The sequence below is a fragment of the Rummeliibacillus pycnus genome, from assembly GCF_050459865.1.
Taxonomy (GTDB): Bacteria; Bacillota; Bacilli; order Bacillales_A; family Planococcaceae; genus Rummeliibacillus; species Rummeliibacillus pycnus_B.
In genome coordinates, this window is sequence record NZ_JBCMNM010000048.1 from 1 (window position 1) to 57,671 (window position 57,671).

Annotated in this window: 54 protein-coding genes, 1 pseudogene and 1 riboswitch (1 of these 56 running past the window's edge); of the genes and pseudogenes, 40 read left to right on the forward strand and 15 right to left on the reverse strand. The window is 33.4% G+C overall.

Going from position 1 to position 57,671, the window contains the following annotated elements; all coding sequences use genetic code 11:
* The first annotated feature begins 165 nt into the window (after window positions 1–165).
* Together ABE048_RS11780 and thpR are read left to right on the forward strand one after the other, a co-directional pair.
* Window positions 166–411 (forward strand): hypothetical protein, encoded by a 246-nt coding sequence (locus ABE048_RS11780; protein WP_430311468.1) that lies wholly within the window; start codon window positions 166–168, stop codon window positions 409–411.
* 78 nt (window positions 412–489) lie between these two features.
* Window positions 490–1,059 carry an RNA 2',3'-cyclic phosphodiesterase gene (gene thpR, locus ABE048_RS11785; RefSeq protein ID WP_430311469.1) on the forward strand — a complete coding sequence of 190 codons (570 nt, stop codon included), beginning with the start codon at window positions 490–492 and terminating at the stop codon, window positions 1,057–1,059.
* A gap of 97 nt (window positions 1,060–1,156) precedes the next feature.
* Here the strand turns inward: thpR and ABE048_RS11790 are convergent, their stop codons facing one another.
* From ABE048_RS11790 to ABE048_RS11800, 3 genes are all read right to left on the reverse strand, one after another.
* Complete coding sequence (locus ABE048_RS11790; RefSeq protein ID WP_430311470.1) at window positions 1,157–2,518, reverse strand: PepSY-associated TM helix domain-containing protein; 1,362 nt, start codon at window positions 2,516–2,518, stop codon at window positions 1,157–1,159.
* Window positions 2,519–2,888: 370 nt separating this feature from the next.
* Window positions 2,889–3,305 carry a DUF1284 domain-containing protein gene (locus tag ABE048_RS11795; RefSeq protein WP_430311471.1) on the reverse strand — a complete coding sequence of 139 codons (417 nt, stop codon included), beginning with the start codon at window positions 3,303–3,305 and terminating at the stop codon, window positions 2,889–2,891.
* 213 nt (window positions 3,306–3,518) lie between these two features.
* The gene (locus ABE048_RS11800) at window positions 3,519–4,316 is read right to left on the reverse strand and encodes a TatD family hydrolase (RefSeq protein ID WP_430311472.1); all 798 of its coding nucleotides are present in this window, start codon (window positions 4,314–4,316) and stop codon (window positions 3,519–3,521) included.
* Between the two features lie 244 nt (window positions 4,317–4,560).
* Between ABE048_RS11800 and ABE048_RS11805 the strand changes: the two genes are divergently transcribed.
* Window positions 4,561–5,076 carry a DUF1456 family protein gene (locus ABE048_RS11805; RefSeq protein WP_430311473.1) on the forward strand — a complete coding sequence of 172 codons (516 nt, stop codon included), beginning with the start codon at window positions 4,561–4,563 and terminating at the stop codon, window positions 5,074–5,076.
* 115 nt (window positions 5,077–5,191) lie between these two features.
* Here the strand turns inward: ABE048_RS11805 and ABE048_RS11810 are convergent, their stop codons facing one another.
* Together ABE048_RS11810 and dapA are read right to left on the reverse strand one after the other, a co-directional pair.
* Entirely contained in the window at window positions 5,192–5,740 is a 549-nt protein-coding gene (locus ABE048_RS11810) for a cupin domain-containing protein (RefSeq protein WP_430311593.1), read from the reverse strand.
* A gap of 300 nt (window positions 5,741–6,040) precedes the next feature.
* On the reverse strand, window positions 6,041–6,934 hold the full coding sequence (gene dapA / locus ABE048_RS11815) for a 4-hydroxy-tetrahydrodipicolinate synthase (RefSeq protein WP_430311474.1): 894 nt from the start codon (window positions 6,932–6,934) through the stop codon (window positions 6,041–6,043).
* Between the two features lie 123 nt (window positions 6,935–7,057).
* Window positions 7,058–7,237: riboswitch (Lysine riboswitch) on the reverse strand.
* 630 nt (window positions 7,238–7,867) lie between these two features.
* Between dapA and ABE048_RS11820 the strand changes: the two genes are divergently transcribed.
* Entirely contained in the window at window positions 7,868–8,416 is a 549-nt protein-coding gene (locus tag ABE048_RS11820; protein WP_430311475.1) for an NUDIX hydrolase, read from the forward strand.
* Between the two features lie 116 nt (window positions 8,417–8,532).
* Here the strand turns inward: ABE048_RS11820 and ABE048_RS11825 are convergent, their stop codons facing one another.
* Together ABE048_RS11825 and ABE048_RS11830 are read right to left on the reverse strand one after the other, a co-directional pair.
* Window positions 8,533–9,258 (reverse strand): 4'-phosphopantetheinyl transferase family protein, encoded by a 726-nt coding sequence (locus ABE048_RS11825; RefSeq protein ID WP_430311476.1) that lies wholly within the window; start codon window positions 9,256–9,258, stop codon window positions 8,533–8,535.
* 5 nt (window positions 9,259–9,263) lie between these two features.
* On the reverse strand, window positions 9,264–12,284 hold the full coding sequence (locus ABE048_RS11830; RefSeq protein ID WP_430311477.1) for an amino acid adenylation domain-containing protein: 3,021 nt from the start codon (window positions 12,282–12,284) through the stop codon (window positions 9,264–9,266).
* Between the two features lie 127 nt (window positions 12,285–12,411).
* Here ABE048_RS11830 and ABE048_RS11835 point away from each other — a divergent pair, with 127 nt between their 5' ends.
* Together ABE048_RS11835 and ABE048_RS11840 are read left to right on the forward strand one after the other, a co-directional pair.
* Window positions 12,412–14,154 carry a methyl-accepting chemotaxis protein gene (locus ABE048_RS11835; protein ID WP_430311478.1) on the forward strand — a complete coding sequence of 581 codons (1,743 nt, stop codon included), beginning with the start codon at window positions 12,412–12,414 and terminating at the stop codon, window positions 14,152–14,154.
* A 364-nt stretch (window positions 14,155–14,518) separates the two neighbouring features.
* The gene (locus tag ABE048_RS11840; protein ID WP_430311594.1) at window positions 14,519–15,883 is read left to right on the forward strand and encodes a radical SAM protein; all 1,365 of its coding nucleotides are present in this window, start codon (window positions 14,519–14,521) and stop codon (window positions 15,881–15,883) included.
* Between the two features lie 378 nt (window positions 15,884–16,261).
* Here ABE048_RS11840 and ABE048_RS11845 read toward each other — a convergent pair whose 3' ends face one another.
* Both ABE048_RS11845 and ABE048_RS11850 read right to left on the reverse strand, forming a co-directional pair.
* Window positions 16,262–17,707, reverse strand: coding sequence for an aminotransferase class I/II-fold pyridoxal phosphate-dependent enzyme (locus ABE048_RS11845; protein WP_430311479.1), 1,446 nt, complete (start codon window positions 17,705–17,707; stop codon window positions 16,262–16,264).
* A gap of 64 nt (window positions 17,708–17,771) precedes the next feature.
* Window positions 17,772–19,148 (reverse strand): PLP-dependent aminotransferase family protein, encoded by a 1,377-nt coding sequence (locus ABE048_RS11850; RefSeq protein WP_430311480.1) that lies wholly within the window; start codon window positions 19,146–19,148, stop codon window positions 17,772–17,774.
* A gap of 162 nt (window positions 19,149–19,310) precedes the next feature.
* On the opposite strand from ABE048_RS11850, the gene ABE048_RS11855 reads away from it, so the two are divergent.
* The 9 genes from ABE048_RS11855 (at window position 19,311) to ABE048_RS11895 (ending at window position 29,125) form a co-directional block, all read left to right on the forward strand.
* Complete coding sequence (locus ABE048_RS11855) at window positions 19,311–19,910, forward strand: FMN-binding negative transcriptional regulator (protein WP_430311481.1); 600 nt, start codon at window positions 19,311–19,313, stop codon at window positions 19,908–19,910.
* Between the two features lie 247 nt (window positions 19,911–20,157).
* On the forward strand, window positions 20,158–20,688 hold the full coding sequence (locus tag ABE048_RS11860) for a D-glycero-alpha-D-manno-heptose-1,7-bisphosphate 7-phosphatase (protein ID WP_430311482.1): 531 nt from the start codon (window positions 20,158–20,160) through the stop codon (window positions 20,686–20,688).
* A gap of 132 nt (window positions 20,689–20,820) precedes the next feature.
* The gene (locus ABE048_RS11865) at window positions 20,821–21,363 is read left to right on the forward strand and encodes a DUF1697 domain-containing protein (protein ID WP_430311483.1); all 543 of its coding nucleotides are present in this window, start codon (window positions 20,821–20,823) and stop codon (window positions 21,361–21,363) included.
* 142 nt (window positions 21,364–21,505) lie between these two features.
* Entirely contained in the window at window positions 21,506–22,606 is a 1,101-nt protein-coding gene (locus tag ABE048_RS11870; protein WP_430311484.1) for an NADH-dependent flavin oxidoreductase, read from the forward strand.
* A 129-nt stretch (window positions 22,607–22,735) separates the two neighbouring features.
* Window positions 22,736–22,891 carry a DUF1540 domain-containing protein gene (locus ABE048_RS11875; RefSeq protein WP_430311485.1) on the forward strand — a complete coding sequence of 52 codons (156 nt, stop codon included), beginning with the start codon at window positions 22,736–22,738 and terminating at the stop codon, window positions 22,889–22,891.
* Window positions 22,892–23,955: 1,064 nt separating this feature from the next.
* Window positions 23,956–25,488 (forward strand): NADH dehydrogenase subunit 5, encoded by a 1,533-nt coding sequence (locus ABE048_RS11880; RefSeq protein WP_430311486.1) that lies wholly within the window; start codon window positions 23,956–23,958, stop codon window positions 25,486–25,488.
* Window positions 25,485–28,097, forward strand: coding sequence for a DUF2309 domain-containing protein (locus tag ABE048_RS11885; protein ID WP_430311487.1), 2,613 nt, complete (start codon window positions 25,485–25,487; stop codon window positions 28,095–28,097). The genes ABE048_RS11880 and ABE048_RS11885 overlap by 4 nt, the downstream gene beginning before the upstream one ends.
* 82 nt (window positions 28,098–28,179) lie before the next feature.
* Window positions 28,180–28,545: a DUF2294 domain-containing protein gene (locus tag ABE048_RS11890; protein ID WP_430311488.1), complete on the forward strand. Its 366-nt coding sequence runs from the start codon at window positions 28,180–28,182 to the stop codon at window positions 28,543–28,545.
* A gap of 64 nt (window positions 28,546–28,609) precedes the next feature.
* Window positions 28,610–29,125 carry a carbonic anhydrase gene (locus ABE048_RS11895; protein ID WP_430311489.1) on the forward strand — a complete coding sequence of 172 codons (516 nt, stop codon included), beginning with the start codon at window positions 28,610–28,612 and terminating at the stop codon, window positions 29,123–29,125.
* A 140-nt stretch (window positions 29,126–29,265) separates the two neighbouring features.
* Here ABE048_RS11895 and ABE048_RS11900 read toward each other — a convergent pair whose 3' ends face one another.
* A complete protein-coding gene (locus tag ABE048_RS11900; protein ID WP_430311490.1) occupies window positions 29,266–29,433 on the reverse strand; it encodes a hypothetical protein in 168 nt (55 codons plus the stop codon).
* 465 nt (window positions 29,434–29,898) lie between these two features.
* On the opposite strand from ABE048_RS11900, the gene ABE048_RS11905 reads away from it, so the two are divergent.
* A complete protein-coding gene (locus ABE048_RS11905; protein WP_430311491.1) occupies window positions 29,899–30,294 on the forward strand; it encodes an iron chaperone in 396 nt (131 codons plus the stop codon).
* A gap of 72 nt (window positions 30,295–30,366) precedes the next feature.
* On the opposite strand, the gene ABE048_RS11910 is transcribed toward ABE048_RS11905, so the two are convergent.
* Entirely contained in the window at window positions 30,367–31,362 is a 996-nt protein-coding gene (locus tag ABE048_RS11910) for a M23 family metallopeptidase (protein ID WP_430311492.1), read from the reverse strand.
* A 351-nt stretch (window positions 31,363–31,713) separates the two neighbouring features.
* Here ABE048_RS11910 and ABE048_RS11915 point away from each other — a divergent pair, with 351 nt between their 5' ends.
* From ABE048_RS11915 to ABE048_RS11925, 3 genes and pseudogenes are all read left to right on the forward strand, one after another.
* Window positions 31,714–33,609 (forward strand): PrkA family serine protein kinase, encoded by a 1,896-nt coding sequence (locus ABE048_RS11915; protein WP_430311595.1) that lies wholly within the window; start codon window positions 31,714–31,716, stop codon window positions 33,607–33,609.
* A gap of 195 nt (window positions 33,610–33,804) precedes the next feature.
* Window positions 33,805–34,968, forward strand: a complete 1,164-nt coding sequence (gene yhbH, locus ABE048_RS11920; RefSeq protein ID WP_430311493.1) for a sporulation protein YhbH — start codon at window positions 33,805–33,807, stop codon at window positions 34,966–34,968.
* A 54-nt stretch (window positions 34,969–35,022) separates the two neighbouring features.
* Window positions 35,023–35,841 (forward strand): annotated as a pseudogene (locus ABE048_RS11925) (SpoVR family protein); the annotation flags it as partial.
* Between the two features lie 101 nt (window positions 35,842–35,942).
* Here ABE048_RS11925 and ABE048_RS11930 read toward each other — a convergent pair.
* On the reverse strand, window positions 35,943–36,431 hold the full coding sequence (locus ABE048_RS11930) for a DUF4367 domain-containing protein (RefSeq protein ID WP_430311494.1): 489 nt from the start codon (window positions 36,429–36,431) through the stop codon (window positions 35,943–35,945).
* Window positions 36,432–36,655: 224 nt separating this feature from the next.
* On the opposite strand from ABE048_RS11930, the gene ABE048_RS11935 reads away from it, so the two are divergent.
* A complete protein-coding gene (locus ABE048_RS11935; RefSeq protein WP_430311495.1) occupies window positions 36,656–37,174 on the forward strand; it encodes a DUF4871 domain-containing protein in 519 nt (172 codons plus the stop codon).
* A gap of 104 nt (window positions 37,175–37,278) precedes the next feature.
* On the opposite strand, the gene ABE048_RS11940 is transcribed toward ABE048_RS11935, so the two are convergent.
* Entirely contained in the window at window positions 37,279–38,118 is an 840-nt protein-coding gene (locus ABE048_RS11940) for a hypothetical protein (protein ID WP_430311496.1), read from the reverse strand.
* A 380-nt stretch (window positions 38,119–38,498) separates the two neighbouring features.
* On the opposite strand from ABE048_RS11940, the gene ABE048_RS11945 reads away from it, so the two are divergent.
* From ABE048_RS11945 to ABE048_RS12020, 16 genes are all read left to right on the forward strand, one after another.
* Window positions 38,499–39,068, forward strand: a complete 570-nt coding sequence (locus tag ABE048_RS11945; RefSeq protein WP_430311596.1) for a phosphoglycerate mutase family protein — start codon at window positions 38,499–38,501, stop codon at window positions 39,066–39,068.
* Window positions 39,069–39,603: 535 nt separating this feature from the next.
* A complete protein-coding gene (locus ABE048_RS11950) occupies window positions 39,604–41,046 on the forward strand; it encodes a M1 family metallopeptidase (RefSeq protein ID WP_430311497.1) in 1,443 nt (480 codons plus the stop codon).
* Window positions 41,047–41,318: 272 nt separating this feature from the next.
* Window positions 41,319–42,140 carry a hypothetical protein gene (locus tag ABE048_RS11955; RefSeq protein WP_430311498.1) on the forward strand — a complete coding sequence of 274 codons (822 nt, stop codon included), beginning with the start codon at window positions 41,319–41,321 and terminating at the stop codon, window positions 42,138–42,140.
* A 146-nt stretch (window positions 42,141–42,286) separates the two neighbouring features.
* Window positions 42,287–42,517, forward strand: a complete 231-nt coding sequence (locus ABE048_RS11960) for a hypothetical protein (protein WP_430311499.1) — start codon at window positions 42,287–42,289, stop codon at window positions 42,515–42,517.
* Window positions 42,518–42,555: 38 nt separating this feature from the next.
* Entirely contained in the window at window positions 42,556–42,882 is a 327-nt protein-coding gene (locus ABE048_RS11965; RefSeq protein ID WP_430311500.1) for a hypothetical protein, read from the forward strand.
* A 244-nt stretch (window positions 42,883–43,126) separates the two neighbouring features.
* Window positions 43,127–43,522 (forward strand): DUF3888 domain-containing protein, encoded by a 396-nt coding sequence (locus ABE048_RS11970; protein ID WP_430311501.1) that lies wholly within the window; start codon window positions 43,127–43,129, stop codon window positions 43,520–43,522.
* Window positions 43,523–43,571: 49 nt separating this feature from the next.
* A complete protein-coding gene (locus ABE048_RS11975) occupies window positions 43,572–44,186 on the forward strand; it encodes a carbon monoxide dehydrogenase (protein ID WP_430311502.1) in 615 nt (204 codons plus the stop codon).
* A gap of 113 nt (window positions 44,187–44,299) precedes the next feature.
* Window positions 44,300–44,704: a hypothetical protein gene (locus tag ABE048_RS11980; RefSeq protein ID WP_430311503.1), complete on the forward strand. Its 405-nt coding sequence runs from the start codon at window positions 44,300–44,302 to the stop codon at window positions 44,702–44,704.
* A 447-nt stretch (window positions 44,705–45,151) separates the two neighbouring features.
* A complete protein-coding gene (locus ABE048_RS11985) occupies window positions 45,152–45,541 on the forward strand; it encodes a DUF3888 domain-containing protein (protein ID WP_430311504.1) in 390 nt (129 codons plus the stop codon).
* A 641-nt stretch (window positions 45,542–46,182) separates the two neighbouring features.
* The gene (locus ABE048_RS11990) at window positions 46,183–46,710 is read left to right on the forward strand and encodes a sigma-70 family RNA polymerase sigma factor (protein WP_430311505.1); all 528 of its coding nucleotides are present in this window, start codon (window positions 46,183–46,185) and stop codon (window positions 46,708–46,710) included.
* The gene (locus ABE048_RS11995) at window positions 46,700–47,704 is read left to right on the forward strand and encodes a hypothetical protein (RefSeq protein WP_430311506.1); all 1,005 of its coding nucleotides are present in this window, start codon (window positions 46,700–46,702) and stop codon (window positions 47,702–47,704) included. The genes ABE048_RS11990 and ABE048_RS11995 overlap by 11 nt, the downstream gene beginning before the upstream one ends.
* A 215-nt stretch (window positions 47,705–47,919) precedes the next feature.
* Window positions 47,920–48,792 (forward strand): hypothetical protein, encoded by an 873-nt coding sequence (locus ABE048_RS12000; RefSeq protein ID WP_430311507.1) that lies wholly within the window; start codon window positions 47,920–47,922, stop codon window positions 48,790–48,792.
* Between the two features lie 302 nt (window positions 48,793–49,094).
* The gene (locus ABE048_RS12005) at window positions 49,095–50,228 is read left to right on the forward strand and encodes an SMODS domain-containing nucleotidyltransferase (protein ID WP_430311508.1); all 1,134 of its coding nucleotides are present in this window, start codon (window positions 49,095–49,097) and stop codon (window positions 50,226–50,228) included.
* Window positions 50,218–50,664: a hypothetical protein gene (locus ABE048_RS12010; protein ID WP_430311509.1), complete on the forward strand. Its 447-nt coding sequence runs from the start codon at window positions 50,218–50,220 to the stop codon at window positions 50,662–50,664. The genes ABE048_RS12005 and ABE048_RS12010 overlap by 11 nt, the downstream gene beginning before the upstream one ends.
* Window positions 50,665–50,686: 22 nt before the next feature.
* Window positions 50,687–51,841 (forward strand): SAVED domain-containing protein, encoded by a 1,155-nt coding sequence (locus tag ABE048_RS12015; RefSeq protein WP_430311510.1) that lies wholly within the window; start codon window positions 50,687–50,689, stop codon window positions 51,839–51,841.
* 527 nt (window positions 51,842–52,368) lie between these two features.
* Window positions 52,369–53,016, forward strand: a complete 648-nt coding sequence (locus tag ABE048_RS12020) for a PBECR4 domain-containing protein (RefSeq protein WP_430311511.1) — start codon at window positions 52,369–52,371, stop codon at window positions 53,014–53,016.
* Between the two features lie 118 nt (window positions 53,017–53,134).
* Here ABE048_RS12020 and ABE048_RS12025 read toward each other — a convergent pair whose 3' ends face one another.
* Window positions 53,135–54,601: a recombinase family protein gene (locus tag ABE048_RS12025; RefSeq protein ID WP_430311512.1), complete on the reverse strand. Its 1,467-nt coding sequence runs from the start codon at window positions 54,599–54,601 to the stop codon at window positions 53,135–53,137.
* A 120-nt stretch (window positions 54,602–54,721) separates the two neighbouring features.
* Between ABE048_RS12025 and ABE048_RS12030 the strand changes: the two genes are divergently transcribed.
* A complete protein-coding gene (locus ABE048_RS12030; protein ID WP_430311513.1) occupies window positions 54,722–54,952 on the forward strand; it encodes a hypothetical protein in 231 nt (76 codons plus the stop codon).
* 96 nt (window positions 54,953–55,048) lie between these two features.
* Here the strand turns inward: ABE048_RS12030 and ABE048_RS12035 are convergent, their stop codons facing one another.
* Window positions 55,049–55,378 (reverse strand): helix-turn-helix domain-containing protein, encoded by a 330-nt coding sequence (locus ABE048_RS12035; RefSeq protein WP_430311514.1) that lies wholly within the window; start codon window positions 55,376–55,378, stop codon window positions 55,049–55,051.
* 132 nt (window positions 55,379–55,510) lie between these two features.
* Here ABE048_RS12035 and ABE048_RS12040 point away from each other — a divergent pair, with 132 nt between their 5' ends.
* The 3 genes in view from ABE048_RS12040 to ABE048_RS12050 are tightly spaced (at most 30 nt apart) and all read left to right on the forward strand, a layout consistent with a single transcriptional unit that may run on beyond the window.
* Window positions 55,511–55,654, forward strand: a complete 144-nt coding sequence (locus tag ABE048_RS12040; protein ID WP_430311515.1) for a hypothetical protein — start codon at window positions 55,511–55,513, stop codon at window positions 55,652–55,654.
* A 30-nt stretch (window positions 55,655–55,684) separates the two neighbouring features.
* A complete protein-coding gene (locus ABE048_RS12045) occupies window positions 55,685–57,178 on the forward strand; it encodes a recombinase family protein (RefSeq protein ID WP_430311516.1) in 1,494 nt (497 codons plus the stop codon).
* Window positions 57,175–57,671 carry the 5' end (the start) of a recombinase family protein gene (locus ABE048_RS12050; protein ID WP_430311517.1) on the forward strand. It continues 1,096 nt past the right edge of the window, so only the first 497 of its 1,593 coding nucleotides appear in the window; its start codon is at window positions 57,175–57,177; the stop codon falls past the right edge of the window. The genes ABE048_RS12045 and ABE048_RS12050 overlap by 4 nt, the downstream gene beginning before the upstream one ends.

Below are 57,671 nucleotides of genomic sequence, written 5' to 3' on the forward strand. Positions count from 1 at the left end.
TATGAAATTGATTCAAGTAACAAATTTATGTATTCAATATTCATGTTGAACCTTTGTAACTAACGGACAGTTTAGTTTCATACTAAAAAGGAAATTATGTTGAAGGGAGAAAAAGTGATGATGAATTTAGGGATTCTAAAATAGAAAGAAATAGGAGTGGTACATATGGCTATTTGTCCTTTATGTAACTCATTAAAAGTATTAGAAATAAATTGTCCAAATTGTGGTACTCAATTGGACAACGATGGGAAAGTAGCTGATTTTATGGATCCTTATAGTCATTATGAGGATGAAGAGACTGTGAAAATGGATGACGGCTATCCAAATACAGCTAAAGATCAGATTTGCCCCCATTTAATGGTCTGTCGTAATTGTGGATATGATAAGGTAATGTTCATACAAGAAGAATAGCTAGAAATAGGTGCATATCAAATTAGTATTTTATGCTTTTCTTAACCCTAATAATTAAAAAAGAAAATGAGGGATAAAGTGGATAAAAACGCACATTACTTTTGGGCGGTTCAATTGCCTGATGGTATTAAACAAAATATTCAGGATGAGATGCTGAATCTCAAACAAGTTTTTCAGTTTCAACGTTGGGTGCATATGAGCGATTTTCATATCACCCTTGCTTTTCTTGGATCGATGGATTCGCAAAGGCAACATACTGTAATTGATCTAGTAAGTAACGCCATAAAAGATGAAAGAGCTTTTAAATTGCAAATTCAAGGTATCAATACTTTTGGAAATCAAAAATCACCAAGAATATTTTGGAGTGCAGTAAACCACGAACGTAGATTATTTCAAGTTCAATCAATTGTTCATGAAAAATGCCAGGAAGCTGGATTCACCTTGGAAACTCGTCCATATCACCCACATATAACATTGGCACGGAAGTGGAATAGCGATGAAGAATTTAATATGGAGTTATTAGAAAAGTATAATCCCTTCCATGAAAAGCCTTTATCTTTTATAGCAAATAAAATCGTGTTATATAAAACGAACCTAGAGAAAACACCAAAATATGAACCAATTGAAACCTTTACTTTATTAGATTGATGAATGCTATAGATTCACCTTGTTAGGAGTATAAAAAGAAGCGCAGTTCAATTTTGACTGTGCTTCTTTTTATAGATTAACTATTATTTCTTCTAAGCTAAGCTTGTATTGTTTTTTTTCTAAACAACCAAATACAACTTTCAATTAGTGCTACTACTATTAGTGAGATGCCGAATAATGGCATTAAAATTCCAAGTACAACCATTATGATACCAAATCCTACAGAAATGCCTTTTGACGTATTAGGTGGAGCTGAAAATTCCCCTTTCTTTTTACGAGAAAACCAAGTTTTGATCCCCCATAAAATGACGAAGATAAAGGCAAGACATACGAGTAGGTTAATGATTTTATTTGGCCACCCAAATAAGTGACCTTCATGTAATGGAATCCCCCATGTAAACCATTTTCCTAATATACCGTATTCATCGTAACCTACTTTAGAAATGAGTTTACCGCTATATTGATCAAAATAAGTTGTGATTTCGTCATAGGGACTAACATCTAGCCCTGTTACACCTGTGTTACTGCTTTTAGCAACTGTATAAACTCCATCTTCACTTGAAGGATAAATAATAGAATATGGTTTAGAAATTTTCGTAGCGTCTACGTTTGTCATCAACTGTTGAACGCTAATCATATTGCTGCTTGTCATATCCATACCAGGCATACTCATCCCAGCATGATGTGCATGTCCACCTTCTTTTGAAGAAGAAGGAGCATCATTTTTGCGAGTAGCCCATGGAATTTCACTCATATCAGAAGTAGGTGGGCTTTGTTGTAGTTTAGGGATACCAATTGATGGATGCTCTTGCGCTGCCGTATAAATAAAATTCCCCATAAATACTGACCAAGGTAGACCTGTAAAAATAATAGCAATCATTGGAATAGTAATAATTGTTCCAACAAGAGCATGCCATTTCTTATTTTTTTGACGTTTGGAAGCATTTTCTTTTTTCTTCAATGCTTTCCCTTTAAATGTCATATAAACACCTGATAATAGTAGGAATATAGCCCAACAAGCAGCTAATTCTACTAGATAATTGACAACTGTTCCTCCAACAAATAAAGAACTATGAAGATTTCTCATGACGTTTGAAAATGTATATTTTGAATCTTGGCTTCCTACAATTTGATAATTATCATCCAAAAATACATATTTTTCATCACCATTTTTGTTATCCATTGTTAAACGTGTGTTATATGGATCTTTAAGAACAATCACTTTCGAGACTGAATATCCTTTAAATTTCTCTTTGGCTTTTTCTATTCCTTCATCAATTGTTAACTTTTCGGTATGTGTACTATTCTCAAAGAAATAATGATCATACGCTTTATTTTCTACATTTGTGTAGAATAAATAGCCAATACCACTAAGGGTTAAAGTAAGTAATAATGGCGTGATAAATAATGCAGCATAAAAATGCCATCGCCAAAAGCGATTGTAGAGTCCTTTGTTCACTTTTTTCCTCCTGAATATTTTAAAAATTTTAAAGAACATTATTATTCTATAAAATGAGTGTGAAGTTTGAATGAAGTTATAAAAAAATCTGTTGAAATGATAAAATATCAATTTTTGATAGTGGAATCGATACAAAATATTGCTAAAACTAAGGGGGGTATAAAATTGTGATTATTGTTGGAGGAAAAGTAGGGGGAAAAGCTGCAATCGAACAAGCTTAAACTTTATTCTGTATAACAATATTTCTTTATTATCAGGATATATAATTAAAGGTGCCTGTCATTGAATTTTGTAATATCAATATGTATCAGGCACCTATTTTTCCAAGTGAAAGAAGAGTTTAGTATCAACATGAACAAAAGGGAAGGATTTATTTAATTTCCCTTAGACCTTTTCCTTGAAGGATCATTTGAACCCCTTCTTCACAAACTCCGTAAGACCGCCAAGAACAAGTTCCACAAACGGTTTGAATATCAGAAGGAATGACATGTTTTTGGATTTGAGATTCAATGTCCTCCCATTTTAAAATCTGTCCAATTTTTAAACCGATTTTCTCTAAAATCACCGCATCCATTTGATAGATGTCGTTATCTTGACAATGGTATTCACCTGAGTTTGGATACTTTTCACACAATTGATCAGGTCCATTTACTAGCTGAACCAACGTCTTTGGATTGGCTCTCAAGGTTTGATGTAAACGAGTCATGTTTTCAACGTATTCATTGGAATAACCCATTCCTCGATAGCCAAGTAGACAAAAAATATGATGACCCCGTAGACGATACATAATTCTCCCCCTAGAGAAATTATTTATTTGAGTTAACTTAATGTTTTTGATGGTTAACTTATTGTTAATCATAACATATTGAAAAAGGAGAAATAAAAGTTTAGAAAGAAAAATAATTCTAAGCTGGTACTCGTTACATATCCTGAACGAAATAAAATAATAGTTAGATGATAATTAAAACTAGCACAACAAAAAAGCCTCTATTAAAGGCTTTTAGTTCATTTCCAAGTGAAAGAAACGCTGAGTATTTTCTATAGAATGTTTTACTATTTCTTCAGGAGAAACACCCATATATTTGGCAATTTCACCAATAATATGTGGAAGGAAAGCAGGTTCATTTCTCCCGTGTTTAGGTTTTGGTTTTAAAGTTCGAGGTGTTAGATAAGGGGCATCTGTTTCGATCATTAATCGATCAAGGGGAATATATTGTACAGCTTCTTGTAATTCCTTGCCTCGTCTCTCGTCACAAATCCATCCTGTAATACCAATGTGAAAACCCATGGATACTAATTCTTGTACTTCTGTTTTATTTCCTGTAAAACAATGAACAACTGATTTTTCAATTTGATCTTGATGATTCTTCATCATTTCAACAAATCGTGCTTGAGCATCTCGAACATGTAAAAAGAGTGGCATGTCCATTTCTTTTGCTAAATCCAATTGTGCTTCAAAACACACTTCCTGAATTTTTTGAGGAGAATACATCCGATTAAAATCTAATCCACATTCTCCGATGGCTATGACCTCTTTATGTTGAGCTAATTGGCGTAATTCTTGGATGTGTTCTTGATGAAATTCACTTGCATCATGTGGATGAATCCCTGCCGTTGAAAAAAGAATATGGGGATATTGCTTTGCAATTTGTAGGCTTTCCTTACTTCCTGCTACACTAGAGCCAGTGAGAATCATCTGTCCAACACCATTTTGAATAGCGCGTTCAACAACCTCCTCTCGATCCTTTGTAAATTGTTTTTCTGTCAAATTAAGACCAATATCTATCAACGAATGCATTTATTTGCCTCCTAAAAGCTGCTTTTTCATTTTGATGAATATATGTATATTTTAGTGAATTTGATTGTGAGTGTATACTAATCTTGCCTTGCGCCAACAGAATCAATTAAGAAAAATAAGCGCATACCTTGTAAAGAGGAAAATTAGTTGGTATGTTTATTTAGTTGTGAAGGACAGTGTTCGTATTTAAAAAGATCATAAATACTAAAACAAATAGACAAATGTCTATTTAGGAGGTTAACAAATGGAAAACAACGATATATTAATTAGATTAAGATATGCCTTGGATATTAAAGACAAAGATATGGTCGATATTTTTAAACTTGGTGGTGTAGAAGTAACAAGAGACGAATTACGAAAGATCCTGACCAAATCAAAAGATGAGTATGATGAAGCGGATGATGTAAGTGAGTCGAATGATCAAATTAAATGTAATGATAAGATGTTAGAGTCCTTTTTAAATGGCTTCGTCACATTTAAAAGAGGGCCACAACAACCAAAACCAGGACAACCTAAAAGTCAAGAAATGCCTGAACAGAGTAAGGACCGTGTAAATAATATGCTCTTGAAGAAATTAAAAGTGGCTCTTCAATTAAAAACGGAAGATATGCTAGATATTCTTGATGATGGAGGTATCGCCGTTTCAAAGGGTGAATTAGGTGCAATCTTTAGAAAGCCAGGGCATCGGAATTATAAAGAGTGTGGCGATAATTTTGCTCGTAAATTCTTAAAAGGGTTGGCTGTAAGCTATAGAGGATAAAGCTACTCTAGTGGGAGCTATTCGCATATATTCTATTTTTGTCTATAGATAAATTTCATTAAGTAATTTAAAACAGCTACAACGAATTTATGATCGTTGTAGCTGTTTTTCTTCATTAATGTTTCTCCGCGGCCTCAGCATCGGCTTTTGTCAAATGGACTGTGCCAAATGGATGCTGCACAGGTGCATAGATGGAATACAATTTAAGCGGTCTGTTACCTGTATTAATGACATTATGCCATGTACCTGCAGGGATGAAGATGGCATCATCATCTTTTACTCTTCTTTGGAAATCTAAATTATTCTTGTTTTTACCCATTCTTACGATTCCTTCACCCTCTTCGATACGAAGGAATTGATCTGTATGAGGGTGGATCTCTAGGCCGATGTCATCAAGAATGTTCATTAATGTAAGCTGTAGATGCTTTCCTGTCCATAAAGCAGTACGAAATGGTTTATTTTGCTTTGTCGCCTCACTAATATTCACTACATAGGGATTTGGACCATGATCACTCAAGTTAATAGGGGCATTATGTGTTGTAGATTGAGGGGAATTAAACATAGATCCATATCCCACTTCATATGGAGTAAATTGTTCAGAAAAACCTTGGCCATACGGTGCATTGAAGTAAGGATAGGGATACATTCCGTACATTCCGTACATTCCTTGTTCATTATGCATGTAAGGATTATAAGGTTGACCATGTTGTCCATAATAATAATTCACGGTATCATTCCTTTACTTAAGCTTCTTTCATTATTGTATTCATTAACCCTAAATATGTGATTTGCATTACTAATTACGGGTGAATTATTATGAAATTATAAAGAAACTTAAAAGAAGGAACTATGTCTGATAAAAAGACATAGTTCCTTCTTTTAGTAAGGCAATTGTTCCGTAAACTTAGTGCTTTTTTTAAGATTTATCATTCTAAAATTCAATTTGTTTAATGGTGAAGCCAATTTAAATTGCCTGTTTTACTACTTTATTTAATGGGTGCAATACTTCTTGTAATGCACACATTTCTTCATCATTTAAAGGAAGAATAGGTAAGCGAACACCACCAACAGCAACTCCTTTAAGATTTAGTGCTGCTTTGACAGGTGATGGATTTGGTGCAGCAAAAAGACCATTGAAAATTGGAAGTAACCGACGATGATCTTGTGCAGCTTCTTGAGTTTTGCCGTTTTTAAATTTTGAAATCATCTCTTGCATTTCGTTCCCGATAATGTGTGATGCAACAGAGATTACTCCTGTAGCACCTATGGATAATGCAGGTAATGTTAAACTGTCTTCTCCCGTGTACACTGAAAAATCTGAAGGTGTTTGGCTAATGGTATCGGCCATCCCATCTAAATTACCACTTGCATCTTTAATGGCAACGATATTTGAAATCTGTGCAAGACGAACGATTGTTTCAACAGACATATTAATTACACTTCGGCCTGGGATATTGTAAAGTATGATTGGAAGTGCTGTTGCTTCAGCAATCGTTTTAAAGTGTTGATATAGTCCTTCTTGTGATGGTTTATTATAGTATGGAACGACAAGCATAATCCCATCAACGCCTGTATTTTCTGCTTGTTTTGTTAACTCGATAGATTCTCTTGTGTTATTTGATCCAGTACCAGCGATGACAGGAACTCTTCCAGCTACAGTACCTACCACAAATTTAAATAATTCTACTTTTTCTTCTGTTGTTAACGTAGGTGATTCTCCTGTTGTACCAGCTACTACTAAACCGTCTGTACCGTTGGCGATTAAATAATTTATTAATTTTTTTGCAGCTGGGAAATCAATTTCTCCATTTTGATCAAATGGTGTCACCATAGCAGTTAAAATTTGTCCAAAATTCATTACTTCTCCACATCCTTAATTATTTTTGATGAATAAACTAGAGGGAGAAGGGCAATTAGTAAGTAAACGCAAAAAAGCAACAACGAGGCTACGTTGTTGCAGTAGAAACAGAATCATTTCTGTGCGTATGATAGCCCTCCATATAGTTTCCTACATGACAGTTCTGTATTTATTCAACTACAGAACCAGCTTCGAGAAAAATGAGATTCTCTCAACTTCGGCAAATCCCCCTTTTCACAATCATCAATGGACCTCATTATCCTCCAATTGTGTACTCATGGTTTTTGCGCCTCTATCCTTACTTCAAAAGAAAAATTGAAATAAGTGAATATTTAATTAAATGAATAATACCACTTTTACTTTGTGATTGCAATGGCTTAAGTGAAAAGTTGTATCATGTTTTGATAGTATTTGGTGAAGTAGAGGATTTTGGAATCTGTTTATTGAATATAATTCTAGTTAAAGATATTTGGAAAAAGAAGGATGTCTGAAAGCAGTACTGAATCGATAATTAATTAGCAACTAAATGTGATTCCATTAAATATATATTAAGAGGTGTTGCGCGCTTTTCACGTGCTTAGCTTCTATCTCCTCGTTGAAGGCACTCAAAAAGTAAAAATAGATTAAAGATTATATGAAAATCTTGTACAGCTATCTTCGTTGATGTGGAATTAGCGAAGACTCCTGCGGAAAGCGAGACTGGTGAGACCCCGCAGTGAAGCGATTAAGGAACGGAGTCTAAGAACGCCACGTCCTGTGGCAACGACTCCGTGACCAACATCCTGTTGCCCCGAGGAGGCTCAACGCTCGCCCGCGGAAAGCGAAGCTAATTCCACATCATTCAGCAAGCAGATTAATTCTATTAATATTTGTATTTAAACACTTTATTACATCATGTGCATTTTTATAGAAATTTCACAAGGAGGGAACAATATGACAAGAGGCGAAAATGAAGATGAACTGTGGGATATTTATGATAAAGATCGAAAACTAACTGGTAGATTACATAGAAGAGGGGACCAATTGTCTGAAGGCGATTATCATCTAGTGGTTCATGTCTGTATTTTCAATAGCAATAATCAGCTATTGATTCAACAGAGACAGCCGTGGAAGAAGGGATGGTCTAACATGTGGGACCTTACTGTCGGAGGTTCCGCTGTAGCAGGGGACAACAGTGCTACAGCAGCAGAAAGAGAGGTAAAAGAAGAAATAGGGCTAGAACTTGATTTAGCAAATGAAAGACCACGATTTACGATTAATTTTGCAAATGGATTTGATGATTATTATATGATTACGCAAGATGTGGATATAGAAAAACTACAGTTACAAGAAGATGAAGTGCAAGCTGTTAAATGGGTAGATCGAGAAGAATTGTTGCAAATGGTTGAGAATGGTGAGATGATTCCTTATTATTTTTTGAATCATATTTTTGAGCTAAAAGATAACTGGGGTGCTACTAGTAGAAGGATTCCTTCAGCATAGCTAACATTTAAATAGAAGCAAATAAGATAAAACAAAACAGCTACAAAGACAATAAGTCATTGTAGCTGTTAATTTTTATAGTAAATTAATAATCTATTTACTTCGAAGACCTAGAGTTAAAGCATTTCCGCGAGCATATGATTCTGATAGTGCTTATAAAACTGTATGGATGGTCTTTTTATGCTAGAAGTTGAAACCGAAGCTTTTGCAACTCCATCCACATTGTAAGTGTTTAGTTCACTAATTCCCTTTGCACCTTGATAAGTAAAGTGACTCTTTTTAGGAGGGCAGTTAAAAGATAAGGAAGTTGGATTAATCATGGTTAATCCAATTCCTATTTCTTTTAAGTATGCTTCTTTTAGAGTCCACATTGTCAACAAATAGTCCTTAGATTCTTCTGAATTTTGATTAGCTTGAAAAAAGGATAATTCTTTTTCTGACAAAAATAACTCCTCTGTCCCTTTTAATAATGGAAAAGGATTAAGACATTCTATATCAACACCAATTCTTCCAGTAGTACAAATTCCGGTAAATATCCAGTCACCAGTATGAGATATACTAATGTCTCCGCTCCACCCAACAACTTTTGGCTTTCCATAGGGATTCTTAATAATATTTATGTCTTTTTCCAAATTAAAATAATTTTTAAAGCAGTATTTTATTTGGATAATAGCAAGCAAAGATCTTAATTGATCTATCCGGTGTTTATATTTAAGAATAGAACTTTGTTCATGGACAGTACACTTATTTAAAAGTGTAGTAAAAGTTTGTTCAGAAATAGAAGTGAAATTCATACTAGCAAGAATGACTTTATTTTGGCTTTCTACATTCAAATCAGCCATTATTTTTAATAAACTAATTCTCTCTTTTTCAAAACAGGGAAGTATCCAACTTCTTCACCGTGCTGTACAAGCAAAGATAGATATTCTTTTTTATCGAAAGATATTTGACTTGAATACATTTTAGTTTGACTGCTGTCCCAACGGAATAATGAATCCTTTACGCCTTCGCCTTCTAATATACTTACTGCTAACTGAAGATCTTCTGTGCTTAGACCTTTTTCAGGTAAGAATAGATTTGAGAAAGACTCTGTATCAACTAAATCGATATCATAACCTAATTCTTTAAGAGAACTAATAAATTGAACAAAAGTAATTGGCTCAGGATCAACAATGTGGAATGTTCTTCTGATGGTTTGGTTGTTCATAGCTAATTCAACTATTGATCTACTAGCAAGGTCCACAGGTGTGAAATCAACTAAAGAAGTATACTCAGGAATTTTACCCAATGTCATTACTGCTTTTAACATGCGATAAAATGCGTTGGTTTCAATATTTTTTTGGAAATTCCCTGTAACTGAATGCCCTGTTAGATTCCCCATACGACATACGGTAGCCAAAGTTCCTTCTTCCATTGCTTTGAAAATTAGTTTTTCAGCTTCAAATTTACTACTTGTATAAACATTTTCAAGATTGTGAGAGAAGTATGTTGGCTTAGTATTAATATATTCTTCCCATAAATTCGAATGTGCAAGGTCATCGGGTACACCAATTGTTGAAATATAAATAAATCGAATACCAGTATTTTCTTTAACTAGATTTAATAATGCTTTCGTTCCATTAATATTTACATTATTAAAGTGACTTTCATCGCCAAAATGTCTTACATCAGCCGCGCTATGAATAATCATATCTAGTGTTGCTTCAAGTTCCATTCTTGTTTCAAATGTAAGTCCCAAAGCTTCTTGAGAAAGGTCACCGAGAACTGGGGAAATACGTGATAACCAAGCCTCTGGAAGTTCTCCAAAATAATATTTAAGCATTTCTACTAAACGTTTTTTTGCTTCATCTATACTTTTTGCTCTGGTTAAACAATAAACATGGGAATCCGTATTTTTTAATAAATCATATAAAATGTGACTACCAAGGAATCCAGTTGCGCCAGTTAAAAGTATAGAATTAAACGTTGTTTTCATTTCTTGAGTATAATCCACAGTAGTCTCTGTATACATTGGATGCTCAATTAGATTTCTCTCTACTAAATATCCTTCATTTTTTTCTCTATTTCCAAAGCTATTATTAGATATAAATTCAGCTAGTTTTTCTATCGATCTGTATTGGAAGAAATCTTGGGTGCATATGTTAGGGAAATTCGGTTTTAATTTAACTAAAATATTTAATACTTTTAAGGAATTTAATCCATTTGTAAATAAGTCTTCCTTTATATCCAGCTTTTCAACCTTTAATTCAGTACAAACTGCTTGAGCTAATAATTGTTCTGTTTCATTTCTTGGCTCAATGATATCATTCGAAAGAAAATCGTTATAATCAATTACGCCTAAGAATTTCCTATCTATTTTCCCAGTAGGAGCAATTGGCATTTCATGTAATTGAATAAAGTAGCTAGGAATCATATAATCTGGCAATGTACTTTTTAATTCTTGATAGATTTCACTTTTCTTAATAGTTTTATTTGATTTACATGTATAAAATGCAAATAATTCTTTTTCATTATCTTTTTGTCTTGGGATAACAGCTGCTTCTTTCAAAAATGGAATTTTCAACATTTTATCTTCGATTTCACCAATTTCAACTCTATGACCACGTATTTTCACTTGATGGTCGTTTCTGCCGATAAATTCAATATTTCCGTTTTTTAACATTCTAACGATATCGCCTGTTTTGTAAAGCTTTGCATCTTTTTTTGTTGGGTGTTTAATAAAGGCTTGTGCTGTTTTTTCTGGTTTATTTAGATAACCAGCTGACAATCCAGGACCCTCAATTAATAGCTCTCCAGGTTCATCAATTTCACAAAATTCACCTGACTCGTTGACAATATATAAATTGAACCCTTGAATTGGTTTTCCTATTGGAACATTGGCAATTTCTTCTGGCCATTTACCATCAATATCATAGAATGATGCCATTACGGTTGTTTCTGTTGGTCCATAGAAGTTACTCAATTTGATAGAATAACCGAACTTCTCTTGCCAAAGACGGACCATTTCTCCTGTTAATGCTTCTCCAGCTAATGCGATCACCTTTAAAGAAGATAACTTAGATAAATCCTCTTCATTAAGTATAATTGTCATATTACGGAAAAAAGCAGTTGGCAAAATCATATTCGTAATTTTTTTGTGAGAGATTTCTTCAATTAATTGTTTAGGATTTTTTCGGGATTCTTCGGATAGAATATGTAATTGAACACCGTTTAACAGTGCTTGAAAAATATCAATGATTGATGCATCAAAGCTAAAGGAAGCAAATTCTGAAATGACGGTTTCCTTGTCAAACTGATAATGAGTACCTAGCCAATCTGCTAAATTTAGGACGCCTTTGTGCTTCACTAAAGTTCCCTTAGGATGTCCTGTAGATCCTGAAGTATAAATAACATAAGCTAGATCGGATGCAGTAAGATCCTTACAGTGAATGTTATCATTATTGAATCCAATCTTATCTACAATATAAATATCTTGTTCAAATCCAATTTTCTCTAATTTTCCTTGAAGAATAGTATTCGTTATCACCAATTTACAAGAAGTGTCGTTAATCATATAGCTAATTCTTTCATCAGGATATGCAGGATCAATAGGAACGTAGACACCGCCTGATTTCATAATACCTAATAGACTTACTATTGCTTCAATGCTTCTGTTTAAAAAGACACCTACAAAGTCACCTTTTTTAATTCCTCGTTCTACTAGTTTATATGCGACTTCATTTGACATTTTATTTAAATCTTCATAGGTAAATGATTGATTAGCCATAGAAATAGCTAAATGTTTTGATGCATCCCTTACAATGTCATAAAATTTGTCGATAATAGTCGTATTAGTGTCTAGTATTTTTGATTCAAGTTGTGTACTCATATTTTCACCCTATTCATTTTGACTTAAAATCAATATATATTTTACACTATTGAAATACAAAATTCGACAAAAATATAGTATGATTGTTCTATAATTAATACTGTTTAAAGTTAGGAGAAAAGGTAAAGTGAAAAAAAGAAAATCGTTTATTTTTAGGAATATTACTATTTCTGTCGTAATCTCACTATTTATAGCTATTGCAATAAGCTTATCTAGTTATTTAGTCTTTTCTAACATTATAAAAGATGATATTACTAAAGAAGCAAATGACATTGTAAATTCATGGGCAGAAGAATTGGATATGACTACAGTGAAAAATGCTATGAATGAGGATTATGATTCCCCAGACCAGCAAAAATTGATCGCATTTTTTGATAATATTTCTAAGACAAATAAAAAAGTTGCTCAAGCTTATATTTTCAGTTCCGACATTGTTGATGGGAATAAGACACCACTAATTGCTGCTCCAACACCATTAGTTGAGGCATTAAAAAAAGACGGAGTTAAAGTAGGCGATCCATTTCCTCAGCCGGATCGAATTGTTGATGCTGTTAAACGAATGAAAGAAACGCAAACAACAGTTTCTTCAGAAATTTATAATGATGATATTGGTACTTGGATTACTGAATTGTATCCACTCAAAGATGATAATGGTAAAGTATTTGCCTATTTTGGGGTTGATGTAAATGCAGATCTGTTTCATGTAAGTCAAGTTGAACTATTAAAGATAACCTTATTTATTCTGCTTCCTCTTTTGATTTTAATTGTTATTTTCCAAATTTTTTACACTAGAAAATCCTTTAAACCAATGAAAGAACTACTAAGAGGATTGCATGAGGTTGGAAATGGTAATCTTAGTATAAAATTAAAGGTAGAGAAAGATGATGAATTCGGACAACTTGTTTCACTCTTTAATAAAGTAATCGATAACATGAGTCAGATGATTTTCAAAGTTAAGGAAACTTCTGCTCAAATTAATCAAGCATCTGCAATTCTTCATCAAGGTGCAGAAAAGACTGAAAAGGACTCTGTACAAATTACTCATGATATTGAGAGTATGAATGAAGGAATGAATACTCAAAAAGAATCTATTTCTCATACTGTAACATCTATAGAAGATGTAGCTTCTTCTATTCAAGTAATTGCAGGTAATTCCTCAGATGTTAGTAATTCATCATTAGAAATGAATGAAATAACACAAGAAGGATCAAAATACATTAATAGTTTAATTGAACAGATGGGAACCATTAATTTATCATTTGATAACACGACAAATGCTATTACACAATTAAAGGAACGTTCTCAATCTATTCAAAATTTCCTTACCATTATCAGTTCTATTGCGGATCAAACAAACTTACTTGCCTTAAATGCAGCAATTGAAGCTGCAAGAGCAGGCGAGGCTGGAAAAGGATTTTCAGTTGTAGCAGAAGAGGTTAAGAAATTAGCAGAAGAATCAAGAGGTTCTACGGATACGATTGCCGAGATTATTAAAGAAATACAAACGGATACGGACAATGCTGTTAATATAATTGAACATGGAAATAAGGAAATTACTCAAGGTTTAAGTATTGCTCAAGATACAGAAAAAATCTTTGGTAAAATTCAATTATTTACAAATCAAGTAGCTAATAATATTACTGAAGTATCAGCATCTGCCCAAGAAATATCTGCTAATGCAGAAGAAATAACAGCTACATCTCAACAGTTAGAAGATATTTCGATGAAAAATTCTGCTTTTACTGGTTCTATCAATCAAAAGATGCAAGAGCAAGAAGGCAACGTTACTAACATGTTTAATGCTTCGAATCAGTTATATCAACTTTCCGATGAATTAGAAAAATTAGTTGAAATTTTTAAAGTAAAATAATGGGGATATAAAGAGTTTTTCCGTAAGTTGATTTCTAGATAATGTATGGTGAAAAATAAAAAAGCAGCCGCAATGACTTATGTCTATTGCAGCTGTTTTTTTCGTTTAAATTAAAAGCTTATTTTGGTTCCTACAAGACTACAGACTATCCATGTGACCTTGCAGATTATTTTTAAATTATGGTATTATAAATTGCTCCAACTATTTTTAGGAGTCGTTTCTACATATACCGTTCATTTTTATTTTTTACAAATTAAATCAGCTTCGATATCAGAAATTAGCGTTTACAATTGCTATATTGATATTTTTCTATAGAAGAAATATGATGATTGTTGGGAATAGAAATGAATTTAAAAGAATAGAAATGAATGAAAAGGGAGGTTTATGGATTTTGGAGAATACAAATAAATATATTCCATCAAAGTTTAACGCATTGTCTAAAACGGATGATGGCGGCGTTATTTTATACAATAGTTATACAGGCGCTATTGTTGATTTTTCTGATGAAGAAAAAGCTGAAGTCATGGGTTCTTTAAAAAGAACGGGGACTGAAGCATTAGATAGTGATGTAAAAAAATCTTTATTTGATAATGGATTTATCGTTCCTGAAAATGTAGATGAGAAAAGAAGAGCAGAGTACTTGCATCAATCTATGCACCGTACAGATATGTTGCACCTGATTCTTATGACAACAGAACAATGTAACTTCCGTTGTACTTATTGTTATGAAACGTTTGCACGAGGCAAAATGACAGACGAAACAAAAAGCGGTGTAAAAGCATTAGTAAAAGAACGAGCTACTACTCTAAATAATTTACATATTAGCTGGTTCGGTGGTGAACCACTACTTGAACTAGGAATTATCGAAGAATTGTCAAATTCATTTATGGCAGAAGCAAAAGAAAATAAAATCGATTATTCTGCTGACATTGTAACAAATGGATTCTTCTTAACAAGAGAAGTATTAGAAAAATTATTATCTTGGGAAGTACGTCAATATATGGTGACAATTGACGGTGTGCAAGCAGTACATGACAGTCGTAGACATATGGCAGGCGGTCAAGGAACATTTGAACGAATTATCGAAAATCTAAAAGCTGTTAAAGAAAGTACTGGTCAATTCGATATGACGATTCGTGTCAACTTCGATGAAGACAATTTAGCAGAAACTGGCGAATTGATTGAGTTCTTAAAAGAACACTTTGCTGATGATAAACGCTTTGGTGTATTCTTCCGTCCTGTTGGTAGATGGGGTGGGGAAAATAATGATGAAATCCCTACATGTACCCACATTACAGCCAATAAAAAAATCTGGGAATTTACAGAGACAGCTATGGATAAAGGAATTAGCATGAGTAATATGGTCACTGGTTCTATGATGCCAACTGCATCCGTATGCTATGCAGCTAAACCTAATGCTATGGTCATTGGCTCAAATGGTCAATTATACAAATGTACAACGGTTTTAGATGAAGAAGTAAATAAAGTTGGCCATATCAATGCTGACGGTACAATGGATCTCGATTATGATAAGATCGCTTCATGGGTAATGTCTGGAGAAGAAACAGACTCTGTTTGCCAATCATGCTTCTACCGTCCTGCATGTCAGGGGAATCATTGCCCATGGTATCGCGTGGTATCTGGAGAAAGACCTTGTCCTTCTGAAAAGAAAAATATTAAAAAAGTATTGAATCTTGTTTGGAGAAATAGTTTACAAAAAGTTCAATAAGAATTATAAAAAATAGTAAGAGGCTTTCTGCTAATAGTCGTATTCGTACGATTGAGATACAAAAATGTAGCGGAAAGAATCAACCTTTCAGTATCTAGTGAAAAGAAAGGGGGTGAGATGAATGCGCGTTCTACGCCCTGCAACTTCTCCAGTAAAAAATCAAAAATCTGGAAGAATCATGAAAACTGTACCTGGTAACTTAAAATAGTTAATGATAACAGTCAACAGTACTGTTTTGAAAATTAACCACAAATTAGGCCTTAATCTCGATTTTGAAGATTAAGGCCTTTTTGATTTTTATCACAACAAATGGTTCTAAAATATATTTGGGGTGCTCATATAATTAAGCGAAATGCAAGTAGGGATTGTGTTAAATACTTATTCCTCTTCATAAACGACAAGCTTTTCAACAGACAGGACTGTTCCACCGTGAAAACGGGAATGAAGAGACAATAATCTCTTTAAAGTTGCAACTTTTTCAACTGTGATCTTTTCACCAGTCATAATTAATGGAATTCCAGGGGGGTAGGGGATAACCATTTCACCAGAAATCTTACCAACTCCCTCGCTAAATGGAACTTGCGTTACTTTTGCTTTCTTCATTTTAGAGTATGGTAAAGATAAAGTTGTAATTTTTTCTGTTTCTACCCAATTTTCATTTGATTGATTCTCTTGCTTACCACATTGATTCTTTACTGCTAACTCGATTAAAGTAGCGGTACGATCAAATGGGTAGGATTCTCCCTTTTTTAATAAAGGTAGGACCAATAAGACATTTTGAGGATCTGCTAATTCAGTATAAATACCTTTTTCCTCAAGCAGTGATTGTAATTCATAGCCACTTAAACCACATTTAGATCGAATCGTAACCTTTAATGGATCAATCCATAAACCAACTGGAGGCTCTAATACTTCAATTTCTGGAATAGAGGATAAGCAAATCTTAAAATGTTCAACTTCCTTTATAATAAAATCTTGATCGTCATGCGAATATAAAGACAAATAAGAACGTGCCAAATCAAGTGAACCCATTATTGGATAAGAAGGACTGCTTGATTGAAGCATTTGTAAGTAATATTCAACCTGATTCATGTCGACCAATGAACTGTTAACATGTAAGTAAGAGCCCATAGTCATCGCTGGTAACGTTTTATGAGCAGAATGAACGACTACATCTGCCCCCATATCAATTGAACTTTTAGGAAAGGGATTACCTAATGTGAAATGTGCCCCATGTGCTTCATCAACAAGAACAGGAATGTTCTTATCATGGACTAAAGCTATCGCTTCAGTTAAATCTTCAGAAAGTCCGTAATAATTGGGTAAGGTTAAAATGATTGCTTTTGTATCTGGATACAAATCTAGTGCTTCTGATATAACATCTGAATTCACGCCCCCAGCCACTCCCCATCCCTCATGAAAGTTTGGAGCTAAAAAAACTGGTGTAGCATTTGTTAACATGAGTCCATGGAGAATAGACTTGTGACAATTTCGTTGAACAAGGACAGTATCTCCTTCGCCACAGGATGCTAAAATCATAGCCAAATTTCCAACTGTTGATCCATTGACGAGGAAATAGCTCTTCTTTACGCCATATAGCTCTGCTAGGAGTAACTCTGCCTCACGTATAGGACCTTCTGGAGCATGCAAGTCATCCAGTCCAGTTAACTCTGTGGCATCAATAGACAGTAAGGATTGATATATTTGCTTTCCTTTTTCTAAAAAGACTTGTCCGTTTTTATGCCCTGGAACATGGTAGGAAACCTTGCTCTGCGTATAAAAATGTTCTAATGCATCAAATAATGGTGTCTGTAATTGGTTCAATTTATATCTTCCTTCAACTTCTTATTTTATAAACACATTTTATCAAACTCAATGTTTCCTTCACTTACAACCAGGATTCTTTTAGGAGTTCTACACCTTTAATTATTTCCTCTTGTGTGAGGTTGCTAAAGCCTAATTTTAATATTGGTTCACTTGGAGATGAATGAAAAAAGAAAGGAGCAGTTGAGTATACTTGGACATCAAATAGTGTAGCTTGCTCAATTAACCAGCTCTCTGATTTTTGAAGATGGACCTTTATGAGAAGATAGAGTCCGGATTGTTCACCTATAATGGTGATATGCTGACCAAAATGCTGCTGTAATTCTGCCACAAGTACCTGCATTTTGTGTTTATAAACAAGGCGCATTCGTTTGATATGCCGTTGCCATTCTCCATCCTCCATAAATTTTGCTATTGTGAGCTGATGGATCTTAGATGCGGTATTTTCAAAGTTAATATAAGCTTTTTGATAGTCTTCTAAGAGTAAATCAGGTAAAACCATAAAACATAATCGTAATCCTGGCAGAAGTGATTTCGAGAAATTTCCTATATAGATGACTCGAGAAGAATCAATGGAAGCTAATGCAGGAAATGGCTTTTGTGTATAGCGAAATTCACTATCATAGTCATCTTCAATGACATAACCTTCATTATTATTTGCCCATTGTAAGATCATGTGTCTTTGATGTATTGGCATTGTCACACCTAATGGGCTCTGATGGGAGGGGGTGACATAAACAATCTTAGACTTATAAACATCAAAATCAGAGAAATCAATGCCAGACTGTTGAACAGGTAGATATTCTAATTGAAATTGATGAAATTGAAAGGCCTCCTTTGCGCCATCATAACCTGGATCTTCTAGAAGGATATGATCGAAGGTAGGCTTTAATATGGTCCCTAGATTAATCAGCATCTGCTGTGTGCTACTACCTATGATGATATGGCTTGCTTGAGTATGTACACCTCGAGATTGAAAGAGGTATTGTGCGATTTCTTGTCGTAAACATTCTTCTCCGAAAGGTTCTCCATAAGTAAAGGTTTGAGGCATTGTAAATACTTGATTGGTATACTTTCTCCAAGCTTTTATTGGAAAATGAGTTGGATCTACTGCTCCTGCACGGAAGTCAATTTGTGTTTTTTTTTGTTTTGGAGGAGTGTTTGCTTTTACTGTTGAATTTGAGTGAATCCAAATAGGCTCAATGGTATTTGCAAAGTAACCTCTTCTTCCTTCAGAACGAATATAACCTTCAGATTGTAACTGTTCATAAGCAATGAGAGTTGTATTGCGGCTACATTGAAGAGAGTCTGCTAAATGACGAATCGAAGGGAGCTTTTCATTCGGTTGAATATCTCCTTGCTCCATATAAGCTTTAAGTTTTTGATAAATTTGAATGTATTTTGGCGAATTTTCATCCATGGCAAAAATAATTTCTTTCAAGCTCTTCCCCTCCTTTGACATATGAATTATTTATAAACTGTATCTTTATATATGTCAATAAACTGTAATATGATAACAGAAAGATTGATAGAACAGAAGAAAGAGAGGGGTATTTTGGTTATTTCTTGGGTGAATTCTATAGAATACGAAGGGGTGTAGGTAGTGTTTATTCCAAAAAATTTTCAAATAACAGATCGACGTCTATTGAAAGAGATTATGGAGGACAATAGTTTCGCTACAATTATTTCGCAGCATGAAGGTGTTCCCTGTGCAACACAGTTACCTTTACTTATAAGCGAAGATGGAGCTCAAATATCAGGACATTTCGCAAGACCGAATTCACAGTGGAGAGAAATAGAAAATCAAATAGTCCTGGCTCTTTTTCAAGGACCACATAGCTACATTTCGTCTTCTTGGTACGAAACGAATCAAAGCGTGCCGACATGGAATTATGTGACGGTGCAAGCATATGGTAAGGTAGAGCTAATTGATGGTGAAGAGATGCTAAGGGATTTTCAGCGCATGGTGAAAAAATATGAAGCACCAAATAGTGGCTATCATTTAGAAGATATGGAAAAGAAACTATTAGATCATATGAGTAAAGGTGTTCAAGCCTTTCGAATGCATATAACAAAATTAGAAGGAAAAGCAAAATTAAGCCAAAATCATTCAATCGAAAGACGTCAAAGGGTAATTGAACAATTAGAAAAAAGAAATCACTTATTTGATCAACAAATAGCAAATTATATGAGACGACTCTAGGAATGTTCAACTTATTTTAACGAAGCCAATCTTTATCTTTTGAGTGGATGAACCAAAATGAGAAGCTATAATGACTGGAGATTTTGCAAAAGCCTTACTTAAATAATCAATAAAAGCTAGTCAGTTGACTGGCTTTTTTTTATTTTTTTTGAATTTGATTTTTAACAAACTTGATAAGTATGATTGATGTTGGAAATAATACATACTAGTAAGAAAGACAATAACTCAAAATAAAGGTGTGACTTGCATGAAAAAAGCTGTTTTTTTAGATCGTGATGGAGTAATAAATGAAGTGTTAACAGATCGGGTTAAATTTGTGAATAAGCCACAAGATCTTTACTTCTTACCAGGTGTTCCCGAAGCCATCAAGAAATTGAATGCTTTCTTTGACCACATATTTGTGGTAACCAATCAAGGTGGTGTTGGATTAGGTTTTATGAAGGAATCACAGCTTAATAAAATCCATGAACATATGATTGCAGAATTAGAGAAAGAAGGAGCCGTTATTCATGATGTTGCTTATTGCCCACATAAGCCAAAAGCAGGTTGTGAATGTCGTAAACCAAAACCAAAATTAATAGTGGAACTGAGTAAAAAATATGATATTGATTTATCTAACTCCTACATGGTAGGAGATACCGATACAGATATTATTGCAGGGAAGAAGGCAGGTACAAAGGGAGTCTTTTTAGGGAAGAGTGACCCGCTCGCAGATGCTGTTTTTCCTGATTTAATAAGTGCTGTTGATTGGATTATAGAAGATGCAGCAACTGAGTAGAGTAGAATAGAGATTAGGAGTAAGTCCATGAGTAGTCATGAGTGGTGCTAATCATTAGCTAAGTAGTCAAAATAGTGGCAATCAAAAATTAATAAAAATCTAAAGAAATGAAATAATAAGGTGGGTGCTTGAATGACAACTTATATCGTACTATTACGAGGTATAAATGTAGGTGGACATAATATAGTAAAGATGCATGATTTGAGAATTGCGTTGGAAAATATAGGTTTTGGTCAAGTGAAAACGTATATTCAAAGCGGGAACATCGTCTTGCATTCCAACGAAAATGATAACAAGGTAAAAAGTCAAATTGAACAAGAAATTAATAAGGTATTTGGTTTTAGTGTACCTGTAATCGTAAGAACAAAGTTAGAATGGGAAGAAATAATTGAAAAATGCCCTTATCCTGTAAGTTCATTACCAGAAGGTGAGAGTGTACACCTAGCTTTATTGGAAAAAGAGCCGACAGAGGAAAGCTCTAACTATTTATATGAGTTTAAAAGCGATACGGAAGAATGCTACATACAGGGGAAAGATGTTTATCTGCATTTACGCCAAAGTTTTAGTAAATCCAAGCTGCCAAATTATATACAAAAGTTACATGTTCCAATAACCATACGAAATTGGAAAACAATTATGAAACTTAGTGAAATGACGAAAACAATAAATACTTAATAGATTTCAATGTGTGAAAAATGAAGCTCACTATTTGTTTATTGATCCATCTATACGTTCAATCTAATTCTTTGACACAAACTTTTCAGACGAATACGATAGAAGTAAAGAATTTCCAAGTAATAAGCTAGGAGGAATATGAATGACAAATTTGTTTGAAGACTATACGTTACCAATCGGCATCTCACTACGAAATCGACTTGTGATGGCGCCGATGACAACTTATTCGGGTAATGAAGATGGTACGGTATCAGATGCAGAAGTAGAACATTATGCACGCCGTTCAAAAGGTGTCGGCATGGTTGTGACGGCTTGTACACATGTAACAGAGAATGGGAAAGGTTTTCCTGGGCAGTTTGCAGGGTATGCAGATCAATTTATTCCTAGCTTAAAACGTGTAGCGGATGCTATTCATGAGGGTGGAGCGAAAGCGGTACTGCAAATTTATCATGGTGGTAGACGTAGCATTCCTGAAGAAGTGCCGAATGGTGAACTTGTCAGTGCTAGTGATATAGCGTTTCCAGGAAATGCGACACCTCGTCCTTTAACAATAGAAAAAATTAAAGGAATCATCAAAGCGTATGGTGAAACAACTCGTCGTGCGATTGAAGCTGGATACGATGGAGTAGAAATTCATGGCGCGAATACGTATTTACTTCAACAATTTTTCTCAGGGCATACAAATCGACGTACAGATGAATATGGTGGTTCTATTGAAAATCGTATGCGATTCCCGTTAGAGCTTGTGGATGAAGTGAAAAATGTTGTTGCAAAACATGCAACAAAACCTTTTATCGTTGGGTATAGATTTTCTCCAGAAGAGGAAGAAGAAACTGGTATAACTATGGATCAAACAGTAAAGCTAATTGATGCACTTGCTAATAAAGGATTAACATATCTTCATGTATCACAGGGAGAATTCTTTACAAAGCCTCATCGTTTCAGTGGAGATAAAAATAAGACACGAGTTGAAATTTTATTGGATACCATACATGGACGCACCCCATTAATCGGAGTTGGCTCAGTTTATTCTTTAGAAGATGCAGAAAAAGTAAGTGAATCAGGAATTGATTTACTAGCGCTCGGCCGCGAACTTTTAATCGAACCGGATTGGGTACAAAAAGCTGAAGCAGGAGATCGCAATATCCCTACTAAGATGGATAAGTCAAAACAAAAAGAACTTGTTATTCCAGATCCAATGTGGAAGATGTTACATAGACCTGGTTGGATTCCAGGAATGTAAGATAGGTTCATTTCAGCCCAAAGCAGCATCTTGCGAGTCTATTTCAAGGAAACAACATCTCATTTGATATATGCACAGTATCAACTTTATGATTCCTGTCAATACTAGTCATAAAGGAGGTGCTGTATAATGGCAAAGGATGTTCTTTGTGAAGTAAGTAACTGCACATATTGGCAAAAGGGAAATCAATGCACTGCACATGAAATTTATGTAGTCAGCAATAGAGGGACGCAAGCCTCTACTACTGAAGAAACAGATTGTAAAACATTTGAACCAAGAAAATAATGTTTCCATACATCGGGATAACCTATTTCGGGTTATCCTTTTGTTATGAATAGTATTGATAATAATTATCATTTTCATACGATTTTTTACGTTAAATATTATTGGCTAATTAAAAATGTTTGAGATTATTTAATTTTATCCAACATAGTTTTATTTAAGGTTAGACTCCTTATTTACCAATAATAGTATATTTAATACATAAAAGTTTGAAACGAAAAATGGATTTCATTCATCTAACAAATGTAAAGAAAAGGGAGGGTAGGAATTGTTTAATCAAAGTTGCCCAGGTTAAGATTAATGTAAGATAAATATTACTTCAGTACGGTTCAACACCACATAATAATAATCTTGTATGGCTATCTTTGTTGATGTGGAATTAGCGAAGACTCCTGCGGGAAAGCGAGACAGGTGAGACCCCGCAGTGAAGCACGGTACGGGCTTCCGAGGAGGCTCAACGCTCGCCCGCGGAAAGCGAAGCTAATTCCACATCATGCAGAAAACAGATTAATACTATAAATATTTGTATTAAAACACTTTTACAGTATCCTCGGTCGGGGGAAGTGAGGAATTCACCTGAACTGATGAAAGTGGTATATTCATGATTGTTAGCAGAATTTGTAGTTGATCTTTCTGTGTTATAACAAAGCGTATTTTGTTCAACTGTTTCTCGAACAACTTGACAGTATCTTTCATAAACAGTAAAATAATTATCAAGAAATATTTTACTAGAGAATATTTATCAAATATAGAGTGCTTTAGCAAAGAGTTATATGTAATATGGCTATTTGAAAAAGTATATCTATATACTAACATTACAGTGAATTTAAAATGCTTCCATGTTGTTAGGAAGTCTGTTATATAATGAGGTAGGCTATTTAAAACCCAAATGGGCTAGTTAAAAGTAAACCGATAATTTCCGAATTTTAATGGTAAAAGACCATTGAATTTAGAGATTATCGGTTTTTTGTTTGAAATAGAAAATTATTATTTTAAAGCTAATTATGTAGAATTAAATGATAAAAATTTGATTTTACCTTTCATTCATTTCATTGAGAGGATGTTGAATGTTGAATTTCTTAGATTATTTTTCATGGTCGACAGTTTTTTTTATAGTATTAGGGGTTTCTGTATGTAGTGCTTTTTTGATGCTAATACCAAGAATTCCTGTAAATTATGTCCGTGTTCATATAGGAATCATTGCTTTACCACCGATTGTTGCTTTATTAGCACTAGTCTCTAACAATGGGAGCGTGATTATAGGTCCTTGGCATTTTGACTCTTTATCGTGGCTATGGTCAACATTTGTTTTAACAATTGGTTTAATTGTACAACGTTATGCGGTTCATTATTTATTGGGTGATCGATCCTATCAAAAGTATTTTACACTTTTAACTTTCACTACGGTTGCGGATTCACTTGCTTGGCTTAGTGATGATCTGAGACTGCTTTTAATCGGTTGGGGAGTTACACTTCTAGGATTGACATTGCTTATAGGGTTAAGAAAAGAGTGGAAAGTGGCACGCCATGCTTCTAAAATTTCTGCTCGTTATTTTGCAATTAGTTGGGCAATCATGCTAATCGCAATTGTATGGATTGAACAAGTTACAGGACATTGGGAATTATCTCAAGTACTTAGCCAAAATAGCCTAGCGCAATTAAATGCAGTGGAGAAAACTTGTATTAATCTATTGTTGCTTTTATCAACGATTATTCCAGCTGCACAATGGCCTTTCCAACGTTGGTTGTTAGATTCAGTTGTTGCGCCTACACCTATATCAGCGGTCATGCATGCGGGTATTGTGAATGCTGGTAGTATTATGCTAACACGCTTTGCACCTCTTTTTAATGGTGATGCAGTACAAGTTGTTTTACTTGTTTTATCTAGTATATCAGTATTGATTGGGACAGGGATTATGCTTGTTCAAGTTGATTACAAGCGTCAACTTGTAGGCTCTACAATTGCACAAATGGGTTTCATGTTAATCGAATGTGCGTTAGGAGCATATTTAGCAGCTATTACGCACGCAGTGTTACATGGTCTGTTTAAATCTACACTATTCTTACAAGCAGCCTCTGCCGCTCAACAACATAAACCAGTTGCTCATAAATCTCATGTTTCTTCATCTATATGGATAATAATTGGAGGGGGTTTAGGACTACTATTAGGAATTGCCTTTTGGTTGACTTCTCCGGATGAAGGATATCAATTGGTAAGTGCTTTAATTTTAGGGTGGTCTGTAGCACTTGCTTGGACTCAACTGGTTGCTTTTGGAACCGGCCATATTGGACGAATTGCTGGGATGATTCTATTCGCAGGAGCAGCCATTGTGTTCAAAACGGTGCATATTGTATTTGAAAAGCTTTTACATGATGCTATCCCAAGTGGAATTCAACAATCTATTTCAATGGGTATTTTACTTTTAGTAATATTATTGGTTACTAGCGCAATTGGGACATGGCTAGTACGTAAAAATTCAAAAACTTCATTTGTTATTTATCTTTGGCTTATTCGATTAGGTGAGCCGAAAAAGAAATTAGTAGAAAGTCATCCAAAATATCTGACACAATTACTATCTCAAGGGGGGAATGTACATTGAGTACGGCATTAACTCTAAACTTTCAAAAAGAATCAGATTACCTTAGTTTTGATATAAATGATTTGGTGAAAGTAGCTAGTGAAGTCATTGTACCACTTGGACATATCAACCAATTTGCAGCCCGTAGTCCTTGGTCAGGATTAGAACAACAAACATTTGAACAAGTAGCACGTCGACTAAAAGATACTTGTGATGTAGATATATATCCGAATGATGCAATGTTAGCATCTGCATTTGAAAAAGGTGAGATTGAAAAAAGATTTTTAAAAGAGGGAATAACTAAATGGCTTGATATACAAGATATAGAACTACCAAGAAATGTGGCTGAACAGTTTTGCCACAATGCCCTTGAGATCCATCAACAACCTTTTCATATATCAGAAGGACCTGAATTGAAAAATTTAGCAAAGAAACTATGCCACTATAAGACACAGATACCTAAGAATTATACAGTTCTTACAAATAGCCAGCGAGTAGAACAAATGGGGAAAGAGAATATCGCTGAGGATCTAAATATTCATATCATTAAATGGTGTAAATTGTACTTAGATGAGTCACAAGCGGTTTGGTCCATGCCTAATCGTAATGAAGGATTTTACTCGGCATGGAAGGCAATGATTCTATATGATCCAGCACTGAACCATAACATACGTAAACAACTTAAAACATTACCAGAAGATGCGGGACATGCTTTAACAGAAGCGATGATTACATTAGATATTCCTAAATCTGAATTACAAGATTATCTTGAAGCACATTTACTCTCTTTACCGGGATGGGCTGGCATGATGCTTTGGCGTTCACAACAATCTGCTGAAGAAGAAAAACTGCTTCTAGAATATCTGGCAGTTCGAATTTCGCTGGAGTGTGCTTTCGTTAAGCCATATCTTCCATTACGATCCCAAAAAGTAGAGGAACAGGTGCAAATTGAACCCCTACTATTAGATTGGATACAATGGGGAAACATGCCGATTAGTGATTGGGCAAAGTTATCTTCTACAGAAGTAAAAGCTCGTTTGTTACTCGCTGCTCGTTTTGATGAATTTGTTCGTAGTCGTCTTTGGCTAGAAGCATGGGAAAAAACATATGAAGTTCATATAAAAGAGATGATTTCATCAAAACAACTTAAAGTCGTTCAACAAACTAAGTCTATTTTGGTGCAATTTGCCTTTTGTATTGATGTACGTTCAGAACCTTTCCGTCGTCAACTAGAAAAAGTGGGTCCTTTCGAAACATTTGGAACGGCCGGCTTTTTCGGATTGCCAATTGAAACAACGGAACTTGGTAGTACGCATAGCCATGAATCCTTGCCTATCATGTTCAAGCCTCAATATAAAGTAATCGAGTCGTCATCTGATGTGGACTTAAAACAATATAAACAACGTGAAAACACCGCTAATTCACTTAGCCACGCATTTAATACGATGAAACATAACATGCTATCCAATTTGTTATTGCCGGAAATTAGTGGACCTTGGCTTAGCTTACAAACTTTGGCTCGTAGTTTTGTGCCACAAAAAGCAGGGTATTCCATACGGAAAATACGAGAGAAATGGCTGCACAAACCATCTACTAAACTTTCACTTGACCATATGCACACACATGACTCAGAGTTACCTGTAGGATTTTCTGAAAAAGAGCAAGTGTTTTATGCTCGACAAGCGTTAAAAATGATGGGGCTTACAAATGATTTTGCTCCTTTAGTTGTTATTTGTGGTCATGGTAGTCACAGTACGAACAATCCATATTCTTCAGCGTTAGATTGTGGTGCATGTGGAGGAGCTTCTAGTGGATTTAATGCACGGGTATTGGCAACTTTGTGCAACCTTCCTACAGTACGAGAAACGTTAGAAAAAGAAGGGATTGTCATACCAAAAGAAACTGTTTTTGTGGCAGCTGAGCATATCACAACACTTGATGAGCTTCGTTTCATATATGTTCCTGTACTTTCAGAGGCAGCACAAGAATCATATAATTGTATACAAACAAAATTGTCAGAAGTCCGTGATGAAGCAAATGCAGAACGAATTGTTCAGTTACCCACTTTGGACTCACATTATAAAAATCCAAAAGCAGAAGTTCAACGATTTGCAGAAGATTGGAGTGAAGTGCGTCCCGAATGGGGGTTGGCTCGTAATGCGACATTTATCATTGGTGAACGTCAGCTTACTGATGCCTGTAATTTAGAAGGTCGAGCATTTCTCCATAACTATCAATGGTGGAATGATGAAAATGGTGAAATACTTGCCAAAATTATTGCTGGACCTGCAAAGGTTGCCCAATGGATTAACCTCCAATATTATGCATCTACCGTAGCACCACATTATTACGGCAGCGGCAATAAAACTACTCAAACAATAACAGCTGGAATTGGTGTCATGCAGGGAAACGCTAGTGATTTATTGTCCGGACTTCCATGGCAGTCTGTTATGCAATCGGATCAAGAAGCCTACCATGAACCATTGCGCTTATTAGTGGTGATACAAGCACCAAGAGAGTATATTGAGCGGTTATTAGATCGTGATTCAGCATTTCTTCAAAAAGTACAACATGGCTGGATTCGTTTAGCTTCGATTAATGCTGAAGGACAATGGGAAAGCTGGTCTTAATCACTCCAGTTTAGTGATAAAATATTAATAAAATGTATTAATATTTGTTCATATTAGGAACTTTTAATAGGGGATAAGAATTATGGAAAAAACAAAAGGAAATATTGAATCAGAAATAAGTAAAGCATTAACTCATTGGGAAAAAAGTTATCTTGGACGAGGCTCTGTTTCGGTCAAATCGGATATCTTACGAGACATGGTAATTGTTGTATTACGAGGTATATTAACGCCTGCAGAATATTCGGTGTGCAAAAATAAGGAAGGCTTATTATCTGTAAAAGAGCATCGAAATAGTTTAGTAGAATCAGGTTTAGATGAACTAAAGCAAATTATTCTAGATTTAACAGGTGAAGATGTAGTAAGTTTTCATACCGATCTTAGTACACAAACAGGAGAACGAGTTATACTATTTAAACTATCAAATGATTTGCAAAGTAAATTATCTTAAAACAGTTATATAAATCATTGTTATTTCACTGTATAAATATTTTAAGCACTTAGGGGTGAATATGATGTATATAGATGGAAATAAAAAAGTGCTATTTTTGACTGGAATGGGGAAGGAATTGGAATCAACTCTATATCAGATGAAGAGCATTAATCCAGAGAATATCATAATTTTACAAGAATATGGCCAATTAATATTGCAACCATTCGACGATTTTATGAGAGATATTATCCTGACTGTATATCATGAAAATATTGAGGAGATTTTTGTGATTGATTCAAACAAAGATCAAAAGAATGTAAGCAGACTATTAAATAAAATATATGAGAATAAAGAATTACATGGGAAAATACAAACAGTAGATTATCTTTTGAAAAATTGTGCACCAGAATATACTGAAGGTAGTATCAGTGAATGGTTAGAGGGTAGCAATTCTCTAACAAATAATCTACAGAAGAATATCAATATCATCCGAAATCACCCTTTGTTGCCTTCTACTATTAAGGTTACTGAATTATTTATTGATTTGGAGAACGGAAGATTGACAGATGTAGATATCTCAAAGAAAGTTTTACTTTAAATAACATTATTAAATAAAAAATAGGCTCGGTTCATTTCCAATAGAACCAAGTCTATTTTTAACTAATTTTTGTAAGATAATTTGAATGTTTGTTAGGTATTCAAACAATTTAGTAGAAATAGTCTAATTAAGTTTAATAATTAAATCTCCAAATCATCCAATGTTAATAGTAATTTGTGTAAATCGATAATACAATCTTCAACATGATAACAACAGTCAAAGTGTAGGCTATAGATAATAGAAGTGATTTTGTTTCTTATATCAGCTATTTCTACGTTACTAGTAAGATTTTGCTCTAAGTGATTCATATTATAACTTCCTCTCATATGATTTTATTACTAGTATGTCTAAGAAATTTCAGATTTATTCTATTTGAATCAATTTAATAATGCAAAATTCATATAAAATATTTGAATATTTAATGATAACTAATTATGTTCATAGTGGAGCGAAAGACGGCGACTCCTACGGGATAAGCTTGAGCTGAAAGCCCCGCAGGAACGTAGTGACGAGGAGATTGAAGCCAAGCCCGTGGAAAGCGCCGTCTGTAGCGGAACATCCAAATCTGAATAGTGAAAAGTTAATGTGTTGAAATGCTCGTATTTAATGAGCGAAATAGATTTATGAAAATGATTCATTTAATTGAAATTGTAATGAACAAATTGATAGAATCAAAAAAGGTCGTTATTTCTAACCTTAAACTACTTAAATTTAATATGTAGGCGTATTCATAATAAACAGATATAAAAAATAGATTTATTGGGGGAGAAAATTTGGGGGAAAATAAAAATGTTTATAACACGATTGATGAATATATATCACAATTTCCTTCTGATGTTCAAGACAAACTTCAACAGTTAAGAAATGTTATAAAAGAGATTGCACCCGATGCTGAAGAAAAAATCAGTTATCAAATGCCTGCATTCACTTTGAAAGGGAACTTGGTCTATTTCGCTGCATATAAAAAGCATATTGGATTCTATCCAACTTCAAGTGGAATAACTGCATTTAAAGATGAATTATCGCAATTTAAATTGAGTAAAGGGACAGTTCAATTTCCAATAGATGAGCCATTGCCTTATAAGTTAATTAGTAGGATGGTTAAATTTCGAGTAGAAGAAAATATAAGGAAAGCAGAAGAAAAAGTTAAAAAGAAAAAATCTAAGTAATTGGCGCTTTTTCTAATATCAACAAAAAATAAAACCAGTACCTTAAATAGGGTACTGGTTTTTAAATTCACCTTATTTTTTTGCAGCCTTAGTTTGTCGTTCCCAATGTAAAAGAGAAGGATAAGGGTCAAATGCCCATTCAGTACGTCCATTGAATTTGTAAATTCCGTAATGGAGATGGGGTGGGAATTTTCCTGATGTACCTTCTTTACCGTATCCTGAACTACCGACAAATCCAATAACTTTGCCTGGTTCTACAACATCACCAACATTAACATCCTTACTAAAAGAAGAAAGGTGTGCATAATAATGATACGAGTTATTTTGATCACGTATACCTATGCGCCAGCCACCGAAACGATTCCAACCTTTTATCTCGACTACCCCATAGGATGATGAAAGAACAGGTGTCCCGTAGCTGGCAAAAAGGTCAGTCCCTTCATGAATTCTTCTGCCTCCCCAGCCTCTATTGTCACCCCAAGTACTTCTATAGCTGTAATCATAGTGTAAAGGTAATGGAAATACATGTTTATTAAGATCTGTTGTGTTGAAACGTTTGTAAAGAGTGGAAATTGCCATGATTTGATTGACAACTTGATCGCTTTGGTAATATTCCCATAAGGCTAATTTAAAATCATTTTCAGTGGGACCAAATCGACTAAGGTATCTTGCCATTGTGTACATTATATCTGCATCATCATCTGAATTGGCAATCCCATCGTTGTTCCCATCAAGACCCATGCCTCCGAAATAATCAATTGTCGAAGGCGTTGTATCCTGACTAAAAGGGTTTAATGCACCTGCCCAAAATTCATCAGAGAATTGAATCGCAACAACGCTATCACGTTTAGGGATATCTTTACGAACGGATTGTATATTTCGTTCATACTGGTCAATAGCAGCTAAATAATACCAAGGAACAAGCAAGTTCTCATAATGTACATAATGAGTCATACGCTGCTTCAAAATCTCTTCCCGAGAAGGCTCTTCATTTGCGGATGCGACAGTGGAAAATATTGTACTACATAAAACGGTAATTGCTAATAAGGGAATAAGATTTCGAATCACTAAAAAAATCCTCCTTTCCATCTCACTTATCATAACCGAAATTTAATTTTCCATAAGTGCAGGTTACATAAAGTGAAAATTATTGTTTATGCTAAATCAATGAATGACACAAATATTGATTAAAAAGCCTTAAATTCAAAGCGTTTTCAAATTGGTTTACATTGATTTAGGCTTTTAAAAAAATGAATGTTTTTTAAGAAAAAGTTTTTTCTACGTCATTAACATATCTAAATTGTAGCTGTTTATACGATTTTTTATTGGAAGAAAATTCGACAATGCACTTGTAATGGTAATCATTAATTCTCTAACTTCATACTATGTTATAAAACAGGCCTGAATGGAGGGAAAACCATAGACATTCTAAACAAGTTTAAGAGTTACCGGGAAGAAGAAAACAGGCTGAAATGGGAAGGTACTTTTGCAAATTACTTAAGTATTGTGCAGGAAAGGCCAGAAGTTGCTCAAACAGCCCATTCACGGGTGTACAATATGATTAAAAATTCTGGATTAGAAGAAAGAGACAGCAAAAAATTGTACCACTTTTTTGGAAAAGAAATTTTTGGTCTTGAAACGGCAATTGAAAGGCTGGTGGAGGAATATTTCCACCCAGCAGCAAGAAGACTAGATGTTCGCAAACGTATTTTATTATTGATGGGACCTGTGAGTGGTGGTAAATCCACCATTGTGACATTGCTGAAACGAGGGCTTGAACAATATTCGAGAACTGATGAAGGTGCCGTATATGCCATTAAAGGTTGCCCAATGCATGAGGATCCACTCCATCTAATCCCACATCATCTCCGTAATGATTTCTTTGAAGAATATGGTATACGTGTAGAAGGTAATTTATCCCCATTAAACACAATGCGACTTGAACAAGAATATGATGGCCACATTGAAAATGTAATGGTTGAACGTATTTTCTTCTCAGAAGATAAACGTGTTGGAATCGGTACATTTACACCATCTGATCCGAAATCACAAGATATTGCGGATTTGACGGGTAGTATCGATTTTTCTACTATTGCAGAATTTGGTTCAGAGTCAGATCCACGTGCTTATCGTTTTGATGGTGAGCTAAACAAAGCAAATAGAGGTATGATGGAATTTCAGGAAATGCTGAAATTAGATGAGAAATTTTTATGGAATCTGTTGTCATTAACACAAGAAGGAAACTTTAAGGCAGGCAGATTTGCATTAATTAGTGCCGATGAATTGATTGTTGCTCATACAAACGAAACAGAATATAGATCCTTTATATCAAATAAAAAGAACGAAGCACTTCACTCAAGAATTATCGTTATGCCAATTCCTTATAATTTAAAGGTAAGCCAAGAAGAAAGAATTTATGAAAAAATGATTAAAGAGAGTGATATGTCGCATATTCATATTGCACCTCATGCATTAAAAGCGGCTGCTATCTTCTCTGTATTAACAAGGCTTGAAATTCCTAAAAAACAAGGAATTGATTTAGTTAAGAAAATGCGTCTTTACGACGGAGAAAGTGTAGAAGGATTTAATTCAGTTGACATTGAGGACTTGAAAAAAGAATATCCAAACGAAGGCATGAACGGAATCGATCCTCGTTATATTATTAACCGAATTTCTTCAGCTATTATTCGTAAAAAAGTACCGTCTATTAATGCATTAGATGTGTTACTTGCTCTAAAAGACGGGCTCGATCAACATGCTTCAATTAGTCAGGAAGACAAAGAAAAATATATGAATTATATTGCAGTGGCAAGAAGAGAATACGATGAAATTGCGAAAAATGAAGTTCAAAAAGCATTTGTGTATTCCTATGAAGAGTCTGCGAAAACGTTAATGAATAATTATCTTGATAATGTAGAAGCATTTTGTAATAAAAACAAACTTCGAGATCCACTTACGGGTGAAGAAATGAACCCAGATGAAAAACTGATGCGCTCAATTGAAGAACAAATTGGAATTTCAGAAAACGCGAAAAAAGCATTTCGTGAAGAAATTCTGATTCGTATTTCAGCTTATGCAAGAAAAGGAAAACGCTTTGAATATAATTCTCACGAAAGATTACGAGAAGCCATTCAAAAGAAATTGTTTGCTGATCTAAAAGATGTCGTGAAAATTACAACGTCTTCTAAAACGCCAGATGAATCTCAACTTAAGAAGATCAATGAGGTTGTTGCTACTTTGATAGACGAACATGGTTATAACTCAACTTCAGCAAATGAATTATTGCAATACGTAGGTAGCTTATTGAATCGTTAAGAGTAAGGGTTAGGAGTGTCCGAATAATTTTAAGGACACTCCATTTTTATATCTTAAAAAGTTAAATTCTCGTAAAAATTAGCATAGTATAAGGAAAGAGATTTTTTCCACTACAAAGCTTTACATAAGGTGGGCTCTTGAGGAATGGATAATCAGGGTTATAACTTTTTAATAATAGATGGGTGAGGATAAAAAATGACTGAAAATTCGAATAAACGTTTTGTCATCTCTCAGGAAAATTGGTCTCTCCATCGTAAAGGGCACCAAGATCAACAACGTCATATGGAAAAAGTAAAGGAAGCTATTCAAAATAATTTACCTGATTTAGTAAGTGAAGAAAGCATCATAATGTCTAATGGTAGAGAAGTAATTAAAATTCCTATTCGCTCTTTAGATGAATATAAAATTCGATATAACTATGGAAAGTCTAAACATGTTGGTCAAGGAAAAGGCGATAGTAAGATAGGGGATGTAGTAGCTCGCGACGGAAGTGGGGATAGTAAAGGGCCTGGGAAAGGGAAAGAGGCAGGAGACACGGCTGGTGAGGATTTCTATGAGGCAGAAGTAAGTATTGAAGAAATACAGAATGTCTTATTTAAAGAATTAGAGTTACCTAATTTACAAGAGAAAGAAATGGCGGACGTTACAACAGAAAAAATTGAATTTAACGATATCCGCAAAAAAGGGCTTATGGGTAATATTGATAAAAAACGGACAATTTTAAATGCTATTAAAAGGAATGCAATGAAAGGAAAAGCAGAAATTGCGCCTATTCACAATGATGATTTGCGTTTTAAAACATGGGATGAAGTTGTAAAACCTGAATCAAAGGCAGTAGTCCTTGCGATGATGGATACAAGTGGCTCGATGGGAAGTTTCGAAAAATATTGTGCTCGTAGTTTTTTCTTCTGGATGACGAGGTTTTTACGCTCTAAGTATGAAACTGTTGAAATTGAATTCATCGCACATCATACGATTGCCAAGGTTGTAACAGAGGAAGAGTTTTTCACAAAGGGAGAAAGTGGCGGTACGATATGTTCGTCTGCCTATTTAAAAGCATTGGAACTTGTTAAAGAGAAGTATAATCCAGCTCAATATAACATCTATCCTGTTCACTTTTCAGATGGAGAAAACATGTCTACGGATAATGAGGCTTGTATTCGATTGGTTCAAGAATTAATGAAGGTTTCAAGTATGTTTGGTTACGGGGAAGTAAATCAACATAATCGTTTCTCAACTTTAATGTATAACTATAAAAAAATAGAGAATCCAAAGTTTCGACATTATGTGTTGAAAGCAAAAAATGACGTTTATGAAGCATTAAAATGGTTTTTCCAAAAAGAACAGCCTGAGGATTGATGATAGATGGTTAAAAGTTTCATTTCCAAATAATATACGCGGAGGGATTCAAATATGGAAAAGGAGCTTCATCAGGCGATTGATGAAATTACTGAAATTGCGATAGGGTTTGGTTTGGATTTTTATCCAATGCGTTATGAGATTTGTCCAGCAGATATCATATATACATTTGGAGCATATGGCATGCCAACCCGTTTTTCTCATTGGAGCTTCGGCAAACAGTTCCATAAAATGAAGCTACAATATGATTTGGGGTTGAGCCAAATTTACGAACTAGTGATTAACTCTAATCCATGTTATGCGTTTTTGCTTGATACAAACACGTTAACCCAAAATAAGTTAATCATTGCCCATGTATTAGCACATTGTGATTTTTTCAAAAACAACGTTCGCTTCACGAATACCAGAAGAGATATGGTAGAAAGTATGACAGCAACTGCAGAACGCATTGCTCATTATGAAATGCTCTATGGAAAGGAAGAAGTAGAACAATTTCTCGATGCAATTTTATCTATTCAAGAACATATTGATCCCTCAATCTTGCGTCCAAAGCTGTTAAAGAGCGATTATGATGAGGAAGATGAAGAAATCATTGCATCGAAATCACCATACGACGGTCTTTGGAGTTTGGATGAACCAGAAAAAGAACAAAATACAATACGCTATAAAAAGAAAAAATTTCCGCCAAAACCTGAAAAGGATTTGTTACTATTCATCGAGATGTATAGTCGCGAGTTGGAAGAGTGGCAACGAGATATACTGACTATGATGCGAGAAGAAATGCTCTATTTTTGGCCACAATTAGAAACCAAAATTATGAATGAAGGCTGGGCTTCGTATCGCAAAGATGTTTTTTTAATCTCTTTAAACTTAATTAGTCCTTCTATGGATGTTCTAATGGATAAGAGTTCAAAAAAGCAATTGGAATTTATTTTCCATTGCTTTTTTCGGTCTGTTGAGCACTTTTGAAACTGTTATTTCATTGATCTTGCGATTTCTAACATTCTTTCTTTCGATAATCTGGAACTACTCATTTCCACATAAGTGCCGTCTTGGACCCATCTAAGTAAGCCACCAGTAATGGTATCTCCGTTTTTATCTACTTCACCACTTTCTTCCCATCCCTGAAAATAACCCTTGTTTCCATTAATATCTACCTGTTGAGCATAGGGAAAATCGTCTTTGGTTAATGGAAAACCCAATCCCTGATTAATACCAACCATCAGCTTAGTATCCTTACTATCCATATAATGTAGCGTGATAAAAGGGGATAGAGATGTTTTGGTATCTAAAGTCCAATCATTAGGAATATTTGTAGGTGTCAAAATGGTAAAGTTAACCTCTTTCTTTAATTCTGAGATAGTTTTGCTGTTGTGATTATACTTAATTGCTTTAGCGGAAATTATGTTCGGGTAACAATACAACGTGATTAGGATAACTAATAAACGAATAAGGAATGTCAATTTACTACCTCCAATCAATTGGAAACTCAGATAGTAGTATCCCCAAAGCAATCACTTCTTATTAAACCATTCTTAGTAGTCCAAATCATATAGTTATGGAACAAAAAGGATTAAAAGGTATATTTATGATAACATTGAAGTAATATAATATATCGTTCATCCAAGAAGAATTTAACTAACTTATTTAATTACACAGTAGATACAGCTGAATAAGGGGGAAGAAAATGAGGAAGATAATTATTTTTTTGATTTCTATCCTATTCACAACGATGATTGTAGGTTGCGAAAAATATGAAAAGAAGGAAAAGTGGCAAGTAAGCCCTACTTTTACATTACCAGTTACCTTTGGTGATGGTACAGAAGGCGAGTATTTGTTAATTGGCAAAGAAGGAAAAGTTGGTTTTTTGATCGGTTCGGGTAAAAAAGGAAATCCAGTATCGTTACCTATAATTGCTAATAAAGCTAATAAGTATATGTGGCATTTTTGGGGAGATAAGGATACTATCAGTGGTGATTTTAAAGTAGTTGGAATTGACGAACAGGGAAAAAAGCATAAAGTATTGTTAGAAGGAAATTATAAAACATGGGGTTACTCTTCTCATGGTTCTGTTAGTCCTAACAATGGTGCAGATCACCATATCCCATCGGAAATGGTGTTCCCTACAAGTGGATTATGGAAATTAAAAATATATTTTAATGAAAAATTTTTTGATGAAATAGTTATAAACGTTAAAGAGAGCTAATTGAACTATCAGATACAAAATACGGAAAACGGCATGGTTCTAAGAAGAATAGGACCATGCCGTTTTATTTTAGCTACACTTCTTTAGTTTTTTAAATTCAAGTTTTATGTTTTGTTCTCTAGCCTTTCAGTTAAATCATTAAAGTCTTGCACTACTTCTTGCATTGATGATTTTTTAGCTAACGAAATCCCCTTTTGAATAGATTTAGAAGCTTCTTCAAATTTATTTGCTTTAATTTGGGCATCTGCAAGGCAATACCAGTAAAACCAGGCATCCATTTCTGAAATTTTATCTTTATAAAACTTTTCGATTATCGGAAAGTATTTAGAATATAATTCTTCGTTATAGACCAACTTTTCACCATTCCATTTAAGTACATCCACTAAATAACTATCGCCAATATACATTTGCCAAATTGCAATACCAACTTTTTGTTTCCCATTCACAAAATCCATTTTATGATAAGGAACATCAGCAATCTTTTTGAATGAGTTATCAACCCATTGATAAATTTCAAGTTCGCTTCCTGCTGCTGCACCAATTGTAACACCGAATAAGTAATCCTTTGTACCATCACCTGTAATATATGCCAAACCCGAAAAATCCAAATCTACTCCTTGGATTTTTGTTTCCAAAACTTTTCGCCAATCAGCATTGTCCTTTTTTAGCACTATTGATCCAAACTGGGAGGGAGATGGTTGATTTTTTGCTTTAATTTTAAATGTAAATATAATTTCTTTCTGTCCATCGTGGTCAAAGTCATAGAGTTGAATTGGCAGTGCGGAGGAAGGATTTTCAGGACTTATAAGCGACGCATTCGATGGCATAAATCTGCTAACAATTTTCATTAAGTCTTCTTTCTGATTCTCGCTAGCGTGAACAAATATTGGACTAAAGCTAACTGCAAAGAGTAGCAATAATGTAGGTAACATTATTTTCTTCATCAATATTTCTCCTTTTTACACCAAAATCAAACCGATACAATTAATTTAGGCTTAGTTTGTCCTATTCAGTTACAATAATTCCTTGTTCAACTATCATGCCCAGAATCTATGTCAGAGGTTCCTACGATTCATTTACCTTTTAAAAAAGATCTGATTAAAAGTGCACTAAATGATACGGACTTTATGGTCTAATAAGTTAAAAAAGTCAGCGATGCTTACTGTTTTTTATGCCACAGTGGGAACAAATAGTGCACTAAGATAGTTTTTTATATGTTCACTAATGCTACAGTTTCGTTCACAAAGGAATATCCAATATCAATATTGAATAAACTAATCAAGTTTAAAATAATGCTATTGTAGGAGGCAATCGTAAATTGGAGATGATATTTATCCGTCATGGTCAAGGAAAGCATACATTAAATATACCGAGTAGCCTACAAATATCAGATCCACCATTAACGACTAAAGGGGTGGAACAATCAAAATTATTAAGAGATCAGCTCCCTTTAACTGATAAGGATATTATAATTATAAGTCCTCTTAGAAGAACGTTGGAAACAGCATTAATTTGGAGTAATAATATCGACTGCCGTAAGATTGTAAGTCCATTAGTATCTCCAAGAATTTTTCCAATTAATTCAGAAGGAAACACATTACCTTGTGACAGAATAATTAGTTTAGAAATAATTAAAAATGAATATCCAACTTATGAAATTGATAGTAGGGCTTCATTTAAATTATGGTCTGAAGGTATTAATATTTTGCCAGAAAAGAGTTTTATAAAAATAGCAAAAAAATTTATTACAGATTGCAAACAACTGCAAAAAGAAAAAATTTATATAGTATCACACGATGGTACAATTACTTCTTATCGTCAAATGATTTCTGGTCAAACTCTTACCAGAAAAGATTTTCCGCAAGAAACAGGTTGGATTAAAATAAGTTGTTGAACTAACAGGGTGTCTTAGTTAAATAACAGCTTACAAATCAACTGTAGATTAGTTGGCTTTTTATTTCGCATACGGAACAAATAGTCAAATAGGTCCCTAATCCATATAAAAAACATCTTTGCGAAAGGATGGCTGGGCTTCGTATCGCAAAGATGTTTTCTTAAATCTCTTTTTCATTAGAACTTCCATGTTGTTCTAATGAAAAAGGGGGCAAAAAAAGCAATGGAATTGGTTTTCCATTGCTTTTTTCAGTCTGGTAAGCACTTTTGAAAAAGTTATTTCATTGATCTTGCGAGTTCAAACATTTTTTCTTTCGATAATCTTGAACTATTCATTTCTACATAAGTGCCGTCTTGAATCCATCTATGTAAGCCAACATAAAAGAATAAGATAATAATAATAAATTAAGACTGAGTTGATATATATCCAAAAATCAACCCAGTCTTTTTATTACCACATGTTTTGGTTTGTGAAGGGAATATATGTAAAAATGTAGAAAATAAGCAGAGATAAACTGCGAAGGGAGCATTGCGTATTGAAGAAACAAACAGGTATTATTTTATCGGCATTTGCTTGTATTTCATTCCTGATAAGTGGTTGCGGAAAGACGGAAACAAGCGTAAATGAAAATGAGAAGATTCCAAGCTTTTCAATAAATAGTCATGACAAAGCAGAGTTTGTGCCAAAAAGTAAAGCTGCTGGTAGTGAAGCAAAATATAAAATTAGCTTGGAGATGGACAAGAAAGGAAAATTCAGGATTAATTCAACTACCCATATTAAAAATATATCGACTGATAATTGGAAAGAGCTAGTCTTTTATTTTATACCTAATATCTTTACGAAATCGAATTCTCCAGAATTAGCTACACCCTCTTATGTAAGTATCAAAAGTATTAAAGTTGATGGAAAGAAAACTGAATTTAGTTTAGAGAAGGATACCTTGAAAATAAAATTGAGTAATAAATTGCAGCCAAATGATGAAGTAATAGTTAACGTTCAATATGATTTCACTCTTCCAAAAAGAGGTTTACGATTTACGGCAAATGAGAAAAATTTCTTTTTAGCGCAATGGTATCCAATGATTGCAACCTATAGAGAGCATAAGTGGAATAAGGAAGACTACAGAGTGAAAGGCGAAACGTACCACACAGCGTTTAGTGATTTTGAAATTCAGTACAAACTTTCAAATAATTTAACGATCATTTCATCAAGTGATAATGATACGTATCCAAGTGAACGATCAGGCGTATTAATCGGAAAAGACTTGAAGGAGTTTTATATTGCTTTATTAAAGGAACCCAATGTCATTGAAAAAAAGATAGGAGGTATTAAGATAAGAGTATTTGGCGTTGATAAACGGAAAGATTTACACAGTGACATTATGGAAGTAGCTAGTGATGCTCTTACTTATTTTCAAGATACAATAGGACCCTATCCACATAAACAATTAGATATTATATTGGACGAATTAGGAATGGAATACCCTGGCGTAGTAACGGCGAGTTCTATATATAGGAGTGCACCTGTGGACTCAGATATTCTAAAGAGTATGGTTGTACATGAAATTGCTCATCAATGGTTTTATGGTGTAATTAGTAACGATCCTTATCATGATGCTTGGTTAGATGAAGGGATAACGAGCTTTGCATCGAACTTGTTCTACGCACACTATCAGGGAAAAGAAATTTCTATGAATGAGGAGTTATTTAAAGACTTAACTTTGCCTGTCAACCTTCCATTGGATGAGTACTCTCTTGGAGAACAAAGCAGTTATATCTATGGAAAATCTCAGATAGGGTTATGGAAGGTTTTTCAAGAAAATAAAGCAGAACGGCAAGTGGAAAATTTTCTTAGAAAATACTATGAAAATTATAAATATAAGGAAGTTGATACGAATGAATTTATTAGATTTTTGAAAGATTATCTAAATTTAAATAATGATTCTTATTTTAATGGTTGGATTAAATTAGATAAGTGATTAGTATCTGGGTGCTTAGTAAAAAGTCAGCTTTAGATTAGTTGGCTTTTTTATTTGGGGTTAGTTTACTGCCCAATTATGACATCGTGGACTTATAAGAAAATTGTTCTATTAAGATTTATACAGTCATAATATGTAATAAAATTCCTAATGATGGAGGGATTTGAATCAACAAAAAATCCTTTATTTTGTTGGTAATAGTATTTGCTTGTATAATTTCTGTTTCTTTATGGTTAAGTGGAAATAACAATGATAAAACATTAGCTGAAAGTATGGAAGAAACTAAAATAGAAAAAAGCAAAATTGAAGAGCTAATGTCTCAAGTAAATGAAGAACTAATAAATAACGGGTATAAGGGAATAGGTTTAAGTTTTTCATATGATTTGCATATGATTACCGTACAGGTTCATGATAAGAAATTTTCAAATCGTAATGAAAAAAAGATTAAAACACTAATATATAACATAGCGAAAGAAATAAAGCTCGACAGTATAAAAATTCAATTTGAAACAATCGATCTTTACTCGAACTTAAATGGGGAAAACAAAAATAGTGAATTACCGAACGAGGTTGTCTTAAATATTTCCAAATTATTAGAAGACAAAGGATATAGATTTAGCTCAATTTCTTTTGATCCAAGAACCGCTAACCCAAATATTGAAATCAAAATTGAAGGAACAGAAGATTATTATTATAACGTGAGAGATGAAATTCAAAAACTTGTATCTAATGCAACTTTTTTAAATAAAAAAATGAACATTGAAGTGAGTGTAAAGAGAAGAAGCGAGAATGAAATAAAGAATGAAATAAGAGACCAGAATTGGCAACCGATTTTTAGTGCGATTAGAGAAGAGACTGATAAAAAGTTTAAAGAATACAGAGGGTTTGCTTATTCTTTCCATCCGAAACCATTGCAAATTATTATAAAGACAAACTTACCTAAATCAAAATGGTACTGGAATTCAAATAAGAAGATAGTTCAGATTGAAGACTACGTAAATGAAATAATAAAGATCAAAATGAAAGAGTTATCAGTGGAAGAAATACCATATGAAATTATTATAAGGAACAGAGATAATAAAAAAATAAATTAAAAAGGGTGCCAATCTAAAAAATTGGTGCTTTTTTTCTTGAACTTTTGTACTAAAGAATAGGATTGTTCAAGGAGGAAATTAAAGGGTAGGTATTGAAGTAAAGTCATAAAAAATAATATTAGAAGAAAGAATAAAGGGAGGGGAAAATGGGATTGTATTGGATAGGGCTTATTTTCTGGATATTGATTGGAACGTCAATTTTTTTATTTATATGGGGTATATGGAAACAATCTTGGAAGACATTATTAATTAGTGGAATTGCACTAATGCTACCTTCATTATATTTCTTAGGTGCAGAAAATTGGTTTAGAATACTTGCTTTTTTACCTATAATCCCTTTATTTCTTGCATATTGCACAAGAAATAAAACTTTATAATGATTAGAGTTTAATAAATTTTTTAATGGGGTGTAAAAATGAATGATAACAAAGATAAATCTAATAGTGGATATACGATTTTTAAAACAACGGGAGTACGTCATGAATATCCTCATGTTGATTTAGTTAAACAACAAGTAACCTGTATTGTATTATACAAAGAGGAAACATATATGACGGCTATTGTTGATTTAAAAAATGATACTGTACAAGTTCAAGGAGATGTTAATGGGTTAGGAGATCTAACCATCAGTGGAGAATCTTACATTGATATGTTCAAATGTCAGGCAAAGTTCTTTATAGATAACAATATTTCTAATCCAAAAAAGTATTATGATGAATTAATAAATAATCAATCTTCCTAAACTAACAGGTGCTTTAGTTGATGAAGACAATAATACGAGTTATAACTTTCAGATGATTAGGAGTCTAAATTAATATCAACATTAAATTTTAACAGAGCTATTTTTATATAAGGATAACAGTCAACTGTAAATGGGTTGGCTTTTTATTTTTGAATTTGATATCAACAACCAAATCTGGTTATGACGGGCTAATATCAATTATATTGGGCAAACTACCTTAACAATTAAATTAGGTGGAAAAAACATGAAAAACAAGCAAATTAACTTTATTTTAACTTTATACGTTTTGGCTTTTGTTTTATTTCCAACAGGGATTCTGTTTACGGATACAGGTACAGCAAAAAGTAAGGAAGTTAGATCTGGAGTAGAGCATACGGATTATTATGATGTACTATTATCGTTATTAGATCCTTATGCAAGGAAGGTAATTACCAAGGAGTATCCAGAACGCAGTTATGCACTTTGGGATGCGGAAATAATAGAAGTAAAACGACTTACTAGAGGATTTCCTCATTATAATTTCATTGTGAAAGTGAAATATGATACTTATACAGGTGCTCTTAATCCACCTGAAGGCTATATCACAATAACTTTTCAAGTAACATTAGAAGGAGTTTCAGTAATAAAAATTCAAAAGTAATCAAGAATCATTTTTTAAATTTTCATAAATGAACTAAGAGGAAGTTTACTTGAAGAAGGATAGTTGTAGTCAAGCTGGAGAAAATAATCCTAAAATTAATTTAGGAGCGATAAAAGTGAACAAAAGCATTCCACTTATCTTGTTCTTGTTAGTTATCTTTGGGGTGAAAATTGGTACAGTATCTGCTAATACAAAAGATTCTCCACCACCTTCTATTGAGGAAACGTTCTCTGAAGCGGGGTTTAAAACCGTTGAAGAGTCAGTTGAAGAGTTTGAAAATTATTTTGAATGTGATGTAGAGTTACCCAGAATGACTCCTTCTATTTCTTTTACGCATAGATTTGGAAGATTTTATGAAGATAAGCAATATAATATGAATCATTCCTTAGCTATCAGGTTTGTTAATAAAGATATTAGGGAAAATATTTATAAAATTGATATTCGTCCTTTAAAAAATAAAATTAATTTCAAAGATAAATTGAACTTAAATGGCAAAGAATTTACACTTCAAGATGGTAGTAAAGCCATTTATTTTGAAAGTCACCAATTTAACTTTTTGGTTTTTGAGAAAAACGATTTGCAATATCTACTTGGAATTTATAGAAAGGTACCTAATACAGTAACACCTGAATCATTAGTTAAAATAGCTAATTCAATTAAATAATCCACGGACAGTCTCCTCCTATCATGCTATTTACCCGTTAAGAATGCTAAGAACATATTTTGTTTTTTAATATCTCCACAGCTGCACATAATAAAGAAAAAGGAATGCTTATAATGAAACTTATTCTTAGACGTTTACTTCTATTGTTTATCATCACATTTTCCGTTTCTTCAGTCGCTTATGCAGAGCAAGTTAATCAAAAACAAGGTGGAACTAGTGAGGGAATTGTAGTTTATCATGTTAAATATGATTATAATGCAATATCAAAATTTCTAGGAATTAGTCGTAAAGATTATGAAAAGAATTGGAATGAAGGTCTATCCATTGCCGATATGGCGGAAAAACAGGGGATGTCTAGAAAGGACATCGAAGGCTATTTTTATAATTTCCATTATAAGGAGATGCAAAAATGGCGTGCAAAAGGAGTTCTAACAGAAAAGCATTATTTCCACCTTGTATATAACCTAACTGCTGAAATTGAGGATTTCATCAATCGCAATCCAAATCGAATAAGCTAAATAAAGTCAGCGATTGCTGGCTTTTTTGTCGCAGTGAGAACGAATAGTCAAATAGTTCACTAATCCATATAAAAAACACCTTTGAGAAAGGAAGGCTGGGCTTCGTATCGCAAAGATGTTATCTTAAATCTCTTTAAACTTAATTAGAGCTACTATTGATGTTCTAATGAAAAAGAGTGAAAAAAGCAATGGAGTTTGTTTTCCATTGCTTTTTTTCAGTCTGTTAAGCACTTTAAATCGAGTAGAGGCTAATTTTTTTCGAAAATTGTTTTCAAACAGCAACCTGTGACTTTAATCGTAGAAGAGGTTTAATTCTTAGGAGTTTTTTGAATGGCAATAGCAATAGTAGAAGGTATTTTTCTTCTGGAGCTTAACAATAAAAACTCATTTTATGAATCACTTTAATCATTTGATGAATACTAAAAAAAATATAAGGAGTCGTTCTAAATGTTAAAGAAAAAAGTTTTTTTATGTGCTTTCTTTATTGTATTTTCGGTAATTTTCCCTGTTTATATTTATGCTGAAAAGTCAAATGTTGAGGAAAGTTCAGAAGTACTATACCGAGATGCCGTACTTACACTAATTTCAGACAGTATTAACAACTCATTAGTTGGACATTACGGTGAATTACCTAAATATCATCTGTCTAGTACAAAAATATTAAATTTTAGAAGGATTGAGGAAGGCGGTTATTCATTTGAAGCTGATGTACAAGTTAAATCTTGGACAACCCCTCTTCCTCCTTATGGGCTTGATACCTTAAAAATTGAAATTAGCCCAGCTGGTGTGGGTGTTCTTAAATTTGAACATAAGGAAATAAATTCATTGACGGAATAAGTTAAATTTCACTTTTTTACAGTTATATTTTCATTGTGTATCGCCATAGTTCAAATGGCTAAAAATTTTTGTGGTAAAGAAATTTGCAACTATACCAGACTATTCATGGGAAGGAATGAATGGCAAAGAAACATCCTATGCAAGTAGCCCTAGCGTCACCTGTATGACTGTCTAAAAAACATCTTTGCGATAGGATGGCTGGGCTTCGTATCGCAAAGATGTTTTTTGATTAGTAAGCTGAATAACTTAATTGATGTTTTTATCAAACTAAGAAGCATATTCGAATTTTACGTAGGTATGCTTCTTTTTACTTTGGAAAGTTCTATCCCAAAGAATAGCTGCAAATGTGTCATTAATAATTCTCAAAAATTTTTATCACAAATAATATTTAAATTTGAATGATCATCTTTATTTTTTAACTTTACATAAGTAAAATGAAAATAATGGTAATAGCTATGATGGGAATGCATTAACAAGTATATTCAATGTTATATTTAGATAATTATTAAAAGTTCTTTAAAGTAAAATAGGAAAACAAAAATGCTGATTTTATACTTTATAAGTAAAAATCGGCATTTTTAATGAAACCGTTTAACGATATCTTCTGTCTAACCATTGATAACAAGAAGAGAGGAGAGACCATGGAGAAATACTTAAGAGATCAATTATTACGAAATGCAATGGATATGTATGGAGATTATTTACTCAGATTAGCTTATATATATGTGAAAGATCGAGAAATTGCAGAGGATCTTGTCCAAGAAGCATTTATTAATTACTACTTACATATCGATGAATTTAAAGGAAAATCAAGTTTAAAAACATATTTATACAGAATTACTGTAAATAAATGCCATGATTATTTAAATAATTGGAAGTATAAGAAAATTTATTTCACAAACTTATTTTCAAAATTTTTGGTTTCAACAAAAACACCAGAGGCAGAGATTCTAATAAATGAGCAATTAACTGTATTAAATACTGCTATTCAAAAATTGCCTCAAAAATATAAAGAAATAATAGTACTTTATTATTTTACTGAATTATCAATTCCAGAAATTAGTGAGGTATTACAATGTCCAACTAATACGATCAAAACGAGACTAGCTAGGGGAAGAAAAAAGATTCGTTTATTCATAGAGGATATGGAGGGAGAATATGAAACATAAGTTTGATAAATTGGAGTTTAAAGATCTCATACCTAACGATTTAATTTTATCTGAACAAAGAAAACAACAAATTGAACAAGAAGCTGCAAGACGATTGCATTCGACAAAATCAATTTTAAAGTGGAAACCAATAATGTTAACAATTACGCTAATCGTAACTGCTGTTCTGATAAGTTTAACTATCTATAAACCTGAAAAAAACATCTTGCAAGGAACATCAAATTTCCCTACAGAAAACATAGTAGTTAAGAAAAACATTAACAATACAATAAAAGAAAAAACAAATTTACAAACATTAATGTTGAATTCGTTTGATCACTTTACAACTGCCAAAGGTTCTTTTGATTACTACAGCCAGAAGGGGAAATATCATTTACTTGTTGAGTATCAAGCTGATTTATCTGATAATCCGTGGTCTTATGAAAAGGTGCAAGATTTATCTTTTACTCCCCAATATAGAGATGTGTCTAAAGAAAATGTAATAGGTTACGAAGAATACAAATATTATGGAGAAAATTTAATAAAGATTGATCACACTAAAAAAGGAGCTCCAACTACTACAAGTGTGCGAACAAATAAAATAAGTAAAACAGAAAGAAACTACTTAAAAGGATCTACTATAGATGAAAGAATAGTAGTAGATGAGAATGGAGAAAAAAATTATATACGAAGGTCAGATCCTGCTTATTTAGGAGTGTCTAAAATGTCTTTGTTACCTGAAGATTTTACAATGACATTATTAGAAAATAAAAATGAGTGGAATATTATATCAACTGGAAATATGTTGGGATTAACTACAATAATAGTAGAAGGCAATTTAACTCGTGAGTATCAAAATAACTATAATGCCAAAACTTTTAGGCTTGAAATTGCAGAGGAAACAGGCGTTTTATTAAAGCTTGTTATGAAAGATGAAAAAGGAAAGGTAACAGAAGCAATGATTACTCGTGATATACAATTTGATAAATCTTTGAATTCAGAAGTATTAAAGTGATTTTTGAAAAGCACATATTTTGGAGGCATTATTTTTTCTAAAACGTATTATAAAAGTTCTGAATAAAGCTTGGTTCTAAATGGATAGAACCAAGCTTTTTCACTGGTAAAATATCAACAATATAGTTAAACATAGCCTAATTTTAAATTGCAAGGTCTTTTTTGTAATCCTCTTCATATAGTTACGATAGTAATATTATGAGAGGAGTATTCGGAATGACGGAATACAATGTTCATGAAGTTCTTGCTATTCTTCAAAAATACTATATAACCGAATCGCCGCAAATGGTAACAAGATGGATTCGAGAAGGTAAGATACAAGGAATACGAAGCGAAAATCGTAGGGAAGGGTATCGAGTGTCCGAAGACGATTTACTCGATTATATTGAAGAGCTTCGACCAGGTTTACCAGCCATAATGGAAATATATGAGGAATATATAAAGAACCTAGGATTCCAACAAAATGAAGAGGAAAAACAATCTCAGGATAATATTCAAAATCTAGAAATAGAGCAGGAATCTAAAGTGAGGGAATATGAAAAAGAAATAAAAGATCTGCGTGATCAGATTTATAACCTTGAAACAGAGTTGATTGATTTACAACAAGAAAAGCAAATTGTTGAAATGAATGTAATTGATTTGATGGAGGAAAATGATAAATTAACCGTTGAAAATAATGATTTGACAGAGCTTTTTGAGATAAGTGATAAGGAAATAATACAGTTGAAAAACAGATCATTACAGATTAACACAGTAATTAGTGAGAGTGAGGGAGATGTAAAACAAATTAAAATGACACTTGACGAGTTTAAAAAGCTAACTAGCGACATGATCTTAAAATTGGAACTAGACCATGAAGATCCTATAACCGTTAATCTCCTTTATACAATTTTCAACGAATTGTTTGAAAATGACTTATTAAAATCAGATTTAGTCACAGCAACTGGAAATATCAAATGCCCATACACTAAAAAAGAGTACAAGCAAGTTAAAAGACTAATCAATAATGCAATCAAATATTATTTTGAAAACATTAATGAACAACAAGATAATCAAGAACATAATGAAATATATGTGGCTAACGAATAAACGTTAGCCATTGATTTTTATATGGAATTTCATTTTGATACGTGTTGAATGAAAAAAAGGTAATGTCACATTTGGATAAAAAAAATATAAGAAGCACGATCCCTTCTATATATGGGGGCGTGCTTTTTGGCGTATAACATCTAGAATGACTATATATAGTGTTTTGTATAATTGACTTTTCTATATATTGTGTAGTAACATACTCTCACGAACAGATTTTCTTATTTTTGGATTTTGTGTAAGAAGAGGGTAGAAAAGATTTTTCAAAGGATTATAAAATACTTAATCGAGAGGAGAATAATATGATAATACCTTATGAAAATACAGAATTATTAGATGATTTGCTGCAACGTATTGGTGAAAAATTGCAAATAAGCAAAACCCAAAGAGGCTTAGCCGAAGAAAGATATAAAGCAGTGGGCACTTGGCTTTCAAAAGATGAGGATGTATTTAATGGAGCAGAGGTAAACATATATTCACAAGGCTCATTAAGTATTAGTACAACTGTAAAACCCTTATCAAGACAAGAATACGATCTTGATTTGGTATGTGAAATAAATCATTCCTATCTAGGAAAAGACCCAATTGAGCTGTTAAATACTATTGAAAAGCGTTTGAAAGATAACGAGATTTATAGGGAAAAGGTAGAACGAAAAAATCGTTGTATTCGATTGAATTACGCAAATGAATTTCACATGGATATTTTGCCTGCGCACCCTGCAATTCCAGGTCCAGATGATACATGCGTAAAGGTTCCAGACCGCAAAGCAAAAGATTGGAAAGATAGTAATCCAAAAGGTTATACATCATGGTTTAACGATCGGTCCAATCAAATTAGAAAATCATTTGAAGTACGAGCAGATATTGAACCATTACCGAACGATGAAAACATCGAAAGAAAAGCACCACTTAAAAGAGCTGTCCAATTGATAAAACGATATCGTGATATCTATTTTGAAGAAGACCCTGATTCAGCTCCTATTAGCATTGTTTTAACCACCCTATCTGGTCACGCTTATAATGGACAAGTATCTGTTAACGAAACTATATCACATATTCTAAATCAAATACTGTTATTGATTTCAGAAAGTGAAAAAAGATTAGTTGTATTAAATCCATCAAACGAAAAAGAAGATTTAAGTGAAAGATGGGACGGTCAACCTGAGTTATACCAATCATTTGTGCAATTTATCAGGGATTTCAAAATCAGTTGGCAACAAGTAAATGCATTACAAGGATTGGACGAAATTGCTGAAAAGTTAAAACAAATGTTTGGTGAAAATATTATTAATCAGACACTCAAAGAGCAAGCAGAACATCTTGAAAAAGCTAGAAGCAATAAAGGTCTTGCAGTATTAGGAACTTCAGGTTTATTAGTAGCAGCTACAACAGAAAATGCAGTAGCAGTGGAGAAAAATACGTTTTATGGGGAATAAGAAGATTCCGTTCAAAAAAAACTATGTAGCTATCTCTCAACAGATTATTGCAATGAAAAATACGTTTCCAGGTTTTAAAGAGGAGTGGGACAAGAATACGGTGATTTGGACAGGACATTTGAAACCAACAGCCTTGAGTAAAAATTATACAGTTAGAATTGCTTATTCTTTAAATATGATTCAACCTCAGGTAACGGTACTTTCGCCTAAACTTGTCAAAAGGGGAGAAGAATCAATTCCTCATGTATATCCAGGAAACAAATTGTGTCTTTTCCGACCTAAACGGAAAGAGTGGACAAAAGAAATGCTAATTTCGGAAACAATTGTTCCATGGGCATCACTCTGGTTGTACTATTACGAACTATGGCATACAACAGGGGAATGGCTAGGTGGAGGAGAACATCCAAATAAGAAAAAAAGAAAGAATTATTTTTAGAATTTAAAGGGGGAAAAGCTGTTTGTCAAAAACAAAGATTCCAGAAAAAACAAAGTTAAGATTATGGGTTAAAGCAGGCGGTAGATGTGAATATAAAGGATGCAATGAACCATTATGGCAAGATGCATTGACTCTATCAAAAATGAATGCTGCATATATTGCGCATATTGTTGCAGATAGCCCTAATGGTCCACGTGGAGATGAACAACTATCAGAACAACTTGCATCGGATATCAACAATCTAATGTTAATGTGTGATGAACATCACCGATTGATTGATAAGGAAGACGTAGAGGGTCATCCTGTTGAGAGATTAAGAGAAATGAAGAACAGTCACGAGATTAGAATTGAAATGGTCACTTCCATTGGAGAAGATATGCAAAGTCATGTGCTATTCTATGGAGCTAACGTAGGAGAACATTCTTCACCATTAAATTGGAATGATACCACTTGCGCTATGTTGCCAAATAAATATCCAGCAGAAAAACCCGCTATTGGATTAAGCTTAGGGAATAGTTCTTTTCGTGATGATCAGGATTTATACTGGAAAATAGAAAGTGAACATCTAAAGAATCAATTCAATGACAAAGTAAAAAGAAGGCTTGAGTTAAACGATATTCATCATTTGTCAGTCTTTGCATTGGCTCCACAACCACTACTCATATTTCTAGGAACGTTAATTTCTGATATTTATTCTACGGACGTTTATCAACTACACAGAGAACCACGAACTTGGAAGTGGCAAAATGAACCTGATGATTTTGAATATATAGTACATGAACCAACAACTGTTTATAAAAAGGTTGCATTAAATCTTTCGTTAAGTGGAAACATTGATAACAGTCGAATAACAAACGTTCTTGGAACAGATACTTCAATTTGGACTATAACAGTTCCTTCGCCGTATGTTGATTTTCTAAAAGGAGAAAATCAGCTTAGAGAATTTCGAGTTGTATTAAGAAAATTATTTAATAAAATAAAGCTTGTACATGGACAAGAAAATCAACTTCACATATTTCCTGCCACTCCAGTTGCAGCAGCAATCGAATTAGGACGTGTATGGATGCCTAAAGCTGATTTACCAATTTTAATTTATGATGAAAATAAAAAAGTTGGAGGATTTCACTATGCATTTTCTGTAGGAGAAAATTCTTTGCAACAATTTAGTGCGACTTGAGGGTTATATAGTAATATAGCAGAATAGATTTGTTAACAAACAAGGTATTGTTTTTTTTCATATCATTGCTTAAGTAATTGGTAAATAATTTTAAAAAAAGAATCCCTCTTGACAAATTTTAGAAAGGTTTGTAGTATTAACTTATAAGAATTAATCTGGAATGGGGTTCAAAGAGTAGCCGCCCCTTCGTTGTTCCCACGAACCAGAACTATTTGTATATAAATAGTAAATTATGGGACCTATACCTAGGTGTTGGGTTACAAAAATGCACCGCTACTCAATTTATTGAATTAAATATTTCCATTTAGTGATACTAACTATACCTGAGATGGAGGTTTTATGGGTAGCCGCCTCTTCGCCGTTCTCACGACTCAGGACAACTTTATGGTAGTAATATATGAGACTTTTACCCTTGGTATGGGGTTATAATTAAATACCGCTACCCACATATGAATTTCTTTTAATTAGCTCTGATTTCATCAGAGCTAATTTCTTTTTATAAATTATTTATATTAGGAGATAGAAAAATGAAATTTGTCTTTGGAAACATACATGAATTGAAAGAAACGGCTGTTCGCCCTTCATTAAGCAATTTAACCTTAAAATTATTATCTGAATATTACGAAGCATTTTTAATGCCTTTTATATACAAATATGAATTAGACGACGGTACTTATCTAAAACTACGTTGTAATGATTATAATTTTGCACATCTTCTGGGGTTAGAGGATATAGTTAAAAATGAATTAAAAAGACAAAGACGATCTACTGAAATTCCTAATTATAAAGGTAAAGTCGCTTTCGATTCTTGTAAAAATGGGACATTAACTTTTGATTCCATAAGAGCTATAGATAGAAAAAAATTAAATAGCTACCGATTAAAAAGCATGTATTTTTTTCTAATACCTGAATTGCTTATTAATCCAGATGTTGTTGAATACGATCAAACAAAATCAGGTAGTAAAATAAATGCAAACTTACTTTTTTATAAAGAGGAGTTCAATGCATACGTCCATTTAGGAATAATAAAGGAAAGTGAAAAATCGGGTTTTTTTGTTCCTTCAACAATGCTTATTGAAATTATTAACGAAGACAAAGGTAAAGATGGAACACAACATATTAAAAATCAAACCCCGAAAAATATTATCAAAGAAAATCGTATCATTATAAATTGAGTTATAAAATACATATTGTTTAAAAATTAATTATTATCTTGAAATAAATAACTGTGGCTAACGATTAATCGTTAGCCACTTAATGTTTATACGTAAAGCTCGCTTTGGTTGCAAAAAATTATGTTAGTGAGGATAATACGATTTCAATATTCTTTTCTTCAAATACAATTACTTTTTCGACTAGGGTTTTTATAAGAGATTTCGCTTCAACAATCGGTAAGATATCAATGGAATCTACTATTGATGAAATTTTTTGATTTAAGTTTTCTTCAAGTTCTACAGTATTGATTGAGGCAGTGTTAGAACTTCTATTTTCTAATTCATTGATTATTTTGTCCATTCTTACTTTTTCTTCTTTCAGGTCACCTAATTCTATAAGTCCTGCGGTATATGCATCTACTTTTCGTTTGTAACGATTCTTTGCGGAATGTATCTGTTGCATGACTATATGTTTTTCATCTTCCTGAATTTGTTTGGCAATTTTATAGACATACGATTGATTAATTGATTTAGAAAGCTGTAATAAACCTTGTTTAAACCACTCTTCTACATCGTTGGCATTATAAGGTTTACTTGTACATGTTCCTTTGTTTTTGTTTGCTGAACAACGATAAACTCGTTTACGGTTCGTTTTCGGACCAGACCAGCTTATACTCATGCCTGCGCCACAACGTCCACATTTCAGAAATCCTCCTAATAAATGTGGGCTAGTTTTAGAACGAGGGTGAACAGGTTTTTTATCCATTACCTTTTGAACGGCATCCCAAGTTATCTCATCAATAATGGAGGGATGAGCATTTTCTACGACAACCCAATCTTCAATATCTTTTTCAATTTGTTTTTTCTTGCTTCTATCAACCCGATTCCAAACAAGGGTACCTTTATATACTGGATTGGATAACATGAGTTTAACGGATCTTATGGACCATTCCTTTTTTTGTTTGGATGGTATTCCTTCTTCATTAAACAACTTAGCAATAGAATAAAAACCATAGCCTTTGTTTAAATAAAGATCGAAAGCTCTTTTTACAATGTTTGCATCTTTTTCATTAATAACTAATTCTTTGTTGATTAAATCATAGCCATAGGGACTTTGAGTTAACCATTTTCCATGGTTTGCTCCATGAAGCATATTTTCGAATACCCGTTCACGGATACGTTCACGTTCGAACTCAGCGACCGCACCAAGAACCTGAAGTGTTAAACGTCCAGAAGGGGTATTTGTATCAAAGGATTCACTAATTGAGATAAATGAAACTTTAAAGTCTTCAAATAGATCAATGATTTCAAGTAAATGTTTAAGACGACGGCTCATTCGATCTAATTTTGTCACTAAAACTTTTGAAATCGACCCTTTTTTCACTAGTTCAATAAGTTTTATAAGTTGAGGGCGCTCCATGTTTTTTGCTGAATAACCATCCTCTACAAATACTAGTGGATTCTCACTCCAGCCCATTGCACGACAATAGGATGTTAACCTCTCTTGTTGTTCATCTAATGAAACCCCTTCCCTTGCTTGTTCATCTGTTGAGACACGACAATATAATGCAATGGATTTATCACTTTCAATAGATTGAGCCTTCATGTGTTTTCCTCCAAGTCTGTTTGTCCATATATATGAAAAAACAAATAAAATGATGAAATCTTAAAATTAGAAGGGTTGTCCATCTCTCCTTAAGCATAGACATAAGTAAGGGGGGATAGAGTGAACGACTTAATCGTAGGTTTTAAGTTTGATAACATTGGCTTTAATAAAATCTCCGATTTAGACGAAGAAAATCAAGCGAGGGTAAAGCATCTCTTTCTTCAATGGGAGAAAAAAATGATGCATTCTTCAGCTATTCATTCCGTAGGGCAGGAGTTGAATATTGACCCCAATAAAGTGTTTCATATTTCAATTGAAACAAAAAAAGAGAGTCCAACCCTTCATGGTTAGACTCTCCATTTTTTAAATCATTATTCATTATCGTAAACAGATTATTCATTATTATGAATAATTATATTAAATGTTGGGTATTATGACTATAGAATCTTATTTTTTTAGAAGAAGTTCAAGTCCATTTTCAAAAGTCGTAAGCAAGTAATGAGCTGCTTCAGGATTAGAGTGTTCTAGTTCTGCTAACAGCTGCTTTGCATGTTTCAGTCTTAAATCTAATTCGTCCAAGTCTTCAGATTCAAGGGGGAGGATATGCAACTCCGATTGAAGTTTTTCTAAAAGCGAAAATTGAATTGTATCGGTTTTCCCTGTCTCCAAATTACTCAGGTAACCAGGAGAAACATTTAACCTTTCTGCAAAAGCATTTAAGCTAATTCCTTTATTGGTACGTAAAGTACGAATTCGTGAGCCGATATTTTGCAGCATTCTGTACCTCCAATGATTGTTTTATTTATAAATTATGAAAGTTTATGTTTGTCTAATGAACCTTTTGATTGTCCTAATTCTATAAAAAGAACAGAAAGTCCTTCAAAAGGTTAAATGAAAGGAGAAAAATAAATGGCACGTATGAAGAAGACAAAAAGCAGAATTACTTCCATTCAATATGTTCACGATCCTGAAGCTGCAAAAGAATGGATGAATCTGTTTATGGAGATTACAAAAAAGAAATTAATTGAACAAGCTTCGCATAAAGATAGATAGAACAAAATCTATTATTTTAGAGGTGAAAAGATGAAACAAACAGTTGCTTATTATCGAAGTTCAACACAGCTTCAGGAGGAATCCGTTACTACTCAACAATATGAAATTAACCAATATGCTTTAAAGAAAGGGTTGTTGGTTGATTTGGAATATCCTGAGCCTTCGGTTTCAGCAAGAAAAAATAAGTTGAATGAACGACCACAAATGAAACAATTAATGACGGACATCCGTAATGGAAAAGTCGGAACATTGCTTGTCTATAAAAGAGATCGTTTGGCGCGAAAAGTAGAAGAGCATTTAGTTCTATACAACCTTTTTAAATCGCACAATGTAGAGGTGCATTTTATTGCAGAAAATGAACCTCCTATGCGTTTTGATATATTTGGAGAACTCATGGAATTGTTCATTGGTGTAATGAATCAAAGGGAAGGAGAACAAATCAATTCACGAATAGCTGATACCAGGTTAAGTAACTTTATAAGGGGAAAAAGTATTGGAAACTTGCCATTTGGGTATTTAGCAGATAAAAAGAAAACAAAAATAATAAGGGATGAGGATGAGCTTTCAATTGTAAAAACCATCTTTAACGAATGGAATACAGATAAATATGTAAATATGGAAAAGCTGGCACAAAAGTTAAAAGAGGACGGCTTTAAAAGAAGAAAAAAAGAATGGACTCGAAATAATGTTTCAGATGTACTAACTAATCCTATTTATATGGGAATCCGAGTTGCTACTTTCGATAATCGCCAGGTTTCACGGTCTGTTGAAGAACTTGCCATAATAACAGCAGAAGAATTTGATTTGGCACAAGAGATAATTGAAAGTAGGAAAACTCCTATGATACCAAAAGAAAAATTTAATTATTTGTTGTCTTCATTAATCTTTTGTGACGTATGTGAGCAGAATCGACTAATCGAGCAGGGAAAGAAAAAGATAAGTATTGAAAGGAAGCCTTTGATAAATTCTAAAAGAACAATAAAAGGAGAGATTTGCGCTACGTATGAATGTAGTGAACACAATATAAAATTGGAGCAGAAGGAAATTGAAAATCTCGTTTACTTGAAAACTAGAGACTTTTTCTTAGAATTATTAGATACACATTTTGAAAAGCTGTATTCTACTCATCTTAAGAAAAGCTTAAAACAATTATCGAAGGTAAAGGCTGACTTTATAAAAGAATTAGAAAATGCTGAAAAAGCGTTACTCCAAGTTACAAATAAATGGATTCATAAGGAAGATGAATCAACTAAGAGTAAAGTTTTGGAGTGCTCAAATAATTTAAAACGAATCAAAAATAAAATTTTTGAAATTGAAGTGAAAAGACAAAAATTTATAGAAGTTCCTGATTTTGTTGATGAAATAAAAAAAGAGCTTTTAAAGGAAGAAAATTGGATGTTATTGCCTTTTTCAAGAAAAAGCGAATTAATTAATGATTTAATTCAAGAGATTTATGTTGATGAACTCTCTTCGCGTATTATTTTTAAACATCCTTATTTAGAAACAAACGAGGTAGTCCAATGACATTATCCGAGTTTTTGAAAACGAAAGAGTTACAAGCAGCTTTTTATGGAAGGCATTCAACTGATGAACAGAATGTCGAGACACAACGGTTTATTTGTCATGAATTTGCTGAAAAATATGGAATTACTATCATCGATGATTATGTTGATGAAAATAAATCAGCCTTCAAAAACCCACTTAATAAAAGGGCACATCTAGATCGACTTCGAAAAGATGCAAGAGAACGAAAATTTGATTGTGTTCTGGTTTATAAAGCTGACCGATTAGCAAGAAGAATTGACCAGCATATGCAGCTTTGGGGAGAGTTCCGTGAGTTAGGAATTCCCATTATTTTGACAGAATCAGAAAAACTATATACAACAGATAGTCCAACAGAGATTATGGTCGAAGTTGGGTTAAGTTCCCTTGAAGCTGAAAATACAAGGATACGAACAAGAGATTCCTATAACAGTAAAACAGCCAAGGGAAAATGGCTAGGCGGAATATTACCCTA

Excerpts from the sequence above, each read along its gene's own strand:
- ABE048_RS11780 (WP_430311468.1), top strand. The coding sequence starts at position 166 with ATGGCTATTTGTCCTTTATGTAACTCATTAAAAGTATTAGAAATAAAT.
- ABE048_RS11795 (WP_430311471.1), bottom strand. The coding sequence starts at position 3,305 with ATGTATCGTCTACGGGGTCATCATATTTTTTGTCTACTTGGCTATCGA.
- ABE048_RS11800 (WP_430311472.1), bottom strand. The coding sequence starts at position 4,316 with ATGCATTCGTTGATAGATATTGGTCTTAATTTGACAGAAAAACAATTT.
- ABE048_RS11805 (WP_430311473.1), top strand. The coding sequence starts at position 4,561 with ATGGAAAACAACGATATATTAATTAGATTAAGATATGCCTTGGATATT.
- ABE048_RS11810 (WP_430311593.1), bottom strand. The coding sequence starts at position 5,740 with ATGTACGGAATGTACGGAATGTATCCCTATCCTTACTTCAATGCACCG.
- dapA (WP_430311474.1), bottom strand. The coding sequence starts at position 6,934 with ATGAATTTTGGACAAATTTTAACTGCTATGGTGACACCATTTGATCAA.
- ABE048_RS11820 (WP_430311475.1), top strand. The coding sequence starts at position 7,868 with ATGACAAGAGGCGAAAATGAAGATGAACTGTGGGATATTTATGATAAA.
- ABE048_RS11825 (WP_430311476.1), bottom strand. The coding sequence starts at position 9,258 with ATGGCTGATTTGAATGTAGAAAGCCAAAATAAAGTCATTCTTGCTAGT.
- ABE048_RS11830 (WP_430311477.1), bottom strand. The coding sequence starts at position 12,284 with ATGAGTACACAACTTGAATCAAAAATACTAGACACTAATACGACTATT.
- ABE048_RS11840 (WP_430311594.1), top strand. The coding sequence starts at position 14,519 with ATGAATGAAAAGGGAGGTTTATGGATTTTGGAGAATACAAATAAATAT.
- ABE048_RS11860 (WP_430311482.1), top strand. The coding sequence starts at position 20,158 with ATGAAAAAAGCTGTTTTTTTAGATCGTGATGGAGTAATAAATGAAGTG.
- ABE048_RS11865 (WP_430311483.1), top strand. The coding sequence starts at position 20,821 with ATGACAACTTATATCGTACTATTACGAGGTATAAATGTAGGTGGACAT.
- ABE048_RS11870 (WP_430311484.1), top strand. The coding sequence starts at position 21,506 with ATGACAAATTTGTTTGAAGACTATACGTTACCAATCGGCATCTCACTA.
- ABE048_RS11875 (WP_430311485.1), top strand. The coding sequence starts at position 22,736 with ATGGCAAAGGATGTTCTTTGTGAAGTAAGTAACTGCACATATTGGCAA.
- ABE048_RS11880 (WP_430311486.1), top strand. The coding sequence starts at position 23,956 with ATGTTGAATTTCTTAGATTATTTTTCATGGTCGACAGTTTTTTTTATA.
- ABE048_RS11890 (WP_430311488.1), top strand. The coding sequence starts at position 28,180 with ATGGAAAAAACAAAAGGAAATATTGAATCAGAAATAAGTAAAGCATTA.
- ABE048_RS11895 (WP_430311489.1), top strand. The coding sequence starts at position 28,610 with ATGTATATAGATGGAAATAAAAAAGTGCTATTTTTGACTGGAATGGGG.
- ABE048_RS11900 (WP_430311490.1), bottom strand. The coding sequence starts at position 29,433 with ATGAATCACTTAGAGCAAAATCTTACTAGTAACGTAGAAATAGCTGAT.
- yhbH (WP_430311493.1), top strand. The coding sequence starts at position 33,805 with ATGACTGAAAATTCGAATAAACGTTTTGTCATCTCTCAGGAAAATTGG.
- ABE048_RS11935 (WP_430311495.1), top strand. The coding sequence starts at position 36,656 with ATGAGGAAGATAATTATTTTTTTGATTTCTATCCTATTCACAACGATG.
- ABE048_RS11940 (WP_430311496.1), bottom strand. The coding sequence starts at position 38,118 with ATGAAGAAAATAATGTTACCTACATTATTGCTACTCTTTGCAGTTAGC.
- ABE048_RS11945 (WP_430311596.1), top strand. The coding sequence starts at position 38,499 with ATGATATTTATCCGTCATGGTCAAGGAAAGCATACATTAAATATACCG.
- ABE048_RS11955 (WP_430311498.1), top strand. The coding sequence starts at position 41,319 with ATGGAAGAAACTAAAATAGAAAAAAGCAAAATTGAAGAGCTAATGTCT.
- ABE048_RS11960 (WP_430311499.1), top strand. The coding sequence starts at position 42,287 with ATGGGATTGTATTGGATAGGGCTTATTTTCTGGATATTGATTGGAACG.
- ABE048_RS11965 (WP_430311500.1), top strand. The coding sequence starts at position 42,556 with ATGAATGATAACAAAGATAAATCTAATAGTGGATATACGATTTTTAAA.
- ABE048_RS11970 (WP_430311501.1), top strand. The coding sequence starts at position 43,127 with ATGAAAAACAAGCAAATTAACTTTATTTTAACTTTATACGTTTTGGCT.
- ABE048_RS11980 (WP_430311503.1), top strand. The coding sequence starts at position 44,300 with ATGAAACTTATTCTTAGACGTTTACTTCTATTGTTTATCATCACATTT.
- ABE048_RS11985 (WP_430311504.1), top strand. The coding sequence starts at position 45,152 with ATGTTAAAGAAAAAAGTTTTTTTATGTGCTTTCTTTATTGTATTTTCG.
- ABE048_RS11990 (WP_430311505.1), top strand. The coding sequence starts at position 46,183 with ATGGAGAAATACTTAAGAGATCAATTATTACGAAATGCAATGGATATG.
- ABE048_RS11995 (WP_430311506.1), top strand. The coding sequence starts at position 46,700 with ATGAAACATAAGTTTGATAAATTGGAGTTTAAAGATCTCATACCTAAC.
- ABE048_RS12000 (WP_430311507.1), top strand. The coding sequence starts at position 47,920 with ATGACGGAATACAATGTTCATGAAGTTCTTGCTATTCTTCAAAAATAC.
- ABE048_RS12005 (WP_430311508.1), top strand. The coding sequence starts at position 49,095 with ATGATAATACCTTATGAAAATACAGAATTATTAGATGATTTGCTGCAA.
- ABE048_RS12010 (WP_430311509.1), top strand. The coding sequence starts at position 50,218 with ATGGGGAATAAGAAGATTCCGTTCAAAAAAAACTATGTAGCTATCTCT.
- ABE048_RS12020 (WP_430311511.1), top strand. The coding sequence starts at position 52,369 with ATGAAATTTGTCTTTGGAAACATACATGAATTGAAAGAAACGGCTGTT.
- ABE048_RS12025 (WP_430311512.1), bottom strand. The coding sequence starts at position 54,601 with ATGAAGGCTCAATCTATTGAAAGTGATAAATCCATTGCATTATATTGT.
- ABE048_RS12035 (WP_430311514.1), bottom strand. The coding sequence starts at position 55,378 with ATGCTGCAAAATATCGGCTCACGAATTCGTACTTTACGTACCAATAAA.
- ABE048_RS12040 (WP_430311515.1), top strand. The coding sequence starts at position 55,511 with ATGGCACGTATGAAGAAGACAAAAAGCAGAATTACTTCCATTCAATAT.
- ABE048_RS12045 (WP_430311516.1), top strand. The coding sequence starts at position 55,685 with ATGAAACAAACAGTTGCTTATTATCGAAGTTCAACACAGCTTCAGGAG.